The following is a 52,436-nucleotide window of genomic DNA, read 5'->3' on the forward strand; positions in this document are numbered from 1 at the left end:
TGGTACTGCACTCGACAGGGTGTGGGAGAGTAGGACACCGCCGGAACATCCTTCACGAAAGGCCCTCGACAACAGTCGAGGGCCTTTCGTCGTTTTATCGCGAATTACCTGCCCTGCCGGTCGGCGGCGAGCGCGGCCGTCAATGCGGTTGCCGCGCTTCGCGTCGCGTGCACGAATTCCTCGCGTTCCGCTCGTGTCGTCGCGGCCCGCAACGGTCCCAGTTGTACTTCGTAGGCCGCGGCGCCGCTCGCGTCGAAAACCGGCGCCGCGAGGTAACTCAGCGGCAAAACTTCCTCCGAATCCAGCTCGGCCCTGGTGAAGGGCCGCGAGGTGAGCGCGGCGAGCTGGCGAAGCGCGCGAGCGCGCAGATGAGGTTGCAGCAGTTCGGATCCCACCGCGCCGAGCAGATCGGCGAGCAGATCGACCATCCCCGCGTCGTCGGCGCGCGGCCGGAAGACGGCCACCCCCCGGTCGCGTACGAGTGCCAGTAACGCACCGGCCATCCGCTGATCCGCCTCGGTGGCGGTGCGCAGCCAGGTGTTCTGCTCATCGGCGGGCCGCCACGGCATCACGCCGGCACCGGCCGGGAATTGGAGCGGAATGCGATGTCCCACCGGGATTCCGGGAACGACGCGATCGACGCCGTGCCGGACGTCGAGCACCGTCAGCCGATCGGGTTCGATGCGGCTGAACGTGGCGCCGTACCCGGTGCGGGCCGCCAGGTCGGCGAGCAGGCCGCCGACGCCGTGCGGGAGGGCAGCCCCGCGCAGACCGGCCAGTGCGGGCCCGATGCCGAAGCCACGAGCCGGGTCACGGGCCACCCAGCCGGCCGCGTCCAGTTCGGCCAGGATCGCTGTCGCGGTCGCGCGTGCGATGCCGAGGCGCTCGGCGATGCCCGCGACGCTGATCGGCTCCCCGGAGGACGCCAGCAGCGAGACGATGTCGACGACGCGACGCGTCGGTGGTGACGCGGATCGGTCCGGCATGGCGGTACCCCTTGTCCCGCTCGGGTGAGCGACTTACGATGTCGAATATTAGATCACGGTATGTCGAATATTCGTCACCAGCGTAGGGAGCGCGAATGATCCTGGATCGGTTCCGAATCGACGATCAGGTCGCCATAGTCACCGGCGCGGGCCGCGGACTTGGTGCGGCGATAGCGGTCGCGTTCGCGGAGGCGGGCGCGGACGTGGTCATCGCCGCACGGACCGAAAGCCAGCTCGAGGAGGTTGCCGAGCGCGTCGCCGCCGCCGGGCGGCAGGCCCACGTGGTGCCCGCGGACCTGAGCGACGCCGAGGTCACGGCGGCTCTCGCCGCATCGGCGGTCGAACGCTTCGGGCGACTGGACATCGTGGTCAACAACGTGGGCGGGGCGCTGCCGTGCCCGCTGCTGGACACGACGCCGCAGGCGCTGACGGACGCGTTCGAGTTCAATGTCACCAACGCGCACGCCCTGATCCGGGCCGCGGTGCCACGCATCCTCGAAACCGCCGGTGGCGGTTCCATCCTGAACATCACCTCTACGATGGGGAGGCTGCCCGGGCGAGCGTTCGCGGCGTACGGCACGGCCAAGGCCGCACTCGCCCACTACACCAAGCTCGCGGCCCTCGACCTGAATCCACGTATCCGGGTGAACGCCATCGCGCCGGGCTCGATCCTGACCTCCGCACTGGAGATCGTCGCGGGAAACGACGCCATGCGCACCGAGTTGGAAACGAAGACGCCGCTGCACCGCATCGGCGAACCCGAAGACATCGCCGCGGCCGCGCTCTACCTGGTGTCGCCCGCGGGCAAGTACCTCACCGGCAAGATCCTCGAGCCCGACGGCGGCTTGATCATCCCGAACCTCGACCTCCCGATCCCGGATCTGTGACATGACATATCGCGTAGTGCAATGGGGCACCGGCAATGTGGGCAGACATGCCCTGGCCGGCGTCATCGCCCATCCCGAACTGGAACTGACCGGCGTATGGGTGTCCGGTTCCGCCAAGAGCGGCACCGACGCCGGGACGCTCGCGGGCCTCGAGCATCCCGTCGGCGTCACCGCCACAACCGACGCGGACGCCTTGCTCGCGTCCCGGCCGGATTGCGTCGTCTACTGCTCGATGACCGACAACCGGCTGTTCGAAGCCGTGCAGGACCTCCAGCGCATCCTGGCCGCCGGGATCAATGTCGTCGCTTGTGCACCGGTGTTCTTCCAGTACCCCTATGGCGTACTACCCGACGAGCTGCTGAAACCGGTGCAGGAGGCGGCGGCGAAGGGGAATTCGTCGCTGTGGGTGAATGGCATCGACCCGGGTTTCGCCAACGATCTGCTGCCGCTCGCGCTCGCGGGGACCTGCCTGCGCGTCGACCAGGTGCGCTGCCTGGAGATCGTGGATTACGCCAGCTATGACAACCGGGCGGTCATGTTCGACATCATGGGCTTCGGCAAGCCCGTCGACGAGATCCCCATGCTGTTGCAGCCCGGGGTGCTGTCGCTCGCCTGGGGCGGTACGGTCCGTCAGCTCGCGGCCGGGATCGGAGTCACCCTCGACGCCGTCACGCAGTCCTATGAGCGCATCCCGGCGCCGGAGTCGTTCGACATCGCGACCGGGCACATCGCCGAAGGAACCGCAGCGGCATTGCGTTTCGAAGTCCGGGGCATGGTCGGGGACGTGCCGGTCACGGTGCTCGAGCACGTGACCCGGCTGCGCCCCGACCTGTGCCCGGACTGGCCACAGCCGGCGCACCCCGCGGGCTCCTACCGGGTCGAGATCACGGGCGAGCCCGATTACGCGCTGGACCTGGTGACCTCGAGCCGCAACGGGGATCATAACTACGCGACCGTTCTGGCAACGGGCCTGCGGATCGTCAACGCCGTCCCCGCCGTGGTCGCCGCCTCCGCCGGAATCCTCACGGCACTGGATCTACCGCTGATCACCGCTCCCGCACAGCGTCTTGGTCACTGATCGATCTCCTTGCTCCAGCAGATGTCCGGACGGCGCAACCGGCGTGGGGCGGTGTCCTGAATCGCGTCACCGGCCGTCACGATGCTCGCGTATCCGCTCATATCGTTCGCGCAGCTCACGACTTCGAGCGGCCAGTTCCCGCGGCTGCTCGGCTTCCGGCCGCCTCCGGCGCTGCTCACGAACTCCCATCACGCACGTCCACACCAGTCCCGCCACGAACAGCACTTATCCCGGCCAGGCCGGCCAAGGCTCCGGACCATAGATAAGCCACTTCCAGGAGCGATCCACCGGCATAGCCGGTCACTCCCGCCGCCGCGAACCACCGCGCATCCATCATTCCCCTTGCGCCTGGGTCGAACACCATCGGTCATCGAGCGTACGGATCGCCGGGCGCGGTCCACGACGAGCAGTGCTGAGCCTCGGCGAGTCTCGCGGCAGATGGCCGCGTGACCCACCGCCTCGCCGACCGGCTGTCACATCGGTGACCGGTTCGGGCTCGGGCCCCGGCCGACGATCGGCCTCACTCGCGCCGCTTCTTCGGTCCGCCGCTGCCCAGCCGTGCGGGCAGGGGCCGCTGCGGGGCTATCCTGCGCGCAGTGCGGACAGTGCCCGCTCGACGTCGTCGGCGCTGTTGTAGAGGTGGAAGGCGAACCGCAGCCCGCCGCCGCGCGCCGAGGCAATCACCTCGGCCTCCGCGAGCCTGGGCGCCAAATCCCCCGCGCCGGGCACGGAGACGATCGGCGAGTCCGCGTCGACGGGCTCGAAGCCCAGTTCACGCAGGCCGTCGCGGAAGCGGTCGGCGAGTGCGAGGTCGTGCGCGCCGATCTTGTCGACGGTGAGTTCCTCGATCAGCGACAGTCCGGCCTGCGCGGCGAGAACGCCGAGCCAGTCGGGTGTCGTGTCGAACCGCCGTGCCGTCGCGGGTAGCGCGACCGGGCGGTAGAGCTCGGCCCAGCGGTCCTCGGCGGCGTACCAGCTCGAACCGACCGGACGCAGGTGCGGGACGAGGTCGGGCGGTGTGGCGAGGAACGCGACGCTGCGTGCGCCGATCAACCATTTGAAGGTGGCGCAGACCCAGTAGTCGGCGTCGGTGAAGCGCAAGGGCAGCCAGCCCGCGGCCTGGGTGGCGTCCACCAGCAGGCGCGTGCCGTTGGCCCGGGTGACCGCGCGCAGCTCGGCCAGATCGGTGACGCGGCCGTCCGCGGACTGGACCACGCTGACGGCCACCAGCGCGGTCTCCGGTCGCACGTGCGCGGCCAGTTCTCGCAAGGGCACGAAGCGCACGACGAGGTCGTCCCGGTACACGAAAGGCATTGAGACGGAGGAGAACTCACCTTCCGGCAGCAGGACCTCCGCGCCGGGGGGCAATGCGGTGGCGACGGGGCCGATGAGACCGGCGACACCGCTGCCGAGCGCGATGTCGTCGGCGGTCGCGCCGTCGAGCAGCCGGGCGAACCCCGCGCGCAGGTCGGGTGCCAGTCGATCCACCTCGGAGGTCGGTGCACCGCGGCCGGACGCCCAGCTCGCACTCGCGTCGCGCACCGCGGCCAGTGCCCGGGCGGAGGGCAGACCGAAGGACGCGGTGTTCAGGTAGGTGGTTTCGGGAGTGAACTCGTCAGGCGCAAGGGAGGGCATGCTCGCAGCATCCGCCGGACCATGCCGGTCCGTCCAGCGCCACCGGGCTGATAGTGGACCGATTTCCGTGCCCGGTGGTCACTTCTCCGCTGCCCACATATTGGACAGCAATTGGAAGCTGGGCGTGTCCGCCAGCGACTGCATGGATTCGTAGATGCGGCGATAGCCGGTGGAGGCGATGCGCCATGTGCCGTCGTCGTCGCGACGGTAGGTGTCGGTGTAGTAACCGGCCCCTCGGATCAGCACCCTGTATTCGGTGGCGATGACGGTGTCCTCGAACGCCCAGGATCCCGTGGCCGCCGCGCCGTCGACGCTGATCTCCGGGTGGTTGGCGATGTGTACCGAGACGATCGAGGGGCCGAGATTCTCCCGCATGAACGCGGTGATGGCGTCGCGGCCGTCCAGGTGCAGCGGTTCGCCCATGGCGTGCGTGCCGTAGCGTCCTTGCGCGTCGACGGTGAGGGTGTCGGCGAACTCGTCCCAGTCTTTGAGGTCGAGGCTCCGGAAGTAGCGGTACTTCAGCTGGCGGACGGCTTCGATGGCGTCGAGATCCATCCGTCGAGCCTGGCACGTGCGGCCGTCACAGACAAGAACGCGTTCTACTTTGTCGGAGATCGGCGTCTGACAGCGACGGATGGCGCCACTCGGGAGGTGAGGGCCGGGACCGTTCGCGGTCGCGGAATCGGTGATGAGAGGGTGTCGAACCAGCTCGACCGGGTACCCGTAGGACAGGTGTTGCCGTGTGACCGCGACAGCGCCTCAGGTACCGATCTCGTCACGACCAGGGGAATCTTGCGATGACCGACACTCCTGCTACCCACGACCCGAACCAGCAAACCCCCCTCGACCAGGGACTCGCCTTGAAAGCTGCCGCGCAGCGCTTGGAGGACGAATTCGACGGCGTCGCCAGCGAAGCCGCGATCGAGGATCATCTGCACTCGTCCTACGACCGTTTCGCCGACCACGCCACAGTCGTGAACTACCTGCCGCTGCTGGCCGAGCGGTACACCCGCGAGTGGCTGTTCACCCTCGCGGATTCCGCGCACGGGTCCGCCTAGCGGCCTCTAAGCTCTACGCGAGTGCGCGTGGAGGTTGGCAATGACGGTCGAGGTGATGACCGATCCCGAGCCGGGGGAGTTATGGACCGGGTCTGGACAGGCAGCACGGCCGGGTCAGCCCCCGGTGTCGATGATCGAGCGGATGACGCTGATACTGGAGGCTTTCGACGGCGCGACGCCTGCGCTCACCCTGGTCGAACTGGCCGAGCGCACCGGGCTGCCGCGTTCCACCGTGCACCGCATCCTCGACCAGTTGATCCGGCTGCGCTGGCTGGCGCACGCGCCCGGCGGGTACCGGCTCGGTTTGCGCAACTTGGAGCTGGGCGGACTTGCCGCGGAACACAACGAGATTCGTGACGCGGTGAGTCCGCTGCTGCACGATCTGTGTCAGCAGACCGGAATGGTCGGGCACCTCGGCGTTCTGGACGGGCGCGACGTGTTGTATCTGGACAAGGTGGGCGGCCGGTTCGCCGCGAGTGTGCCCACCCGGCTCGGCGGCCGGATGCCCGCGCACAGCACGGCCCTGGGCAAGGCGCTGTTGGCCACGTTGGACCCGACCATCGTGGAGGCCTCCTTCCGGGATCGCTTGCCGCAACTGACCCCGCGCACTCTCACCGACAGCACCGAACTGCATCGGGAACTCGGTCGTATCCGTAATCGCCAGGGCGTCGCTGTCGACAACGAGGAGTGCGTACCCGGTCTCGCGTGCGTGGCCGTGCCGATTCGCGGGCGCGGCGCCGCGGTGGCCGCGGTCTCGCTGTCGGGCCGGACCGGTTCCGAACCAGGGGCGCCGGACGCCGCGCGGCTGGCCCGCGCGCTGGCCGAGGTGGCCCAGGAGGCGGGACGAAACCTTTTCCCCCGGCACGCGCGCAGGCGCTGACGTCACCGCGAGCACGGTGGTTTCGCTCGAGCCGCACCGGATCATTTCCGATCGGCCGGTGCCGTTGCCGGGTGGAAAGGCGAAATTAGCGGTGTGCTTGCTGAATTGCGCGTCTTTCACAGTGAAGAATTTTCGTTCGCGCTGCGCCCGAGCGGTGGGGCTGCTTTCCTGGTGAGGTCAGGATGGACAGTCCGCGAGCAGGTGAGCCGGAGTCGGGGAAGCGATGCACCGGGTACCGATACAAGAGCGGCCATTTCGTTCCGAGTGGCTTTGGTTTGCGGCAGGCGTGCTGGCCACCGTCGCGGTGGGCGTCTGGCTGGTGCGGCCGTCGGCGCCCGCCTGCGTCGCGGCGGATCCACCGCACGAGGCGTCCTCGCCGTTCGGATATCCGGTGACCGCCATGACTTTCGCGCCGATCGGGCCGGAGACCTCCGTGGAGGCGCGCTACTTCGTGTTCGGCAAGCAGGTGTCGTGTTCCTTCCGCGAGCTGCCGCCGGACGGCTTCTATGCCGGGCTGTCCACCCCCGACTTCGGGCACGCCGACCTCTGCGGGGCGTTTCTGGACATCGCGAGTCCCCGCGGGTCGGTCCGGGCACTGGTGGTCGACCGCTGTCCGGCATGCGCTCCCGGACAACTGGAGCTGAGTGCGGCGGCGTTCGCGCGGATCGCCGATCCCGCCGACGGAGTGGCGCGGGTCGGCTATCGCCTGGTCCGCGACCCGCAACCGGCGCAGGAGCTGACCTACGAGGTTCAGCCGGATTCGTCCGCGTCCTGGTTCGGCGTCCTGTTCGGCGGCTCCGGAAATCCGTTGCGTGCGGCGGCTGTCCGGCCCGCCGCGGGCGGTCCGTGGCGACCGCTGATCCGACGGGCCGACAACTATTGGACCCTCTCCGGCGCCGGGCCGGGCCCGTTCACCGCGCGCGTGACGGACGTCTACGGCAACGAGGCCGAGATCACCGATGTCATGGTGGAGCCGGGGCGGTACGCGACGCGGACCCGGCTCTATTCCGGCGCGCCGTCGTTCACGTCGGCGCCGGTCCTCGCCACCTCGACCGGGCCGACCACGGTCGCCTCCCGCTGCGGGCGGTAGCGATCAGGCGAGTTCCGCCGCCAGCGCACGCCCCGCGGCCCGGCCGGAGAAGATGCACCCGCCGAGGAAGGTGCCCTCCAGCGCGTTGTACCCGTGCACGCCGCCACCGCCGAATCCGGCGACCTCACCCGCCGCGTACAGACCTGGGAACGTCGTGCCGTCCGGCCGGATCACCTGAGAATTCAGGTCGGTCTGCAAGCCACCCAAAGTTTTCCGGGTGAGGATGTTGAGCCGCACGGCGATCAGCGGGCCCGCGGCCGGATCGAGGATCCGGTGGGGTTTGGCGACCCGGCCCGCCTTGTCGCCCAAGTACCGGCGCGCGTTGTCGATCGCCATCAGCTGGCTGTCCTTGCTGTACTTGTTCGCCAGTTGCCGGTCCCGCGCGACGATCTGGCGTTCCAGGTCGTCGTAATCCAGCCGGGGGCCGCGAGCGATCTTGTTCATGCCCTCGACCAGTTCACGCAGCGTGTCGGCCACGACGAAATCGACACCGTGCTGCTTGAACGCCTCGACCGGCCCCGGCGCACCCTTGGCGACGCGGCTTTTCAGTGTGAGCTTGAGATCTTTGCCGGTGATGTCCGGATTCTGCTCGGAGCCCGACAGCGCGAACTCCTTCTCGATGATCGACTGGGTGAGCACGAACCAGGAATAGTCGTGACCGGTCTTCAGAATCTCCTTCATCGTCGAGTTGGTGTCGAATCCGGGGAAACACGGTGCGGGCAGCCGCTTTCCGTTCGCGTCGAACCACATCGAGGACGGCCCGGGGATGATCCGGATCGCGTGATCGGGCCAGATCGGGTTCCAGTTGACGATGCCTTCGGTGTAGTGCCACATGCGATCCCGGTTGACGATGGCGCCGCCCGCGGACTCGGTGATCGCGAGCATCCGGCCGTCGACGTGCGCGGGCACGCCGGAGATCATGGTCTCCGGGCACGGACCCAGCCGCTCGGTGGGCCAGTTGCGCCGGATCAGCTCGTGGTTGTGGCCGATGCCGCCGGAGGTCACGATCACGGCCTTGGCGCGCAACTCGAATTCGCCCACTTCGGTCCGCGACGAGGCGCGTCCCCGGTCCAGATCGGTGTCCTCGAGCAGCGCGCCGCGTACGCCGACCACCGCGTCGTCCTCCACGATCAACTCGTCCACCCGATGGCGGAAGCCGAATCGAACCAGTCCGCGCCGCTCGCCTTCGAGGACCGGCTCGGCGAAGACCCGGACCACCTCGGGACCGGTGCCCCAGGTGAGATGGAAGCGCGGCACCGAGTTGCCGTGTCCGTCGGCGCGGTCGCCACCGCGCTCGGCCCAGCCGACCAGCGGCGTCACCCGCAAGCCGAGGTCGCGCAGGTACTCCCGCTTCTCGGTGGCCGCGAACCGCACATACGCCTGTGCCCACTGCCGGGCCCACTTGTCCTCGTCGTCGCGGTCGAACCCGGCCGAGCCGAGCCAGTCCTGCAAGGCCAGATCGTAGGAATCCTTGATGCCGAGGCGCCGTTGCTCCGGGCTGTCGACGAAGAAGAGCCCACCCAGCGACCAGAACGCCTGACCACCGAGATTGTTGCGATTCTCCTGGTCGAGCACGTGCACCGTGCGGCCCGCCTTGACCAGTTCGTGCGTGGCGACCAGGCCGGCCAGCCCGGCGCCTACGACGAGAACGTCCGCCTCCGGCGAAACCGCGGGACTGCTGTGGGACATGTTCATCCTTCGGTTGCGGTGCTGTAGGCCAGCACGACGTGGTGGAAGAGTTCGGTGCGGCGCTCGCGCACGGCACGGCTGCCCGGTTCCATCAAGACCTGCACGCTGGTTCCGTCGTGGACGGCGATGAGCGCTTGGCCGAACGCCTCCGGGTCCGGCACGGTGCGGCCGCCGCGGGCGAGCGCCGCGACGATGGTGGGCATCAGGGCCGCGACGATGGCTTCCTCGCGGGCGGCCATCACCCGCCGCAGCGCGGGGGTGCGCAGGGCGTGCGCGGTGAATTCGGCGGTGATCCGGTACCAGCCCTCGTCGACCGGCACCGCCCGTTCCAGTCGCCGGACGGCGGCGCGTACGTCGTCGGCGCCGTCGGCGGCGATCTCGTCGAGAATGGCGCTCGCCTGGGTGAGCATCGCCGTCGAGCGCTGCTCCCACATGGCCAGGAACAGCTCGTCCAGCGAGCTGAAGTTCGAGTAGAACGCCCCGCGGGTGAATCCGGCGCGCTCGCACACCCGCTCCACGGTGGCGCGCCCGAAACCCTCCTCGGCGAACGCATCGTAGGCGGCGGTCAGCAGCCGGTTCCTGGTTTCGGCGCGGCGGCGGGTGACCCGGGCGGGTGCGGCCTGCGTGGCCTCGGACGCCATCGGACACCTCCTCGGTTCGGCCTCCACCGGGCATCGGATACAGAAATGTACTCGATACAGAAACGTATCAGACGTCGGTCGGCGGTGTGGGCGAATCCGCCGAGTAAGGTAATTCCGGCGCATTCGGCTCGGCCGGGGATGCCCGGTCGGTGTCGATCCGATCGGTGCGAGGTGATCCGACGATGAACCAGGTCCGCCCCGGCACGACTTCGATGCGGTGCTGGCGGGTACACAGACCGGGCCCGATCGATGGCGGCCCGCTGCACCCGGAGCGAGCATCGGTCCCGGAACCAGGTCCCGGCGAACTGATGGTGCGTGTGCTGGCCTGTGGCGTATGCCGGACCGACCTGCACGTAGCCGAAGGCGATCTTCCGGTGCACCGCGCCGGGGTGGTACCGGGACACGAGGTCGTCGGCGAGGTCGTCGCGATCGGGCAGGGCGCGGAGGGGGAGGGCTTCGCGGTGGCGGACCGGGTGGGCATCGCCTGGCTGCGGCACACGTGCGGGGAGTGCAAGTTCTGCCTGCGCGGCGCCGAGAACCTCTGCCCGCATTCGGCCTACACCGGCTGGGACGCCGACGGTGGCTACGCGGAATTCGCCTGTGTGCCCGCGGCGTACGCGCTGCGCCTGCCCGCCGGCTACTCCGACGCCGACTCCGCCCCACTGTTGTGCGCGGGCATCATCGGATACCGGGCGCTGCTGCGGGCCGCCGTGCCGCCGGGCGGGCGGCTGGGAATCTACGGCTTCGGCGGCAGTGCCCACATCGCCGCCCAGGTGGCCGCCGCCCGGGGAGCCCAGGTGCACGTGATGACCCGCGATCCGGCGGCGCGGGAGCTCGCGACCGCGCTCGGCGCCGCGTCGGTGCAGGGCGCGGCGGATCCGCCTCCGGTGCTGCTGGATTCGGCGATCCTGTTCGCGCCGGTCGGGGACTTGGTGCCGCCGGCGCTCGCGGCGCTCGATCGCGGCGGAATCCTCGCCATCGCCGGTATCCACCTCAGCGACATTCCCGCGCTCAACTATGAGCGGCATCTGTTCCAGGAGCGCGAGATTCGGTCGGTCACCGCGAATACCCGCGCGGATGCTCGGGAGTTCCTGGCTTTCGCCGGTGACCACCGGATACAGCTGACCACGCACGGGTACTCCCTGGACATGGCCGATCGGGCGCTGACCGATCTCGCGCATGGACGATTCACGGGCGCAGCGGTTCTCGTGCCGTAGCGACTACGGAGAACACGATTCGGCGCTGACTCCGTATCGGTCGAGTGGAGTTCCTTGACGGCCTCCGGAGCTGTTCCTACCTTCGCGGATATAGCCGAGTAATTGTCACTGACAAGTGTCGCCCGGCTGTCTCACAACGGCGTGAGTAGGTGAGTACGATGGCCAACCGGAAGGTAATAGTCTTCGAAAAGTGGCGGGTAGTAGAGGCATTCGCGGTGCTACTGCTCGTCGCGGGGTTCGGGGCGGCGACGGGATTGCACGCATGGGCGACGTCCTGTGCTGCGGTCGACGTGGTCGTCGCCCGAGGTACCCACGAACCCGGGTATCTGGGGGCGGTGGTGGGCGACCCGCTGTATGACGCACTGTGGCAAGCACTTCCGGTCGATTCGCAGGCATATCGGGTGGACTACCCCGCCGATCTGCTCGACCCGTCCTCGATCGGCCGCGGCACCCAGGACATGACCGCCCATGTGATGTGGCAAGCGGCGCGGTGCCCGGACCAGCGGTTCGTCCTGGTCGGCTTCTCGCAGGGAGCCGTCGTGACGCACGGGGTGCTCGGCACCGGCATCGTGACCGCGCTCGGTGGCATCCGCACACTGCCCGCCGATCTGGAATCCCGGGTAGCCGCGGTGCTGTTGTTCGGCGACCCGATCCGGCTGATCGGCTGGTCTGTGCCGGAGCAATACGCCTGGCGGACCGGAAACTACTGCGCGAGCGGTGATCCGGTATGCGAGGGCGGCATCCGTCCGGCCGCGCACACGGACTACCGGTGGGCCATGTGGCCCGCCGTGGAGTTCGCGGTGTACCGGATGTGACAGCGCGGACCGGGAAACCGCGGGAGTGGGGCCGACCGAGGTCGGCCCCACTCAGCTGTGCGTAGCTACCACTGCAAGCCCGGGACGACACGCGCGACGCGCGCCGCAGGGGTGGGCAGTGCCATGAGCGGCATGATCACCGGGGCCAGCACGGAGAGCGCGCCGCCGCTAGGCGCAGGCTCGGCGGCGGGCGATGGATCGGCCGGACGGCGGTCCGCGTCGCCCCGCGCGGCGCGAGACTCCCCGAACAGGCGGTAGCCCTGGTGCATGATCTGACGCTTCACCGACGGCATCAGCAATTCGACCGCTTGGGCGAAGGTGCCGACCGGCGTGTCGATCCGATGCGGACGGTCCTCGAGCGCGCGCACCACGATCGCGGCCGCCTGGTCCGGATCCGGCACCGGAAGCGCGCGGTACAGGTCGGTCGGCGCGATCATCGGAGTCCGCACCAACGGCATCCGTACCGAGGTGAACGTGATTCCGGCATCCCGGTTCTCCACCGCCGCGATCTCACTGAAGTTGTCCAGCGCCGACTTGCTCGCCACGTAAGCGGCGAACCGGGGCACCTTGGTCTGCACCGCGATCGAGGAGATGTTGACCACGTGCCCGAAGCGGCGCGCCCGCATCGACGGCAGCAGTCCGAGGATCAGCCGCACGGCGCCGAAGTAGTTCACCGCCATGGTGCGCTCGAAATCGTGCATCCGGTCGGTCGAGTTGAGCACCGAGCGGCGGATCGAACGGCCCGCGTTGTTCACCAGGTAGTCGACGTGGCCGTGGTCGTCGAGGACGCACTGCACCAGCTTCTCGACCGCTTCGGAGTCGGTGATGTCGCACGGATAGGTGTGCGCGACACCGCCTTCGGCGCGCACGGCGTCGGCGGCGGCCGCCAGGTCGTCGTGCCCGCGAGCGACCATCAGGACCGTGGCGCCGCGGCGGGCGACGGCGTGCGCGGTGGCCAGCCCGATACCGGAGGACGCGCCGGTGATCAGCACGACCCGTCCGGCGAGCGGGTCGCCGGTGATGGACACGCGTCCGCGCTGTGGATCGAGGTGGTCGCGCCAGTACTGCCACAGCCGCGCGGCGTAGCTGTCGAACGACGGTACGGTCAGGCCGCAACCGCGCAGTTGGGCGCGGGTGGAGTCGCTGATGAACTCCGCGGAGAACGAGGTGTGCGGAGCGACTTCGGCCGGGATGCCCACTTGGTCGAGCAGGAAATCGCGCACGGCGGTGACGCCGGGGATGTGCGCGAGGCCACTGAGCGCCATCCCGCTGCCCGGCACCGTGCCGACGCCGGTCGGGGCGCCTGCCGCGGCGGCGAGCGCGCGATACACATCGCCGAACGGCTGCGGTTCCGGATTGACCAGGTGGAAGGTGCGTCCGTCCAGGCCGGGGCGGCGGATCAGCTCCGCCATGGCGGCCGAGACGTAATCCACCGGAACGATGTTCGTGGCGCCGAGATCGGGGAGCGGCAACGGCAGGTCGGACGGCAGCGTGGCCAGCCGCGCGATCGCGCCGAAGAAGTAGTAGGGGCCGTCGATCTTGTCCATCTCGCCGGTGCGGGAATCGCCCACGATGATCGCGGGGCGGTAGACCCGCCAGCGCACGTCGCGCGACTCGCGGACGAGCTTCTCGGCGGCGAACTTGGTGCGGTGATACGGCGAGGTCAGCCGCTGCCCCAGGTCGAAGTCCTCTTCGAAGAACTTGCCTTTGTGGTCGCCCGCCACCGCCACGGAGGAGACGTGGTGCAGCACCGCGCCCAGCTCGCGGGCCAGGGCCAGCACCGAGCGAGTGCCGAGCACGTTCGCCGCGTGCGCGGTGTCCTCGTCGGCCGTCATGTCGTAGACGGCGCCCAGGTGGACCACGTGGTCGGCCCGCGGCGCCTCGCACGCCAATCCCAGGCCCTCGGCGGTGAGATCACCGATCAGCGCGAAGACCCGTTCGGCGCCGCGCCAGCCCGCCGCGATGTCGGTGAATTTCGCCAGCGACGTCTCGCGCACCAGCACGTGGACGATCGCGTCGGCGTCGCGATCCAGCAGGTCCTGCACGACCCGCCTGCCCAAGAATCCGGTTCCGCCCGTCACGATGTAAGTGGCCATCGCACTCTCCTGCTGCTTACTCGAACCATGTTGTCGCACAAGTCATCCGGCATGCGGCAATGGATGCGGACAGCGTTGATTCGGCCCCCAGCGACAGACGTCGGGCCGAAAGTAGGAACACCTTCGTCCTGACTTATTACTGAAGAGTAATGGACCGCGTGTGGCCCCGGCAAGCGATCATGGCCCGTGCGGCCTGTGGGGCTGGTCACCGTATGTGCAGGTCAAACGGTATGTGTTACAAAGATTTCCAGTTACTCACGTTCTGGTCGAGTGTCCAGCAACCTTGTGGCGTCCGACGCGACTACTTCTTCTCGACCCGTGCGGGCGGCGACTGCAGCGGCGGCTTGTCGCGCAGGAACGTCTCGAAGGCATCCAGGTCGGTCGGGCCCACCGCGGTATCGGCGCCCTCGGCGAAAACGGTGAATCCGTCACCGCCCGAAGCGAGGAAGTTATTGGTCGTGACGCGATAGGTGGCGACCGGGTCGAGTGGCTGACCTGCGATGCGGACGCTGTCCGCGATCACCTTCGAGCCCTTGGGCGCGGTATCGGAGTAGGCGTACCCGATGCCCGCGAGGGACAGGATCGTCGGTTTGCCGGGGTTGTTCCACTGCTGTTCCAGCAGGCGCAGGATCTGGGTGCCGGTGAGCGTGAGCGTGACGACCTGGTTGCCGAACGGCTGCACGGTGAACAGGTCGCCGTAGGTGATCGGTCCCTGCTTCAGATCGGCGCGCACGCCACCGGGGTTCATGAAGGCGGCCACGGCGGCGGCCGGGCCCGCGGTGACCGACAGCATGGAATCGGCGATCACGTCGCCCAGCGGTGAGGTGCCCGCGGGGCCCGGGTCGTGCGGCAGGGCGTTCGCGGTAGCGCCGACCACGCGGCCCGCGCGAGGCCGGGACTGCTCGGTGTAGAAATCGATCAGCGCGGTCGTCGGGGCATCGGGTGTCACCTCGCGGGTCACCACTCGGTTGACCGCCGCCGCTTGCACGCCATCGCTGCCGAAACGCAGCGTGACGTCGGTGACGAGCCGTCCGTAGGACGATGCCTGGGTGATGACCTTGCCCCCGATGGTGCACACGTAGGGCTGGTGACTGTGGGCGGTGAACACCGCCCGGACCGCGGGGTCGACGCGCTCGGCCAGCCCGGCCACGTTCGGGGTGACGTTCGCGCATCCGTTGTAGTCCAGTGGTGCGTCCCGCTCGGGCCGCTGGGCGCCGCCGTCGTGCACCAGCGCCACGATCGCCTCCGCGCCCGCCGCTTTCATCTCCGGCACGTAGCGGTTGATCGCGACGGCCTGGTCGCCGAACAGATATCCTCGGATACCCTCGGGAAGAACGATATTCGCGGTGTCGGGCGTGACGGTGCCGACGACGCCGATGCGGTGCCCACCCACCTCCAGCAAGGTCCACGGACGCAGTGCGGGTGGCAGGTTGCCCTGCGCGTCGGTGACGTTCGCGGCCAGGTAGGGGAACCTGGCGCCGGTGAACGGAGCGCCGGGAGAACATCCGTCCCACGCGCACCCGCCTTGCTGCAAGCGCGCCAACTCTCTTACGCCGTCGTCGAATTCGTGGTTGCCGACCGCGGAGGCGGCCACTCCCACATGGTTCAGGAAGCCGATCGTCGGCTCGTCGTGGAACAGGCTGGAGACCAGCGGGCTGGCCCCGATGTTGTCTCCGGCGGCCAGTACGGCGCTGGACGGATATGCGGCCTTCAGGCGTGTCAGATGGGTCGCGAGATACGCGGCTCCGCCCGCGTCGTAGGAGCCGATCCTCCCGTTGGACCCGCTCGGTGGCTGCAGATTCCCGTGCAGATCGTTGATGCCGAACAGGTGCACTTCGTCGGGCTGCGCGGGACGCAGGTCGTTCGTCGAGATCAGGGGCACGATCTGGGCCGCCGTCGATGAGCCTGGCCCGGCGCCGGGGTCGGACGTCGTGCCGCAACCCCCCACCAGACCGACACCGACAAGACCGGCAAGAACCACGGCGATGCGACGGCGCGCTCTCATACCATGACTGTCCCACGTCCCCGGCGTTCGCGCAGCACGGCCGAAAAGCCGCGCGACGCAGCACGATGCGCCACGGCCGATCCGCTACTGAGCGGCGGGGAATTCCTCGGCGAGTTCCTCGAAGACCGCGGTGTTCATCGCGAAGGCGCGCTTGCCCTCGTCGAGCACACGGCGGCGCTCCAGATCGTCGAGCGGCAGGCGATCGAGCAGGCCACGGTATTCCCGCTTGAACGCCGCGGGGTTGCCGACGCCGTCGAAGACGTAGAAGCGGACGCCGTCGCCACGATGCGGGAGGTTCCACAACTTTTCCGCGGTGCCGCGGATGACCTGTCCGCCGGACAGATCGCCGAGGTAGCGGGTGTAGTGGTGGGCGATGTAGCCGGCGGGCCAGTCGCGCGCGCACGCATCGATGCGCGCGGCGTAGGCAGCGGTGGCGGGCAGCGGTTGCAGGCCGGTACTCCAGCCGGGTCCGAGGAGATGCGCGAGATCGCGTTCGAGTTCCGCGGTGCGGGCCAGCTCGGGGCGGATGAACGGTCCGGCGACCGGATCGTCGGCCAGCGTCTCCCATCGCTGTTCGAGCGCGCGGTAGATGAACCAGAGCTGGCCGGTGTAGCGGTGATACGAGTCGACGCCGAGGGATCCACCCAGCATGTCGCTCATGAAGCGGGAATTCTCCGCCTCCGCGTGCTGCTGCGCGGTGGCGCTACGGATCTGCGTCGAGAACGGATCTGTTTCCGGCATGCCCGAACCACCTCACCTCACACCGGGGCCGCCATCGAATCGCGCCGCCCTGACCAGTTCGATAAGAGGTTACCGGGCGGCCGTTCGGCGCGCATGCACCTCGCGGCTCAGTGCGCGGACGCCGAGCGGCGGCGACGCCGCACGATCGGGCGGCGCAGCGAGCCGAACCGGCGCAGTATCCGCGGCCTGCGTACGGTGCGGTCGCACCACTCGCCGAGGGTGACACCGGCCGCCAGCGCGCAGCCGATACCGAAGGCCGAAAGCAGCTGGTTGGCTCCGATCAGCAATTCGTCGTTGAGCAGGGCGTAGAGCCCGCGGTAGACCTTCAGGCCGGGCAGCAGCGGGGTGATACCCGCGACGGCGACGACCAGCGGGGGAGTCAGCGATCGGCGGGCCATCAGGCCACCGGCCAGGCCGACCAGCGTCGCGGCGGCGCCGGAGGAGATCACCGGGCCGAATCCGGCTTGCTGGACGAGCAGGAAGCAGATGATGCCCGCGGCGCCGCTGCCCGCCGCGGCGGCGAGGGCCCGGCGCTCGGCGTAGCAGGCGAGCGCGAACGCCAGGGCCGCCACCGCACCGGCCAGGATCTTCACCGGCAGGTCGGTGATGTCACGCGCGGAGCTCAGATAGACCGGTGGCACCGTGGCGTCGAGGAGGTCGGCGATACGCAGGGTGAGTGCGATGCCCGCGATGATGCCGCCGGTCATCATCATCACCTCGAGCATGCGGGCCGTGGCGGTGATGGGGGCGCCGGTGATCGCGTCCTGCACCGAGCCGACCAGTTGCAATCCACTGAGCAGCACGGTGATCCCGGCGGCGATGATCAGGGTCGGATCGGCGTCGATCCGCAAGCGCGCGGCCAGGCTCGCCAGCACGATGGCCGGGATCGCCGCGATGGCGCCGCCCACCATGTGCTGGAAGAAGAACGGCAGCCCATAGCGATTGAGGACGCGATTGGTGCGGTCGATCGCCGCGGTGGTCGCGAAACTGACCGCGGCGACGAGAGCGCCCGCACCGAGCAGCGCGGCGATCGCCGCCGCCATCAGCGACCACGCGGCGGTGGCGGTCCACCGCTGGTACGGGTGCGGCGCCGAGGTGATCGCGTCGAGCGCGGCGCGGGCCTGGTCCGGGGGGACCACTTCGTTGCGGATCCGGCGGGTCAGCCGGTCCACGGCGGCCAGCCGGGTGAAGTCCAGGGCGCGGTAGTGCACGATCCGCATGGTGCTGGCAGGCGGCCGCGCGGGCCCGCGGTCGGCCCAGATGCGGATGGCGTCGTAGGTGACGTCGATGCTGCAACGGGACAGCCCGTAGGTGGCGGCGATGAACCGCACCGTCGTGGTGGTGTCCACCACGCCGGTGCCGGAGGCGAGCACGACCTCGCCGACCCGGACCGCGAGATCGAGGACTTCGGCCACTCTGGCGTCGTCGGTGAGATCGATCGGCTGCAACGGCGTCGGCGCGGTGACGATGGTGTCCGCGGTCGCCTGCCGGTCCGCCACCAGCATGCCGACGGCCTGGGTGACGACGGGTATGGGCCGAGCGCGCCGCAGGCGAAGCCCGCGACGCCAGCCGAGGTGATCCACCCGACCGGTGGTGACATCGCCTGCGGAAGATGCGTCGAGACTCATGGACGCGAACCTAGTCATCCGACGTCTTCTTGGCATCCGCGCGGGTCGCGGCGGGCGTGCCAGTCCCGGAGACCCCTGGATGCGACCGGCGAATCGTGGTAGAACTTGTTCTAATTTCGGCGATGGGAGCGCGTACGGTGCGGTACGGAATCGTGTTGTTCACCAGCGATCGGGGTATCACCCCCGCGGATGCGGCGGTGGCCGCCGAGCGTGCCGGTTTCGACACGTTCTACGTCCCCGAGCACACCCACATCCCGGTGGTCCGGGCCGCGGCGCACCCGCGCACCGGAGATGCGAGCCTGCCCGACGACCGCTATCTGCGCACCCTGGATCCGTGGGTCGCGCTCGGCACCGCCGCGTCCGTGACCGAGCGCATCGGGTTGTCCACCGCGGTGGCGTTGCCCGCCGAGCACCATCCGATCACGCTGGCCAAGACCATCGCCTCGCTGGACCATCTGTCCGGCGGCCGGGTCAGCCTCGGCGTCGGATTCGGCTGGAACACCGATGAGCTGGCCCACCACGGTGTGCCCGCGGGCAAGCGCAGGACGGTGCTGCGGGAGCATCTGGAGGCCATGCGCGTGCTGTGGACCGAAGAGGAGGCAGGCTTCGACGGCGAGTTCGTCACCTTCGGCGCCAGCTGGTCCTGGCCGAAGCCGGTGCGGAAGCGCATTCCGGTCCTGCTCGGCGCGGCGGGCACCGAGAAGAATTTCACCTGGCTGGCGAAGTACGCCGACGGATGGATCACGACGCCGACCGAGGACGGCTTGGACCAGAAAACCGATCTGCTGCACCGGGTCTGGCGCGAGCACGGGCGCGCCGACCGCCCCGAGATCGTCGCGCTCGCCGGTCGGCACGACGCCGGGCAGCTGGCGCGCTGGGCCGAAGCCGGCGTCACGGAAGCGGTTTTCGGGCTGCCCGACCGCCCGGCGGAGGACGTGCGGGCCTACCTCGCCCGGTTGGCCGGGAAACTCGGGATCGAGCACACCGAGTGACGCGCTGAAATCGGTGGACGCCGAGGCGAGAACAGACGCACTCACAGCCGTCAGCCGGTTCGGCATATCGCCGCACCGCTCTACTCGGCGGCGACGCGCTCGATCCGATCGGCGCGGCGTCGTGCGCATCGGCTACAGCCGCGTCCGGACCGAGGATCAGCGCGCCTGGCTATTCGAAGAGCTTTCGCGACGTAATTTGAGTTCATGGATGACGAGACCTCTGCGCCGAAAAGGCTTCAAGAGTCCGCCAGTCCGGCCGAACCTTCGGCGCCGGCCTCTTCGCTCGACTTCGCGGAACTTCGGCGCAGTCTGCGAATCGCGACACGCAATGGGCGATATGCGCTGGTCACCGCGGTCACTGCGGCGGTGATCTCAGCTGGGGTATCAGCGTGGGCATCCACCCATGTGAGTAGCACGGAGATGAACCGACAGGAGCGCTTGGCGGCTGCGCAGGCAGTGCGCAAGGATCGCCACGAAGCGTATGTCGCTTATGTCGCGTCTGCGATGGACTTCGCCGCCCAACTGGGTCGGATCCATGCCGCGCTGGAAGCCCGCCCACCCGTCTATGCCACCATCTCCTCGGAATTGAACAACCTTCAGCAACCACTGCAATCGCATATGCGTGCCGAAGCCGCGGTGCGGATCGTGGGCAGCGAGATGGGCCCGACCCTCGCCCGCCGCGACCGCGAGCTCAGCGCACTCATGTTCGAGCCCGCCGACTCCTCCTTGATGGTCGTCGAAAATCACCTCGGCCAACGACCGGGCGCACTCACGGACGACGACGAGTGGCACCGAGTCGCGGCCGTTGCGCTCGCGGCGATCGAGAAGTACACGAACGACATCAGCATCAACGACATCGCTGAACAAGCGAGAGCTGACTTGGGGGTCGGATGATCTCAGGTGGCCGGTCGGCCACCGCGCCTGCTACGGCCGACACGGTCGGCCGGCATTCCCGCTCATGGGAATGAGGCACATTTCCTACCGGGCATTCTCGGTGATAGCTGCTGGCAGCTTCGAGTTCGGAGGCAACAAGGGGTCGGTTGTGTGAGAAGGATTCCCGCTGTCGATCAGCTGGTCGATCGCCTGATCACGGCGATCGGGAAAGCCGGTCCCGGTGCTGGACATCCGCTGAGGAAACTCGCCGAGGTGAGTCGGACCGGGGCCGCGGAACACGAGCACGGTGATGTCGCATCCGCTCCGCGGATCGCTGATCGCTCGGGGCACAACGATACGTCTACCATGGCAATGGCCTCCTACACCGACGGCCATCGGGGTGTGGACGCGGTGCGGCGCGATCCCCCTCGGTCCCCTCTGATGGCCCCACCGCCGGATCGGGAGACGCTGGACAGAGCAAGTGACGTGGTCGACGCGATGATGCGGAGGCGGTTCGGCGACCGGGAGCCGTCGCGGATCGAACTCGAAGACCTGTACCAGGAGAACATGTCCCTGGTGGAACAGTACGTGCACGTCGACAAAGGGATAGAACGGCTGGCGAGACAGCTGGGCCGCAGCACCGACGAGGTGCGAGCGCACATGCGAGACGAGTTGCGCACGTTGCTGCACGACAAGCCGGTAGCCATCCGGATCCGCGCTGATTCCTTGATCTCAGTGCTCGATGAGGGGCGGTACACCTCGCGGCGGACACCGGGAGGCGAACGTGCCCTCGCCGAGCACGAGTGGTTCGGCAGCGAGCCGACCTATGGGTACGTCGCGATCGACGGAGTGCGTCCGAGCGGGTTGGGCGATGACGAGTGGGCGGGGACCGACGCACTGAACGAATGGGGGCGCGAACAGATCGTCCTGAAGCCCGAGGTGCGCGAGCGTTGCACTTTCACCGTCGGTGATTCGCTGATTCACAAGTCCTATTCGGTGCCGTCTCCGCTGACCGATCCGCTCGAATGGTCCTACGGCGTTTCCACCGAGCACACGGCGATGTCCGGCCTCGACCGTGACTATTCCGGACAACCATTCCGATCCCGCTGCTTCGTGGAAGCGCAGATCCACGGGGATGTCACCGTCGACGACATCGATTACGTCGCTCTGCACAAGGAACCGAGTGAGTCGCTACAAGCGGCGCTCGAGCGATCCGGTGTCGACTGGCGTGTGACGAACAACAGTACGATCGCAGAGCACGGAAGCATGACCGAACGCGCAGCGGCACTCGAACGCGCTGAAACAGATCTGAACTTCCTGAGAAACAGTTCAGGTGAACAGGCCGCGGAAGGCGTCCACGAGCTGCTGCAAGATGTCCACCAGCTCAGAAACGCCACCGGGTCGACCTGACTCGTCGCGATCCAGAAGCGGGTGAATCCCGGCATGGTCCTTGGCGAAGGTTCGCCTTGCGAGGTCGCACCGCACGGCAAATCGGTCCCGGTAGCCGTATCGGCCGACCGCGCCGCGTTGCGAGCCGAACTGCCCCGGCAAGGAAGTGGCCCGCGCCAGAAAGTTTCGCGCGGGCCACCGAGCACACCGTCAGCGCAGGTCGCGTCGGCGGAACGCCGCGATCCCGACACCGAGCAGGACTGCCGCGGCCGCGAGCAGCCACAGCACCGGCAGGGCCTGGAATTCGGCGCCGGGCACCTTCGGCGGGTGGACGAACGGCACCAGGTCCACCATCCATTGCGGCAGCCCGTCCAGCGAACCCACGAAGAAGATCACCACCATGGCGCTGAGCACACCCCATGCGACCGGGGCGAACCGTGGTGCGACACCGTAGAGGGCGACCGAGATGCCCGTGACGACCCAGACCGCGGGCACCTGCACGGCGGCGGCGCCGATCGACTGGCCGAGTTTCGTGCCGAGGTCGCCGCTGGTGGCGCCGTAGACGATGCCGATCGCCACACCGGAGACCAGCAAGGCCGCGGCCGGCCCGAGCAGTGCGAAGCCGATGTGGCTCAGCGCATATCGGACGCGGCCGACCGAGCCGGACAGAGTGGCCTCGACTCGGGCGCTGGTCTCCTCGTCGTGCAGCCGCAGGGCGGAGGAGATCGAGTAGGCGGACGCGGCCGCGGCCAGCATCGTGATCGCGTAGGTGATGAACGACTGCTGCAGCTGCTGGGAGCCGCCCATCCGGGTGACCATGTCGCGGATGGACGCGCTGCCGTCGAGCATGTCGCCGACGCTGTCGACCGCGCCGCCGATCAGCAGGCCGTACAGGGCGAAGCCCACCGTCCACGCCAGCAGGGTGCCGCGCTGCAACCGCCAGGCCAATCCGAACGGGCCGGACAGGACGGGCGCCGCGGCCGACGGGCCGGGGCGCTCGGCGATGAGTCCCGAACCGACGTCGCGGTTACCGAGCAAGGCGTACGCCAGCGCGGTGCCCGCCACCGCGAGGGCGGCGAAGGGCAGCAGCACCCACCAGCGTTCCTCGGCGTACGGGCGGATCTGCAGCGACCATCCGATCGGCGAGAGCCAGGACAGCACGCCGTTTCCCGCGTCGCCGACCGCGCGCAGGGCGAAGGCCGCGCCGAGGGCGCCGAAGGCTACGCCGCGCGCCACCCGCGCACCGGCGCTCACCTGAGCGGCGACCGCGGCGATCGCCGCCCAGACGATGCCGGACGCCGCGAGGGCGGCGCCGAAGGCCACCGATCCCGCGGCGGGCAGGTCGGCTGCATACAACGACACCACGCACACGATCCCGGCGAGTATCGCCCCGGTGTAGGTCATGATCAGGGTGGCGGTGAGACCTGCGAAACGCCCGATACTGGTGGCGCCCACCAGTTCCGCGCGCCCGGTCTCCTCCTCGACCCGGGTGTGCCGGATCACCGTGAGCACTGTCGCGATGGCGATCATGGTGTACATGGCGCCGGCTTTCCAGGTGCCGATCGAACCGAGCGCGGAGCTGAACACCGGACCGTACATGGCGATCAGCGCGGGGCTGTCGGCCGTGGTGCGGGCGAAGCTGTCCAGGGACGCTTGGTTGTCGTACAGATCTTTGATGCTGACGACCTGGAACGCGGGCATCAGGCCGATGAGCAGGGTCCACAGCGGCAGCACGATCCGGTCGCGCCGCAGGTAGAGCCGCAGCAATCGCCCGGTGCCCGCGAAGTCGCGGGATACGCCGAATGCCGGCGCCGCGGCGCGGCCGGCGATGGCGGTGGTCATGCTCGCACCTTCTCCCCGGTGGCCGCGGACGCGGCGTCGTGGCCGTCGACGTGGTAGTGCCGCAAAAACAGCTCCTCGAGCGTCGGCGGCGTGCTGGTCAGGCTGCGCACGCCCGCGTCGCCGAGCACTCGGATCAGCTCGCCGAGATGCTCGTTGTCGACCTGGCAGCGCAGCGTGTGGTCGTCGAATTCGATGTCCGCCACACCCGTGATGCGGCTCAGATCTCCGACGTCGCCTGCCAATTCGGCGGTGATCGACGTGCGCGAGAGGTGGCGCAGGTCCGAAAGCGAGCCGCTCTCCACCGTGCGACCGGCCCGGATGATGGTCACCCGGTCGCAGAGCACTTCGACCTCGGACAGGATGTGGCTGGACAGCAGGACGGTCGCGCCGCGCTCTCGCGCCTCGTGCACGCACTCCCGGAAGACCTGCTCCATCAGTGGGTCCAGACCCGAGGTCGGCTCGTCGAGCAGCAGCAGCCGCGCGCCGGAAGCCAGTGCCGCGACCAGCGCGACCTTCTGGCGGTTGCCCTTGGAGTAGGTGCGCGCCTTCTTGCGGGGATCGAGGTCGAAGCGCTCGATCAGCTCGTCGCGTCGTTTCTCGTCCAGACCGCCCCGCATCCGGGAGAGCAGGTCGATGGTCTCGCCGCCCGACAGCGACGGCCACAGCGTGACATCGCCCGGTACGTAAGCCAATTCGCGGTGCAGGGCGACTGCGTCGGCCCACGGGTCGCGCCCGAACAGCCTGGCTTGCCCGCCCGTGGCGCGTAGGATGCCGAGGAGTACCCGGATGGTGGTGGACTTTCCCGCGCCGTTCGGGCCGAGGAAGCCGTGGATCTCGCCCTCGGTGACCGTGAGGTCGAGGCCGTCGAGTGCGGTGACGTGACCGAAAGTCTTGCGGAGGCCGCGGACTTCGATGATGTCGGACATCACTTCTCCTTGGTGAATGTGTCCAAGATCGTGGAATCGGTGAGCAGCCCTTGGGTGTAGAACTCCAGGGCCGGTGGGGTGAGTTCTTCGGTGAGCTCGCGAATCGCCTTGCGATAGTCGATCTTCTCGTCGCGGTGCTGGCGCATCTGCATGTACAGCATGGTCGCGCCGACGTTGAGCATCATCAGGTACCGGGCGCGTGCCGCGGGGTCGCGGCTCGGCTTGATCGTTCCCGCCTCGACCGCCTTCTCGAGGTAGCCCTCGGCATCGGCGGCCATGTGCTCGAACAGTGATTCCGCCATCGGTCCGCCCGACTGCAGGCTGCGCACCATGTAGGCGACCAGGGGCGCGTACGACTCGATCTCGGAGAGGGCGTCGAGCATCCCCGCCTTGACCGAAGACGCGGTGATCGCCTTGACCTTCTCGTCGCGGATCAGCTGCAGGACCCGGTCGTCGCAGGCGGCCCGCAGGCCGTCTTTGGAACCGAAGTGATGGTTGACCAATCCGGGCGAGACGCCGGCGGCGGCGGCGATCTTGCGGACACCTACCTGGAATCCGTGCTCGCCGAACACCTCTATCGCGGTATCGCGAATGCGGGCCGCGGTGGTCAGATCCTCGGCGGATCCTTGCGGAACGGGCTGTTGGTTAAACACATGTTCAGTATATTAAACAGGTGTTCAACGGTCTAGCAAGTCCCTCTCCCGGAGTTGTCGCGCATCACGGTTTGCCACCGGTGTACCGGGCTATCGTCGAGACATGACTAGCGGCACGGCAACGACGGCGGACCACCTACGCGCGGCACTCGACGGACCCTGGGCGGCCGTCCGGGACGAAGCCAGGACCCTGCTGGCCGGCGAGGAGTTCACCGCCGACCCCTACCTGGACTACAAGGCCGCTCGGGCGCGCGTGCTCGAGCAGATGAAGGCGATCTCCACCATGGGATTCGCCGAGCGCGGCTTCCGCCGGGAGAACGGCGGCACCAGTGAGCCGGGCGCGGCGGTGGTCGGACTGGAGATGCTGGCGTACGCGGACCTGTCGCTGTGGGTGAAATCGGGCGTGCAGTGGGGACTGTTCGGTGGCGCGGTGGAGAACCTCGGCACCGAACGGCACCGGGAGCACATCGAGCGGCTGATCTCGCTGGACCTGCTCGGCTGCTTCGCCATGACCGAGTCCGGGCACGGCAGCGATGTCGCGAACCTGGAGACCACGGCCACCTACGACCCGCAGACCCAGGAGTTCGTGGTGCACTCGCCGACGCCATCGGCGCGCAAGGACTACATCGGCGGCGCGGCCGAACACGCGCGGATGGCCGCGGTGTTCGCGCAGCTGATCACGCTCGGCGAGAACAAGGGCGTGCACTGCCTGCTGGTGCCGATCCGCGACGAGAACGGCGCCGACCTGCCCGGCGTGACCACCTACGACGACGGCCTCAAAGGCGGCCTGCCCGGCGTGGACAACGGGCGCATCGTCTTCGACCACGTGCGGGTGCCCCGGGAGAACCTGCTCAACCGGTATGCCGACGTCGCGCCGGACGGCACCTACAGCTCCGAGATCGAGAACCCCAGCCGCCGGTTCTTCACCACGCTCGGCACCCTGGTGCGCGGGCGGGTCAGCGTCGGCGGCGCGGCGGCGGCCGGCGCGCGGGTCGCGCTGAGCATCGCGGTGCGCTACGCCCTGCAACGCAGGCAGTTCTCCGACCCGGACACCGGTGTGGAGACCGTGCTGCTGGACTACCGCAGCCATCAGCGCAGGCTGCTGCCGCTGGTCGCCAAGTCCTATGCCCTCGCGTTCGCGCAGAACGACCTGGTCCGGCGGATGCACCTGGTGCAGACCGGACAGAACCTCGAGGCGGGCGCGCAACGCGCGCTGGAGAAGCGTGCGGCGGGCCTGAAGGTCGCCCAGACCAGGCATGCCACCGACGCCATCCAGGAGTGCCGTGAAGCGTGCGGCGGCGCGGGCTACCTCACGGAGAACCGGCTGGTCACGTTGAAGGCCGACACCGACGTCTTCACCACCTTCGAGGGCGACAACGTGGTGCTCACCCAGCTGGTGGCGAAGGAACTGCTCACCTCGTACGCCGACGAGGTGCGCGACCTGGACGCGCTGGGCTGGGTGCGCTTCGCCGCGACCATGGCCGGTGACGTGGTGCGCAAGCGATCCGGCGTGCGCCAGCTGATCCAGACCCTGCGCGACCGCGGGGACGACTCCATCGACGAGGGTGACCTGTCCCGCCGGGTCGTGCAGCTGCAGTTGTTCGCCGACCGCGAGGATTACCTGGTCCGGACCGCGGCGCACCGGCTGCGCGCCAGGGCCGAGGAGACCGGCCCGTTCGAGGCGTTCAACAACGCCCAGGACCACATCCTGGCCGCGGGCGCGGCGCATATCGACCGCCTGGTACTCGAGGCGTTCATCGAGGGCATCTCCGGCATCGAGGATCCGGAGGCGCGCGAAATCGCCGACTGGATGTGCGACCTGTTCGTCTACTCCACCATCGAGGAGAACCAGGCCTGGTACATCATGCACCGGTTCATGTCGGTGGATCGGGCCAAGACCGTGCGCCGTGGCGTGAACGAGCTGGTCGACCGGCTGCGTCCGCACGCGTTGACCCTGGTCGAGGCCATGGGGGTGCCGGAATCGATGCTGCGCGCGGCCATGCTCGACGACGCCGGCGTCTTCGAGCGGACCCAGCCGATCGCGGCGTCTTCGTAGCGGCCGCCCTGATCGGCCGCCGCACCCGTGCGGCCGATCAGCCCGGCCCGTACGCCGTGAACGCGGTGACCAGGAACCACACCACCCAGACGAAGCCGACGACCATACCGATGGCAAGAAGGGTGCGCATCACCGCGCGGCCGAAGTCCAGGTCACCGGTCTCCCGTGGATACAGCTTCCACGGGCTGTACCACGGAGCCTGGATGGCGAACCTGGACGCTTGTGCCTCCCGTTCGGCCTGCGCGAGTTCCTCCGCATAGGCCTCGGCCTGCGCCTGATTCGGGCCGCCGTGCCAGAGCGTGATGTCGATCGGGCCGAGGAAGCCCTCGTTGATCAGTTCCTGCGGCGCGGGGAGATAGGGCAGGATGCCGAGCCCGCGGAACGCGACGGCGACGTCGTTGGCCGTCCAGAGGTGCTTCTCCTGCGCGGCGAGCGCGTCGAAGTAGTGCCGGAGCCGGCCGGGATCATCGCCGATGATCACGTCGAAACTCGGATCGGCCCAGCGCTGTTCGAGCTGGAGCTGGGCGCCCGGCAAGGTGACGAGCAGCGCCACGCCGTGCACGACGCGCTGGCCGAGACCACGAGCGGCCAGCCACTCCTGGAGCGCGAAGGTGTGCTCGCGCGACTTGTCCAGCGGTGTGCGGCGGTCGCGGCTCTCCGTCGCGATCGGCTCGCCGCTGATACTCCACGGCCCGTTCAGCGGGACCTCGAGCGCACCGTCCTGACGGGCGACGAGCGCGTCGGCCTCGATCACCACGCAGCTGGTCGGTGTCCAGATCACGGCATCGAACTGGTGCAGCCGGTCCTTGTGGAACAGGCTGCAGGTGATCGTCGCGACACCGTGTGGACTCGAGGAGTCCTTCCAGGTGCGCAGCCAGTCGATCAGCGCGCGCTCGGCATTGGTTCCTGCGGCGTTCTGGACTCGGACGAGCATTGGCGGCCACCCTTCACGTCGACACTCGACAGTGGACAGGATACGAGGTGGCGCAACGGGTTCGCCGCGCCCACGCCGCACGAACGGCGTGTCGGGTGGGCGCTCTAGTCCGGTTCCGTGGCGTCGATCCGGCCGTTGCGCACGGCTTCGACCAGTTCGGCATGGTCGGCCTCGGTGCGGTCGGCGTAGCGCACCGCGAACGCGGCCACCGCGTCGTCGAAGCGCTCGTCACCGTCCAGATAGCCCGACAACAAGCGCGGATCCAGCGACCGGGAATGGGCCCTGGCCAGCAGCGCGCCCGCCAGCCGTCCGTAGTCGTCGAGATCGGTCGCGGGCAGTTCGGCGGGATCGATGCTGCCCTTCAGATTGCGGAATTGCCGGACGATGAAGGGCAATTCGGTGCCGTCGCCGCTCGGGGCGAGCGAGGTCCAGCCGAGCAGGATGTCCGACTCGGCCTGAACCAGCTTGGCGCCCTGCACGATTCGCTCACCCTCGTGACGCACGGCATGGGTCGGCAGGAACGGCGCGAGTGCCGCGGCCGCGGCCTGCTTCACCTGCAAGACCAGCGCCTCGCCGTCGTTGCCGTGCAGCAGCGCGAGGTAGCTGTGCAAGCCGACGCTTCCGGTACCCACGATCCGAAACGCGATGTCCGACACCGCGAACCGGGCCAGCAGGTTGCGCCGTGACTCGGGCAGGGTGTCTGCGTAGCGCTCCAGCCCGCCGATCACCGCCGCCGCGACCTGCTCGTCCACCGCGGTGAGAATCGGGGGATCGCTGAGGAAGCGGTGCTTGCGGATGCCGGTCCGGTGATCATCGAGATGCTCGGTCCACTTGGCGACCACCTTGGCGCTGGTGTTCTTGCGCGCCTTCTTGGCCGCCTTCTTGAAGTCGTCGAGCAGGGCGTCGGCCTTGGCGCGCGCGATCACCGACTCGTCGGGCAGCGCACACCAGGACGTCATGAACGGCATCGCGGCCAGCTCGTCCACGGCCGTGCGGTAGGAGCGGGCGGCGTCGCGCGCCGCGGTGCGGCACTCGTCCTCGTCGGCGCCCGCCTCACGTCCGGCCAGCACCAGGCTGGCCGCCAGCCGCTCCAGATCCCACTCCCACGGGCCGGGTACGGTCTCGTCGAAATCGTTGATGTCCATGATGATCTCGCCGCGCGCGGTGCCGTACAGGCCGAAGTTCGCCGCGTGCGCGTCACCGCACAGCTGAGCGGTGAGCCCACTGTCCGGGCCACCCGCCAGATCGGCCGCCATCAGACCTGCCGCGCCCCGGTAGAAGGTGAACGGCGAGGCGATCATCCGCCCGATCCGCAGCGGAATCAGGTGTGCCAGCCGGCCGGCGTTGCTCGCCTCGACGAAGTCGAGCACGCCCGGCCGTCGCACGCTGGTCGCCTCCCGGTCCCTGGCGATGACCGGAACCCGCTGACGCAGCGCGCGTCCCCGAGCGCGGACTTCCTCCGCGGGCACATAGGAGTGCAGGTCGATACCACTGTCTGACACAACGGCTCACGCTAGCCGGTACCCACCGTTCGCGCTGCGTGGCGTCGCCCTCATTCCACCGGAACGCGGGGCGGCGCCGGCTCGATCGGCAGCCGCAGCGCTCCCGGCGCCGCCGCGGGCACCGTGGGATGCGCCGGGGGCACCGCGGCGATGCGCCGGTAGGGCGACCCCAGTTCCGGCCTGGGGTCGGGATCGGCGCGGTTGGGCCAGTACGCCATGGCGCGCTCGGCCTGCGCCGTGATCGTCAGCGACGGGTTCACGCCGAGATTGGCGGTTACCGCCGACCCGTCGGCCACGTGCAGGCCGGGATGGCCGTAGACCCGCTGGTAGGGGTCGACCACCCCGGTCTGCGGGCTGTCGCCGATCACGCATCCGCCGATGTAGTGGGCCGTGGCGGGAATGTCGAACACGTCCATGATCAGCCCGTGGGTGTCGCCGTCGACCTTCGCGCCGAACCGGCGGCCGATGTCGTGGGCCAGCGGGATCCAGGTCGGGTTCGGCTCGCCGGTGCCCTGCCGGGTACGCAGCCGCCCGCGCTCGCGGAAGGAGGTCAGCGAGTTGTCCAGCGACTGCATGATCAACAGGATCACCGACTTCTCCGAGGCGTGCCGCGCGTCGAGACTGCGCAGGAACACCAGCGGGTGCAGCACGATCGCCAGCAGGAAGCGCAGGAAGCGGAACGCCCCGCCGTCCACGATCGGCACCGACATCGGGAACAGTGCGTTCTGGCCCTTGCCGTAGTGACACACCTCGACGTGCGTGTCCGGCTCCGGATGGATCGAGGAGGTGATCGCGATGCCCTCGGCGAAGTCGCGGCGGGCTCGGCTGACCACGTTGAGGATGGCCTCGGAGTTGCTGCGGGTCAGTTCGCCAAGCCGGGGCGACAGGTGCGCGAGCACGCCGTCGTCGCGCATCTTGTGCAACAGCTTCTGCGTGCCGAGCGCGGCGCCGGCGAACACGACCTGTTCGGCGGTGAAGGTGGCGCGCTGCCTGCGGATCCAGCGGTCGGAGCGCTGGGTGTCGACGGCGTACCCGCCGCCGGGCAGCGGTCGCACGGCGACGGCGGTGGTGAGCGGGTGCACCCGCGCACCGGCTCGCTCGGCCAGGTGGAGGTAGTTGGTCGTGGTGGTGTTCTTGGCGTTGTGCGGGCAACCGGTGAAGCAGCGCGCACAGTGCACACAGCCGGTGCGGCGCGGGCCCGCGCCGCCGAAGTAGGGGTCGTCGACCTCCGTGCCCGGATCGCTCTCGTTGAAGAACACGCCGACCTCGGTCGGGTGATAGGTGTCGGCCACGCCGAGGTCCTCGGCGATCTCCCGGATCACCTCGTCGGCCGGGGTCGTCCGCGGGTTGGGCGCCACGCCGAGCATGCGCTTGGCTTGGTCGTAGAACGGCGCCAGCTCCGCGCGCCAGTCGGTGATGTGTGCCCACTGCCGGTCGGTGTAGAAATTCGGCAGCGGTTCGTAGAGCGTGTTCCCGTAGATCAGCGAGCCACCGCCGACCCCGGCGCCGGAGAATACGGCGCACTTGCCGAGCAGGCTGATCCGCTGCGGTCCGGTCAGGCCGAGGCGCGGGGCCCAGATCGATTTGCGGACATTCCAATTCGTGCGCGGGATGTCCTCGGCGTTCCAGCGGCGGCCTGCCTCGAGCACGCCCACCCGGTAACCCTTCTCGGTGAGCCGTAGAGCGCTGACGCTGCCGCCGAATCCGGAACCGATCACCACCACGTCGTAGTCGAATGCGGACATGACTTCCTCTCGCTCACCGACCACACGGTGAGAAATATTTCGAATCATTCTGTCACCGCCGCGCTGTGGCGGAAACCATCCTCGCACGCGCGTGCCGCGCCGATATTCGGAAATTACCCGCGCGAAGATGGCGAGGACCGGGGTCGGTGGGGTATGCACGGGTCGTGACAACCGAATCGGGCACCGCGCAACCGGAGGAACGCGCCCAAGGCGGGGTGCGGGGCATCTTCGCCGACCGCGTCCTGACCGTGCCGAACGTGCTGAGCGTGCTGCGCCTGCTCGGCGTACCGCTCTTCTTGTGGTTGCTGCTGATCGAGCGGGCCGATGGCTGGGCATTCGCGCTCCTGATCGCCAGCGGCGTCACCGACTTCCTGGACGGCAAGCTTGCCCGGCTGCTCGATCAGTCCTCGCGGCTGGGGGCGCTGCTGGATCCGTTCGTCGACCGGCTCTATCTGGTCGCCACGCTGGCGGCCTTCGTGATCCGCGGCCTGATGCCGTGGTGGGTGGCGGCGATCCTGGTCGGGCGCGACCTCGTGCTCACCGCGACGCTCTCGGTGTACAAACGTCGCGAACTGCCCCCGCCGGAGGTGATCTACCTCGGTAAGGCGGCCACCTTCGCGCTGATGTCCGCGCTGCCCTGGCTGCTGGCCGGGCAGATGGACTGGGCCGCCGCCGGATTCGGGCGGGCCTTCGGCGGGGCATTGCTGATCTGGGGCACCGCGGTCTACGTGTGGACCGGCGTGCTCTATACCGGCAGAGCCATCGCGGTCGCAAGAGCGATACCGGCTGTGGGGCATCGGATGGCGTAGCCGATAGAGTTTGCGTGCAACGTTCAAACGAAAGGACGGCCTGTGACCCAGACCCCCGAGGATCTGCGCTACACCGAGGAGCACGAGTGGGTACGCCGGATCGCACCGACCAGGGTGCGGGTGGGCATCACCGACTACGCCCAGTCTCAACTCGGTGACGTTGTGTTCGTGCAGCTGCCCGAGACGGACGCGGACGTGGCCGCCACGGACAGCATCGCGGAGGTGGAGTCGACCAAGAGCGTGTCCGACATCTACGCCCCGCTGAGCGCGAAAGTCGTTGCGGTGAACGACATGCTGAACTCGGAGCCGGAGACGTTGAACACCGATCCCTACGGTGACGGGTGGCTGTTCGAGTTGGAGGTGGGTGATGCGGCGAGTCTCGACGCGACGCTCGGTGAACTGCTGGATGCCGCAGGTTATCAAGGAGTTATCGGGGGCTGAAGCAGCCTTCCCAGTTCTACCTGCACGGGTGCGGCCCGGCAGGGTACGGTCAATGCCAACAGATGCACCCGGCGGCTGTGCCGGGAATCTAGGGACTCGACGGCAGGTCGTGGTGCCAGAGGTATCACCTGCTTGCATGGATAATCAGGTTCGAGGAGGAGAGAAACGGTGAGCGAGAACAAAGACCCGGGTTACGGGGAGACCGCGGCCGAGACGACGTCGGTCTTCCGCGCGGATTTCCTGAACGAGGTCGACGCGTCGCGCTCCGGAGAGCCGACCGGCGAGCAGCCGGTCCAAGGGGTCGAGGGTCTGCCCGTTGGCGCGGCCCTCCTGGTCGTCAAGCGCGGCCCGAACGCGGGCTCGCGGTTCCTGCTGGATCAGCCGACGACGTCGGCGGGGCGCCACCCCGACAGTGACATCTTTCTCGACGACGTCACCGTCAGCCGTCGGCACGCCGAGTTCCGCCAGGACGACGATTCGTTCCAGGTCGTCGATGTGGGCAGCCTGAACGGCACATACGTGAACCGGGAGCCGGTGGACTCCTCGGAACTGCAGAACGGTGACGAGGTGCAGATCGGCAAGTTCCGGCTGGTGTTCCTCACCGGACCGCGCGCCCAGGTGAGCGACTCGTCGGCGGGCGCGGGGAGTCTATGACGGCGCCGGCGCCGGGTCGCGCACTCGTGAAAGGCTCGGAGTCATGAAGGACCCGGCGCTGTGACCGGTGCGGCGCAGTGGGCACGCGGAGGAATGTCGATCGGCTCCGTGCTCGACCTGCTGCGCCCCGACTTTCCCGACGTCACCATTTCCAAGATCCGCTTCCTGGAAGCGGAAGGTCTGATCCGGCCGGAGCGGACGCCTTCGGGCTACCGCAGGTTCTCCGTGGCGGATGTGGAGCGGCTTCGGTTCGTGCTGACCGCGCAACGCGATCAGTACCTGCCGTTGAAGGTGATCAAGGAACAGCTCGAGGCAATCGACAGCGGTGCGGCGACGCTCGGTGTGCGGGAAGCCCGCGCCCGAGCGCACTCCGTCCGCTCCGGGGCGCCGGAGTCCGGGCACGCCGCGCCGGACGCCGATGAAGCCGCGCCGGGTTCCGAACGTGGCGTCGGCCCGGTGGCCGCGCCTCGGCGGCTCGGCGTCGTGCCGAGCGGGGTATCCCCGGATGATCTGCGGTTCGATCACGAAATCCGGGTCACCCGGGCCGATCTGCTCGACCAGGCCGGGATCGAGGATCGGTTCCTCAACGACCTCATCCGGGCCAACTTGATCACGCCCGGCCCGGCGGGTTACTTCGACGCGGACGCGGTCACGCTGGCCAAGACGGCTCGGGCGATGGCCGAATTCGGTTTGGAGGCACGGCATCTGCGTGCGTTCAAGCTCGCCGCCGACCGGGAGGCCGCGCTCGTGGCACAGATCGTCGCCCCGATCGCGAAGAGCAGGGACGCGGGAGCCCGCGCCCGTGCGGAAGAGACGGTGCGCGAACTGGCCGCGCTGTCGCTGACCCTGCACACCTGTCTGGTGAAGTCTTCGGTCCGGGGCTCGCTCGGGGGCTGAGCCCCGGCGCGCCGCGGGTTCTTGGATTTCGGCGACCCAACACGGTGATTTCGGCTGTGCAGACGGATCGCTGGACCGGTGCGGGTTCGCCTAGACTCGTGGTACGGCGAGCTCTGCGGCGGTCATGCCGGGCCGGCGGCGAGTATGGGAGGCAGTGCGATGAGCGAAATGCGCGTGATCGGCATCCGTGTCGAGCAGCCACAGAACCAGCCCGTGCTGTTGCTCCGCGAAGTGGCGGGTGATCGGTATCTGCCGATCTGGATCGGCCAAGCCGAGGCGACGGCGATCGTGCTCGAGCAGGAGGGGGTGACTCCGATCCGCCCGCTGACGCACGACCTGATCAAAATCCTGATCACCGACCTGGGGCATACCCTCAAGGAGGTGCGGATCGTGGATCTGCAGGAGGGCACCTTCTACGCCGATCTGGTCTTCGAGAACGATCTGCGGATTTCGGCGCGGCCATCGGATTCGGTTGCGATCGCCTTGCGGGTGGGTTGCCCGATCCATGCCGAGGAGTCGGTTCTCGAGGAAGCCGGCCTCGTGATGCCGGACGAGCGCGAGGACGAGGTGGAGAAGTTCAAGGAGTTCCTCGAGTCGGTTTCCCCGGACGACTTCAAGGCGACGGATAGCTGAAGTAGAGGTCGAGACTTTTTCCGCGCGTCGCGTTTGGCTCGATGACGTCGCTCCCTGGACAATCGTAGGGAGTAATCTCGACAGTTGGGCCACGACCGTTTCGGCCGAATCCGCACCGATTCGGTCGGTGACGGAGCCGGGTCATCGATGAGGCTGGGAATGCGTCGGCGAAGCAAGGGAGTGGTCAGTGGCAGAGCAATCGCAGGATGTGGTACAGCCAGGCCTGTTCCCCGACGACTCGGTACCTGACGATCTGGTCGGCTATCGCGTTCCCAGTGCGTGCCAGGTGGCTGGAATCACCTACCGGCAGCTCGACTACTGGGCGCGCACCGGTCTGGTGGTGCCGTCCATCCGGAGTGCGGCGGGCTCGGGAAGTCAGCGGCTGTACTCGTTCAAGGACATCTTGGTCCTGAAGATCGTCAAGCGGCTGCTCGACGCGGGCATCTCGCTGCAGAACATCCGGATAGCCGTCGATCATCTGCGCAGCCGCGGCGTGCAGGACCTGGCGGGGATCACCCTCTTCTCCGACGGCACCTCGGTATACGAGTGCACCTCGGCCGAGGAGGTCGTGGATTTACTGCAGGGTGGGCAGGGGGTCTTCGGTATCGCAGTCAGCGGCGCCATGCGTGAATTGACCGGCGCCATCGCCAATTTCCCCGCGGAGCGCGCGTCGGCGATCACCGAGCGGCCGGAGGACGAGCTGTCATTCCGTCGGAAGGCGCGGATGAACCGCAAGACGGGTTAGAATTTCGCCAGGTCAGCGCGGAACACAGGAACAAAACGCTTCCACGGCCGGGTAAGGCGCGCAGCCTCCCCGGCCGTGGTGTGTGACAGCGCCGTCGCGGTGGGAGAAGGGGCCGAGGCGGCAGCGAGAGGGGGGCGCCGTGCGCACAGGCGACATCACCGGCCTCGTCGGGCCGATCGGCCGGATCGAGGCGTTTCCGACCGTCGACGAACTCAACGGATTCGCCGACGCGCTCGCCGCGGATCATCCGGGTCGCATCTCGATCACCGAGCTCGGACGTTCTCGCGGCGGTGATCCGATTCGCGAGGTGACGGTCGGATCGGGCGAGCAGCACATTCTTGTGTTCGGCAACCCGCACCCGAACGAGCCCATCGGCTTGGCTACGATTCGCCACCTGCTCGGCCGGATGGCCGCGGACGAGGCGGTGACCGTCGGCGCGACGTGGCATTTCCTGCTGTGCGTCGATCCGGATGGGACGCGGTTGAACGAAGGGTGGTTCGCCGGTCCGCACACCAGGACCGGCGTCGCGCGCGGCTTCTACCGGCCGCCCGCGGCCGAGCAACCCGAGTGGTGCTTCCCGGCCGAGTGGGGTGGCAGACGCGTCGGGGTGCCGCTCCCGGAGACGAAGGCGATGATGTCGCTGATCGACCGGACCCGGCCCGCGCTGATCGCCTCACTGCACAACGCGGAATTCGGCGGCGGATTCTTCTACACCTCCGGCGGTGACCCCGAGTACTGGTCGGCGCTGACCGCTTTGCTGACGGCCGCCGATGTGCCGATCTATCGCGGCGAGCCCGACGCGCCGGGCGCGCGCACCTTGGCGCCCGGGGTCTTCGAACTGCCGCTGTTCGGGGCGATGGCGGATCTGCTCGCGGCCCAGGGCCTGGACTCGGTCGCCGCGCTGGGCGGGGGTGGCTGCCGGGACTACGCGGCGCGCTACGGCACGGCGATCCTGGTCTGCGAATTGCCGCTCTGGGCCGATTCGCGGATCGGCGACGGCTCGGCGGGCGACCGCGTGCTGGGCGACCTGCTCGACGCCACCGCCGCCGATTATCGGGCCATGGCCGAGGTCGCGGCCGAGGTGCTCGCCCGGCTCGACGGCCGGTTGAGCGGCCGCAGCCCGTTCGAGCGGTCGGTGCGTGCGCTGGTCGCCGGATTACCCGGGCTGGCGATGAGCAGACAGGCTGTGCCGGAACGGAATCGGATCGCGACCCGGGGCGAGATCTTCGTCGAACAGTACGACTGGACCGCGATGCTGCGCCTGCGGCTGGGCGGCATGCTGCTACGCCTGCTGGAGGACGAATACGCCCGCGATGCCGCGCCGGTGTTGGCCGCCGAGCGTGACCGGTTCGCTGAGGTCTTCGAGCAATGGTGCGCCGACGTGGAGCAGAACGCGCCGGGTGCCGCGGTGCCGCTGGATCGTCTGGTTGGTATTCAAGCGGAGGCGATCGTGCTGGCCGCGACGAGGGTGCGCGCAGGGCTCGACGTGTGACGGCCATTCTCGCTCGAGTGACCAGAACGACACTCTTCGCGCGGGGTCCCAGGGCGCACTGCGGCGTGGCATCGGCATAAACTGACCGTGCGTCGCCGCCGTGCGGGAGAGTCTCGGTTTCGAAAAGAGTCCGAGCGCCGAAGGAGCAGCACCTCCCCGTCAATCTCTCAGGCAAAAGGACCGTGCGGGCTTCGGCGCCTCTGGAAAGCGGTGGCTTCGAGCCGCCCGCCCATGGGGAAAGGGTCTCGGCCACCGGTCGCGGCACCCGAATCTCTCAGGCGCCACGACAGAGGGGGAGGGCCGGTACCCGTCGACCGCGTGGTCGACCCCGCCCGACCTTGGGAGCTGTTGTGACTCGCTCATTCGCCGACCGCCATATCGGACCCGACCGGCAGGAACTGGCCCGGATCCTGGAGGTGGTCGGCGTGCCGTCGCTCGACGAACTGGCTGCCGCGGCACTACCCGCGAGCATCCTGGACGGCGAGGGACCGGTCGGGCTGCCCGCGGCGGCCTCCGAGCACGAGGTACTCGCCGAGCTCGCCGAACTCGCGGCATCGAATACCGTGGCCACCTCGATGATCGGGCTCGGCTACTACGACACGCTGACCCCGCCGGTCCTGGTGCGCAACCTTCTGGAGAATCCGGCCTGGTACACCGCCTACACGCCCTATCAGCCGGAGATCAGCCAGGGCAGGCTGGAGGCGCTGCTCAACTTCCAGACCATGGTGTCGGAGCTGACCGGCATGGACGTCGCCAACGCCTCCATGCTGGACGAGGCCACCGCCGCCGCCGAGGCGATGACACTGCTGCGTCGCGCGAGCAAGGCCCGGTCCGGTCGGCTGCTGATCGACACCGACCTGTTCCCGCAGACCAGGACGGTGCTCTACACCAGGGCCGAGCCGCTCGGCCTGGAGATCGTGGAGGCCGACCTGTCCACCGGCGAGCTGCCCGAGGGGGAGTTCTTCGGTGTGCTGGCGCAGACGCCCGGAGCGTCCGGTCGCGTCGTGGACCGCACCGGTCTGATCGCCGCGGCGCACGAACGCGGCGCGCTCGTGGCGATCGGCGCCGACCTGCTGGCCATGACCCTGATCACGCCGCCCGGTGAGCAAGGCGCCGACGTGTGCTTCGGCACCACCCAGCGCTTCGGTGTCCCGCTCGGCTTCGGTGGGCCGCACGCCGGATACCTCGCGGTGCGGCAGGCGCAGGCCCGCCAGCTGCCCGGCCGCCTGGTCGGCGTCTCGGTGGACGCGGATGGCGCGCTCGCCTACCGGCTCGCCTTACAGACCCGCGAGCAGCACATCCGCCGGGAGAAGGCGACCTCCAACATCTGCACCGCGCAGGTGCTGCTGGCCATTGTGGCCGCCATGTACGCCTCCTACCACGGCGCCGACGGGCTGCGGTCGATCGCCCGCCGGGTGCACGGGCACGCCGCGGCGATCGCGGCCGGGCTGGACGGCGCGGTCGTGCACGACAGTTTCTTCGACACGGTGCTGGCGCACGTGCCCGGCGGCGCGGAAGCCGTCGTGGCGAAGGCCCAGTCGCGCGGCATCAATCTGCGCCTGGTCGACGCCGACCACGTCGGCATCGCCTGCGACGAGGCGACCACCGACGCGCATGTCACGGCGGTGCTCGAATCCTTCGGTACCGCGGTGTCGTCCGAGCCGGGGGCGCCCGTGCCGGTCGCGGTCATCGAGAATCGCACTTCGGAGTTCCTGACCCACCCCGCGTTCACGCGGTACCACACCGAGACCGCGATGCTGCGGTATCTGCGCATGCTCTCGGACAAGGACATCGCGCTGGACCGCAGCATGATCCCGCTCGGCTCGTGCACGATGAAGCTGAACGCCACCGCGGAGATGGAGGCCATCACCTGGCCGGGTTTCGCGCGCGTGCATCCCTACGCGCCGGTCGAGGACGCGCCCGGTCTGCTACGGGTGGTCGCGGACCTGGAACGCTGGCTGTCGGACATCACCGGCTACGACTCGGTGAGCTTGCAGCCCAACGCGGGCAGCCAGGGCGAGTACGCCGGACTGCTGGCGATCCGCCGGTACCATCTCGACCGCGGGGACACTCACCGCGACACCTGTCTGATCCCGTCCAGCGCGCACGGCACCAACGCGGCGTCGGCGGCGATGGCGGGACTGCGCGTGGAGGTGGTGAAGTGCCGCGCCAACGGCGACGTCGACCTGGACGACTTGCGTGCCAAGATCGCCGATCACGCCGAGCGTCTGGCCTGCATCATGATCACCTATCCGTCCACGCACGGCGTCTTCGAACACGAGGTCGCCGAATTGTGCGCGCTGGTGCACGACGCGGGCGGTCAGGTCTACGTGGACGGCGCCAATCTGAACGCCCTGGTCGGTCTCGCCCGGCCGGGCCGGTTCGGCGGCGACGTGAGCCACTTGAATCTGCACAAGACGTTCTGCATCCCGCACGGCGGCGGCGGACCCGGCGTCGGCCCTGTCGCGGTGCGCGCGCATCTGGCGCGGTATCTGCCCGGCGATCCGCTGGAAGCGGGATCCCACGCGGTGTCGGCGGCGAAGTACGGCTCGGCCTCGATTCTGCCGATCACCTGGGCCTACATTCGCATGATGGGCGCCGACGGCCTGCGCCGGGCTTCGCTGTCGGCGATCGCCTCGGCGAACTACATCGCGCGGCGACTGGACGAGTACTTCCCCGTGCTCTACACCGGTGAGCACGGCATGGTGGCCCACGAGTGCATCCTGGATTTGCGCGAGATCACCAAACAGACCGGCGTCACCGTCGACGATGTGGCGAAACGCTTGGCCGACTACGGGTTTCACGCGCCGACCATGAGCTTCCCGGTGGCCGGAACGTTGATGGTGGAACCCACCGAGAGCGAGAACCTGGCCGAATTGGACGATTTCATCGAGGCGATGATCGCGATCCGCGCGGAGATCGACCAGGTCGCCTCGGGTGTGTGGCCGGTGACCGACAACCCGCTGCGCGGCGCCCCGCACACCGCGGCGTCGCTGGTGGGGGATTGGGAGCACCCATACAGCCGGGAAGTCGCCGTATATCCCCGAGGTCTCGGACATGCCAGGGCGAAGGTGTGGCCGCCGGTGCGCCGGATCGACGGCGCCTACGGCGACCGGAACCTCGTGTGCGCCTGCCCACCGCTGGAGGCGTACGCGGGCTGAATGCCGGTCGGTCACGGCGCGGCGGCCGCTTTCGCGTAGCTGTTCGCCAGATCCGGCCGACCGCCCGCGCTGCCGACGGCTTCGTGCATCGATTCCCAGCCCGGTTCCCACTTCTCGAAACCGGAGTGCACGAGCGTGACGGCGGCGCGTCGGGACCGAAAGCCGAGAAGGTGGCGTCGACGCGGCCGGCGCGCTCCGGATCGGTCTCGTGCTTCCACCAGTCCAGGCCGATCTCCAGGGAGAACGCGAAGCGGGTCGGCGGCTGCCGGACGAGTACGGGTTCCCCACGAGCAGCCGGTGCCGTCCTCTTCGCGGCCGAGGCAGCGGCCGCCCACGCGCGGCTCGATCATTCCTCGACGAGCTGCCCGTGCCGATGTGGTGCTCACGCGGCCACCAGCGGTCGATGCCGGTGCGATTCAAGCGGGAGACCCGGCGCGTGACGTGCGGGATCTTCGGCGGAAGACGACGAGGGTGCGCCGCTACGGCGTGGTGAGCGCCTGGACGACGGCGGTCCCGAAGCCGATTTCGTCTGAGCCGGCCAGCCGGGTGTAGCTGCCGCCGGTTTGCTGCGCGAGGGCCTGGAGTGTCTGGGTGCCGCTGCCGCCGAGGACGATCACGTCGACGCGCACGGGGTGGGCGCGGTCGGTGGCCGCGGTGATGTCGGCGGCCAGTTGGGGGCCGGTGACCGTGGAATCGTCGTCGGGTCCGTCGGTGATCAACAGCACCGAGTTGGTGCGGCCGGGGGTGTACCCGGCGACCGCGTTCTTGTACGCCGCGATCAAGGACGGATAGGCCTGGTCGGACCGGCTCTCGCCGGGGCGCACCGTGCTCAGCGCGGTGGTGATCTTCGTACGCTGGTCGGCGGTGAGCGGCGCGGTGGCGGCCGCCACCCGGTACGGGGCGTTGCCGTCGAGGTTCTTGCCGAAGGTCCACACACCGAGGCCGAAATCGGGCGGCATGACCGTCATGGTGGAGTTCAGGGCGGCGAGCACGTTCGCCAATCGTGTCGTCGCGCCCTCGGCGGTCCCCATCGACGCGGAGACGTCGACCAGAACTGTGGAGCGCACGCCGAGGACGGGATCGGCCAGCGTAGCGCGTACCTTGTCGAGCGCGCCGCGCGGCGGGACGGCGGCCACGGCCGGCGGCGCACTGCCGAAGCCCGCCGCGACGAAGGTTTGCGCCTGTTCGGGCTTGCGCAAGTAGTCGGTGAACCGTCCGGCGATGAGGTTCTGCGTCTTGTCCACCCAGGCGCCGGACATCAGCGCGGCCGGGTAATCGGCCACCGGTGCCGACCCGGCGGGATGGAACGCGGCGACTCCGGCCATGCCTTTCAGTTGCTGCTCAGTAGCCGCTATCGCGTGCAGCGGCGCGTCCTGGGCGGTGAGTTTCGCAGGCACCGCCGCGGCGTCAGGTGCCTCGGGTGCCTCGGCGGCGAGCCCGGAGATCGCGGCGACCACCTGGCCCGACTGCGCCGCCTGCTCGCTGAGCGGCTCGGCGCCCGAGACCGCGGCCCCGACCGCTGTCGCCGCGGCCAGCGTGGCGTCACCCGGGGGCAGCGCCATCCGCAGCCCACCCCACCCGTCCAGCCCGATCTCCCCGAGCGAACCCTGCTGCAACCGCGGCAGATCCGCCCAGGAAACATCGGCCTGCTCCAGCGCGCGACGCAGCTCCTCCGATACCGCGAGCACAATGGGGCTGGCGGCGATGGGTACCGGCGCGCCCTCGATCAAGCCCGGCACCCGCATGGACTCGATGGAGCGAGCCGAATCGGCGATCCACAGCGCCGGCTGCGGGCCGAGCGCCTGGTCCCACGGCTTGCCGCTGGTGAACGCGGCGACGATCGCCGCGGATGGCTGCGCGGTCACGGCGACCCGCGCGCAGTGATCGCGCACCTTCGGCTGGGTGGCGTTGTAGCTGTCCGCGGCAGCCCGCACCTGCGCCGCGATACCGGGATCGGCCGTCACCCAGAGTGTCGCGGGCCCTTCCACGCACTCGGCCGCCGCCGCACTGTCCTGATCCGCCGCGCGATCGCGCAGCTGAAACCAGCCGACGACGATCGCGGCCAGTAACGCAACGGCAACCACTGCGATAACCGGACCTTTGCTGACGCCCCGGGATCTGGTTCCGCTGCGATGAGTGCCCACGCGCCCCAGTGTATGGTCACCGGCCGCAGACGAAGTCGGCGAGGCTTCTCCCGAGCGGCACGGGTGACGCCGCGGCCCGCCGTCGCACCGGCAGGGCACGACGGCGGTGCCTCAGTGGCGGATCACCCGTCCGCGGTCGAACTCGTGCCCGCCCCAGACGCCGGACTGCCCGGTGCGCGCGGCGAATTCGCCACACCCGTCCCGGATCGGGCAGCGTGCGCAGACTGCGCGCGCGTAGTCGAAGTCCTGCGACGGGTACGGGAACCAGGCTTCGTGGTTCGGGTCGCCGCGGCAGGCCGCCCGGTGCCACCCTCGGGAATCCGAGAGCGGGAGCAGGTCGGCCAGGGTCAACTCCGCGACGGTGGTGGTCTCGGTGCGCGTCATCGCGATCTTCTCCTTTCTCGGTCGTGGTCAGGTCGCGGCGAGTTGCTTCCAGATCCGGCGCTGTTGCCTGATCTGATGAGTGGGGGCCTTCGGCTCCCAGAGCAAGCGCATGCCCGCCTCCTCCGGGGTGCGGTCGGCCTTGGCCGCGTTGCACGGCGCGCAGCAGGCCACGAGGTTGCTCCAAGTGTTCGGCCCACCCCGCGACCGCGGCCGGATGTGGTCCACGGTGCGCGCCCACCCGGCGCAGTAGCCGCACCGGTTCCGGTCGCGGCGCAGCACACCCGCGAGCGTGGCCCTGCTCTCGTCGTGCACCAGCACGGTGTGCTCCAGGTAGACGTAGCGAAGCAGTCGAATCGTCTGCGGCAGAGCAATTTTCACGTGCCGCGACCGAATCGGGAAGTGCGGCTCGCGCTCGGCCACCGATTCCGCGGCTCCGGCGACCAGCAGCACAACGGCCCGGTCGGCCTTGATCTCGTCGAGCGCCTCGTAGGAGGCGTTCAGGACGAGGACCCCGGTGTGTATCCAGTTGTCGGTGGTTATCGCAGCCTGATCGGCGGCACGGCGGAACGTCATGGGAATCACCATGTTTCGTGCGGAATCGAGCGGGGGAGAGGAACGCGGCGATCAGCCGGGGATCTGGAGGCGGCGGACATCCGGTTCGTCGTGCGATGCGCGCAACGGTTTGCCGAACGCGTTGCCCGCGGCCGCCGATCGCGCCGTCCGAGTCGCCATTCGCTTCGTCGTTTCCGGGATCACTACCGCCCCTCCTCTCCACTGCTCGGCGACCACCTCGAGGCGGTGGTCGGTGTCGAAACCCATGGTGGCACAGCGCACCCGCCGTTGTCGGGTCATTTTTCGCGCGCGCGGCGCACGCGCCGGGCTCAGGCCGGTCGCAGTTCGGCCGCGCCAAAGGAGACGTTGAACCGGTCGCACCAGATCGCGACGCTGGTCAGCTCGGCCAGGTCGGCGTCGGCGGGAAGGGGGTAGTTCTGATCGCCCTGGTTGCCCTTGAGCCTGCCCAGGTCGGTGTGGGCGCCGTCGTCGAAGACGAACCACCCGTCGCGGCCCTCGCGCACCGGCGCGTCGGTGAGCCAGACGTGCAGGTCGGGACCATCGGAGGTGTCGAGGTTCTCCAGTCGCAGCACCCTGCCGCCGTCGGGAAGCCGCAGGACCACGACGGTGCCGGAGGTGGCGTGCTCGTGCGAGACGAACGTGCCCCGGGCGATGGCGTGCGGCTGCGATTCCGTGCCGCCCGGACCCGGCGCCGCGGTGATCGATGGCGCCGCCTCCTGCACGGTGGTGTCGGTGAACAGCCGCCACGGCTGGAACACGGCCAGTCCTACGCTCAGCCCGACTACCAGCAGCACGGCGACGGCCCAGGTGATCGGCGATCGTGCCATCCGGCGTGTAAACACCATGGCTTCTCCTCGGAGCGTCGTCGCGTGGCCGGAAAGGCCGGTTCACTGCACAGGGGTCTCGCCCCCATTCCGATTATGGGGGCGAGCGGCGACGGCGGCGACACAATCGGCAGGCGTCATCCGATCGGGGACTGTCCGAGCAGAACACGACCGGAAAAGTGGGTCTGCTTGGCTCGCGGCAACGGGTGGAACAGGCAGCCGTGCACGTCGCGGTAACGCATCTCGAGTTCGCAGGTGCGGGAATAGCCCACTCCGCCGACGGTTTCGATGGCAAGGCGCACGGCGTGCACGAGCGCGTCCGCGGCGGCGGTCTTACGGCTGAGTGTCCGGCTCGCGTACTGATCGGTGTCGGCGAAGCGCAGGTTGTCCGACGCGTTGAACATGGCGTCGACGAGGTCGCCAGCGGTGGTGTGCGCGGTGTCCAGTTCGCCGGCCAGCTGGACGGTCGGCGCGTCCGACCGGCCGGCCGCCAGTGTGGTCGCGATCTCGACGGCGCCGTCGGTGATGCCGAGGTAGGCCGCCATCACCAGCGGCATCGCCGCGCCGAGCACGACGTTCAGCAATGGCGGCCACCCGGTGGCGGGGCGGGTCAGTGACACCGCGGCGTCGGGCACGAACACGTCGTCGAGCACGACGGTGTGCGATCCGCTGGCGCGCAAACCCATGGTGTCCCAAGTCTTCTCGATCCGTACGCCAGTGGCGGCGAACGGGATGGCGCAGTGCAGCACCTGCGGGCCGTCCGGAGCGTCGTCCCAGCGCACGCTGGTCACCAGGACGGTGCCCGCTTCGCATCCGCTGGCCGGCGCTTTGCGCGCGTGCACCCGGTAGCCGCCCTCGACCCGCTCGGCGCGGCCGTTGGAGCCGACCCAGTCGGAGGCGCCGGTGCTGACCAGGATCGCGCCCGCGACCACCTTGGCGAACAGCGGTGCGGCGTCGATGCCGTGGTTGTGCCGCCACACCTGGGCGGCGACCAGGTGGGTATGCATCGCGAAGGCGACCGCCGTGGAGGGGTCGTGCCGGCCCAGTTCGCGCAGAATCGCGCCCATCTCGCGGTGGGTGACCCCGCCGCCGCCGAACTCGGCGGGAACGAGAGCCGCGGACAACCCGCTTTCGCGCAGCAGATCGAACGCGGCGAGGGAGATGTCGCCGGAGCGGTCACGGGCGGCGACCTCGGGACGCAGGGTCTCACCGACGCGGCGCGCGCGGGCGATCCAGTCCGTGGTGACGGTGGGGGTGATGGCAGGAGCTGTAGTGGTCATGTTTCGAAACTAAGAACGGCCGCGATAACCGGATAGTGCAGAAAGTGGACCCCGCCGGTCCAGAAAATAAACCCCGTCCCCGAGGTGCCATGACGACTTCGACGCCGAGTTACGGCCAGTACTGCCCGATTTCCCGGGCGCTCGACCTGGTGGGCGAGCGCTGGTCGCTGCTGATCCTGCGCGACCTGCTCCTGGGCACCACCCGGTTCAACGACCTCGCGCGCGGTTTGCCCGGCTTGTCGCGCAGCCTGCTCGCCAAACGCCTGCGGCAGTTCGAGCGGGCCGGGCTGGTGGAGCGACCGGTCGGGGAATACCTGCTCACCGACGCGGGGCGGGAATTGGAGCCGATCCTGTTCGGCCTCGGCGAATGGGGCGCACGGTGGACCTTCGGCGCGCCACGCGACGACGAGCGCGATCCCGCCCTGCTGGTCTGGTGGATGCACACGCGAGTGGACACCTCGTCGTTCCCGGGCCGTCGCCACGTGCTGTTGGTGCGCTTCACCGACGACCTGCGCCGTTTCTGGATCGTGCTCGAGGCGGGCGTGCCCTCGGTGTGCGAGTCCGATCCCGGTTACCCCGTGGACATCGCGATCAGCTCCGACGTCGCCTCGCTCTATCAGGTGTGGCTGGGGCGGCTGCCGCTGACCCACGCGCTGCGGACGGGCCGGGTTACGTTCACCGGCCCGCCCGCGCTGATTCGCCGGATGCCGGCGGTCCTGCGGCTCAGCCCGGTGGCCGGGTACGCGGACACCTCGCACGTGGATGCGGCCGCCCAGCGCGCGTCCTGAACTCGGACGCCGGCCCGCGCACCGAGCTCAAAGATTTCCGACGATGTGCTCGAGACGCTGGGCGACCAGTTCGCGCGCCTTCTCCCGGAGCGCGGGCCGGTATCCGCTGGGGTATACCGGGTCGGCCGGGGCATAGTCCTTCAAGACCTCCTTCGCGAGGGTGATCTTGTGCACCTCGGTGGGGCCGTCGGCGAGCGCCATCACCTCGGCGTAGCCGAGCATGTCGATGAAAGGCAGGTCCTGGCTGACGCCGAGCGCGCCGTGCAGGTGCAGCGCGCGCTGGGCGATGTCGTGCATCACCTTGGGCATGGCGACCTTGATCGCGGCGATGTCCTTGCGCACCTTCCGGTAGTCCTGCTCCTTGTCGATACGCCACGCCGTGCGCAGGACCAGCAGCCGGAACTGCTCCATCTCGATCCAGCTGTCGGCGATGCGTTCCTGCGTCATCTGCAATCCGGCCAGCGGGCCGCCGCGCATCGGCCGCGACACCGCTCGCTCGGCCATCATGTCGAATGCCTTGCCGACCATGGCGACCGTGCGCATCGCGTGATGCACGCGCCCGCCGCCCAGCCGCGTCTGCGCTACGACGAAGCCCTGGCCTTCGGCCCCGAGCAGGTGGTCGGCGGGCACACGGACATCGGTGAACCGCAGATGGCCTTCGTGCTCGCTGAAACCGGCGACGTGATAGTTCTTCACGATCTCCAACCCGGGGGCGTCGGCGGGGACGATGAACATCGACATGCCCCGGTACGGGCTGACCTCCGGATCGGTCACCACCATGACGATGTGGAAGGCGGCGAACTGCGCGTTGGAGTTGAACCACTTCTCGCCGTTGATCACCCAGTGGTCTCCGTCGCGCACCGCGCGGGTATGGAACAGCGTCGGGTCCGAGCCGCCGGTCGGTTCGGTCATCACGTAGCACGAGCCGATCTCCCCGGCCAGCAGCGGCTCGAGATAGGTCTTCTTCTGCTCCGGTGTGCCGTAGTGAGCGAGGATCTCCGCGTTGCCCGAATCCGGTGCCTGGCAGCCGAATACCGACGGCGCCCACACCGACGTGCCGAGCACCTCGTTGAGCAGGGCGAGCTTCATCTGCCCGAAGCCGGGGCCGCCCAGTTCCGGTCCGAGGTGGCAGGCCCACAGACCCTGCTCCTTGACCTGCTCCTTCAGCGGCCGCGTCAGCGCCATGGCCTCGCGATCGGTGCGGTCGTAGGGGTTGGGGTAGAGCAGGTCCAGCGGCTCCACCTCGGTGCGGACGAACTCCGCCGCCCAGTCCAGCTTCCGCTGGTACTCCGGGTCGGTCTCGAAATCCCAAGCCATGGTCAGCCTTTCGTGTCCCGCGCGGTGCCGGTCACCACGCCGTCGAGCAAAGTGGTCGCGAGGATTTCGGCGATCTCGCCGGGAGAGTGGTCGCCGTCCGGGCGGTACCAGATCGACACCATGTTCAGCATGCCCAGCACGCTGTTGGTGACCACGTGGTCGCCGGTGCGCACCAGACCTTCGGCGTGACCGGCGTCGATGACGCGTTGCCAGCAGTACTGCACGCGGTCGCGCAGGTCCTGCAATTGCGCGGCGCGCTCGCCGGTGAGCGCGGCGACGTCGCGCAGTTGGATGGACACCTCGCGCTGGTGGTGAATGATCAGGCGCACGTGACTGTGAATCATCTCGCGTAGCTTGATGACCGGATCGTCGGGCCCGTCGGCGATCTGCTCGGCCTCGGCCAGCATCAGCTGGGTGTAGTCGCGCAGGATCTGCCAGAGCAGTTCCTCTTTGGAACCGATGTGGTAGTACAGCGCACCGCGCTGCACGTCGGCCCGCTCGCCGATCTCGGCCACGCCGGTGCCGTGGAAGCCCTGTTCGGCGAACAGGTCGATCGCCGCCCGCACGATCCGCGCCCTGGTGTCGCTCGCCGTCGATTCGGCGGCGGGCGGGCGGCCGCGCCTGCGGGAAGGACCGGTCACCTCGACGGGTCCAGAACGACCTTGCCCACCCCGTCGGCCCGCTCGGCGAACATCCGGTAGGCGGCGGGCCCTTCGGACATGGGGAGGTGGTGGGTGACCACGGCCTCGGGCCGCAGCCTGCCGCCCGCGGTGAGTTTCAGCAGGGCGGGTAGTTCGTACTGGATCGAGCACAGCCCGATGTGGAATTCCAGGTCCTTCACCTGCGCAGCCATCATGTGGAACGGATAGGCGCGGTTGTGGCTCACGCCGATCACGCTGACCCGGCCGCCGTGCCCGACGGCGCTGATCGCCAGCTTGATGGTTTCGTCGGCCCCGACCGCCTCGATCGCGACATCCGCTCCGCCGCGCAGCGTTTCACGGATCGCCTGCTTCGGATCGTCCGACTCGACCGGCTCGGCGCCCAGCTCGGCGGCGCGCTCGCGGCGTTCGGCGAGCAGGTCGACGCCGAGCACCCGGGCCGCACCCATGGCGAAGGCGGACTGCACCGCCATGAGACCGACGGGGCCGAGCCCGATCACCACCACGGTGTCGCCCGGCGCGATCCGGGCTCGCCGGGCTCCGTACCACGCGGTCGGAGCGTTGTCGGTGAGCACGACGGCGGCGATGTCGCTCACCTCGTCGGGCAACGTCGCCAGGTTGCCCGACGCGTGCGGGACGGCGAGCAGTTGGGCCTGACACCCCGCCAGCGATCCGCCGAGCCCATAGCAGGCGTCGACCGGCAGCGGGTGGCGCGCGCACGCGGTGACGATCCCGGCGCGGCACTGCTCGCAGCCGTCGCAGCCCGCGGAGGCGGCGACCAGCACGCGGTCGCCGACGGAGAACCCTCGGGTCTGCGGCCCCAGTTCCACGATCTCGCCGACCGCTTCGTGCCCGACACCGTAACCGGCGCCCGGGACGAATCCGTGCCCGGCGTAGATGTGTAGATCGCTGCCGCAGATGCCCGCCGCGGTGACCCGGACGATCGCGCCGTCCGGCCCGGGCAGGACCGGGTCCGGCCTGTCCTGATACGAGATCTGCTGCGGGCCTTCGTAAGTCAGCGCCTTCATCGCCAGCCTCCATCGATCGCGAGAGTGGAGCCGGTGCAGAACGCCGAGGCGTCGGTGGCGAAGAACAATGCGGCCCCGACGATCTCCTCCGGTTTGCCGACTCGGCGCAGGGCATTGTGTCTGGTGAGTTCTTCGCGTAACTCGTCGGGCCACGCCGTCGCGATGTCGGTGTCGAAGGGGCCGCACTGGATGGTGTTGACCCGCACGTTCGGCGCGAACGTCTGGGCCAGTCCGCCGGTCAGGGCGTTGAGTCCCGCCTTGGCCGCCGAATAGGGGACCGCGAAGGGCTCCGGCCTGGTCGCCTCGAGCGAGGAGATGTTGATGATGGAGCCGCCGCCGTCGGCCGCCATCCGACTGCCGATCAGGGCCGACAGCCGAAACGGCCCCTTGAGATTCACGCCGATGACCTTGTCGAACAACGCTTCGGTGACCTGGTCCAAGCTCGGGTACAGCGGCGCGAGTCCCGCGTTGTTGACCAGCACATCCACTCGGCCGAACGCGTCGTAGACGGTCTCCGCCAGGGCGTCGCACTGCGACCAGTCGCTGACGTTGCAGGCCACCGGCAGGGCCCGGCGGCCGAACCGTCGCGTCACCTCCTCGGCGAGCGCGGCGCACCCGTCCAGCTTGCGGCTGGCGATCACCACATCGGCGCCCGCCTCGGCGAACGCCAGCACCATCTGCTTGCCCAGCCCCCGGCTGCCCCCGGTGACGACGGCGACCTTGTCGGTGAGTGGCACTTGAACTCCTGCCTGCATAGAAATGTTCCGACCAGTACATTAATTCGGCGGCACGTTACGATCAAGGGGCTGTCCGGCCGACCGCCGACGGCTCGACGACCCGCCGGGTGGAAGACCAGCTCATTCGGCGTGGCGGATGCATTCGGGCACAGTGCCCAGAGCGACCCGGCGCGCGGCGACTCCACTACCCACGGGTAACATGGCACTGTTTTCCCACTCGGCTTTCTCGGAAGTGAGGCAGTAGATGACAGAGCGGATTCAGGTCGGCGGGCTCCAGGTGGCACGCGTTCTTCACGAGTTCGTCGAGAACGAGGCGCTCCCCGGTTCCGGCGTGGATTCCGCCGCGTTCTGGGCCGGTGCCGAGCAGGTCATCAACGATCTCGCTCCACGCAACCGCGCTCTGCTGGCCGAACGCGACGAGATCCAGGGCAAGGTCGACGCCTGGCACGCGGAGCACCCCGGCGCGACCTACGACAAGGCCGCCTACAAGAACTTCCTGACCGAGATCGGCTATTTGCGCCCGGAGCCCGCCGATTTCCGGATCACCACCCAGAACGTGGACGACGAGATCGCCGTCACCGCGGGCCCGCAGCTGGTGGTGCCGGTGATGAACGCTCGCTTCGCCATCAACGCCGCCAACGCGCGCTGGGGCTCGCTGTACGACGCGCTCTACGGCACCGACGCCATCTCCGAGGCCAACGGCGCGGAGAAGGGCACCGGCTACAACAAGGCGCGCGGCGACAAGGTCATCGAGTGGGCGCGCAACTTCCTCGACGACTCGGTCACCCTCATCACCGGTTCGCACATCGGCTCCACCTCCTACACGATCGTGGACGGCGAGTTGGAGGTCGGCCTGGAGGACGGCACCAGCATCGGCCTGGCCGATGCCTCGCAGTTGGTCGGCTACCTCGGTGACCCCGAGGCGCCGAGTTCGGTACTGCTGAAGCACAACGGTCTGCACATCGAGATCCAGATCGACCCGCAGTCGCCGATCGGCAGCACCGACACCGCGGGCATCAAGGACGTCGTGCTGGAGTCCGCGGTCACCACGATCATGGACTTCGAGGACTCGGTCGCCGCGGTGGACGCCGAGGACAAGGTGCTCTGCTACCACAACTGGCTCGGCCTGATGAAGGGCGACCTCGCGGAGAAGGTCAGCAAGGGCGAGAAGACCTTCACCCGCACCATGAACCCCGACCGCGTGTACACCGCGCCGTCCGGCGGCGAATTGGTGCTGCACGGCCGTTCGCTGCTGTTCGTGCGCAACGTCGGGCACCTGATGACCTCCGACGCGATCCTCGACGCCGAGGGCAACGAGGTGCCCGAGGGCATCATGGACGGGCTGATCACCTCGCTGATCGCCAAGCACAGCCTGGCCGAGGACGCGAAGCTGAAGAACAGCCGCACCGGCTCGGTCTACATCGTGAAGCCGAAGATGCACGGCCCGGACGAGGTCGCGTTCGCCAACGAGCTGTTCGGCCGGATCGAGGACGTGCTCGGGCTGGCGCGCAACACGCTGAAGGTCGGCATCATGGACGAGGAGCGCCGGACCACGGTGAACCTGAAGGCCTGCATCCAGGCCGCCGCCGAGCGGGTGGTGTTCATCAACACCGGCTTCCTCGACCGCACCGGCGACGAGATCCACACCTCGATGGAGGCCGGGCCGATGGTTCGCAAGGCCGACATGAAGTCCCAGCAGTGGATCCTGTCCTACGAGGACTGGAACGTCGACACCGGTCTCGCGGCGGGCCTGCCCGGCAAGGCGCAGATCGGTAAGGGCATGTGGGCCATGCCCGATCTGATGGCCGACATGCTCGCCCAGAAGATCGGCCATCCGCGCGCGGGCGCCAACACCGCGTGGGTGCCCTCGCCGACCGCCGCCACCCTGCACGCGACGCACTACCACCTGGTCGACGTGTTCAAGCGGCAGCAGGAGATCGCCAAGGGCGGCCGCCGTGCCACCGTCGACGAGATCCTGGAGATCCCGCTGGCCGCCGCGCCGAACTGGACCGACGAGGACAAGCGCCAGGAGTTGGACAACAACTCACAGTCCATCCTCGGTTACGTGGTGCGGTGGATCGACCAGGGCGTCGGCTGCTCCAAGGTGCCCGACATCAAGGACGTCGCGCTCATGGAAGACCGTGCGACGCTGCGCATCTCCAGCCAGCTGATGGCCAACTGGCTGCGCCACGGGATCGTCACCGCCGACGAGGTGGTGGCCAGCCTGGAGCGGATGGCCCCGGTCGTGGACCGGCAGAACGCCGGCGACCCGAACTACCGGGCGATGGCGCCGGACTTCGCGGGCAGCATCGCCTTCCAGGCCGCCAAGGAACTGATCCTGGAGGGCACCAAGCAGCCCAACGGGTACACCGAGCCGATCCTGCACCGTCGTCGCCGCGAGGCGAAGGCGCTGGCCTGCGTCTAGTCCCACCTGTCGCGGATCCCCCCCCCCCCGCCGGCCGGGGGTTAGGGCGTCAGCGGCGGGGGGGTATAAACAAAAACGAGCCCACCA

The 52,436-nt window shown here is 68.9% G+C and carries 46 protein-coding genes and 1 riboswitch; of the genes, 21 read left to right on the forward strand and 25 right to left on the reverse strand.

Going from position 1 to position 52,436, the window contains the following annotated elements; all coding sequences use genetic code 11:
* Positions 1-104: 104 nt before the first annotated feature.
* Positions 105-986: a helix-turn-helix domain-containing protein gene (locus ACFU5M_RS19800; protein WP_379051116.1), complete on the reverse strand. Its 882-nt coding sequence runs from the start codon at positions 984-986 to the stop codon at positions 105-107.
* A 95-nt stretch (positions 987-1,081) separates the two neighbouring features.
* On the opposite strand from ACFU5M_RS19800, the gene ACFU5M_RS19805 reads away from it, so the two are divergent.
* Together ACFU5M_RS19805 and ACFU5M_RS19810 are read left to right on the forward strand one after the other, a co-directional pair.
* Positions 1,082-1,873, forward strand: coding sequence for an SDR family oxidoreductase (locus ACFU5M_RS19805; protein ID WP_379051118.1), 792 nt, complete (start codon positions 1,082-1,084; stop codon positions 1,871-1,873).
* A gap of 1 nt (position 1,874) precedes the next feature.
* A complete protein-coding gene (locus ACFU5M_RS19810) occupies positions 1,875-2,951 on the forward strand; it encodes a diacylglycerol kinase (RefSeq protein WP_379051120.1) in 1,077 nt (358 codons plus the stop codon).
* 582 nt (positions 2,952-3,533) lie between these two features.
* Here the strand turns inward: ACFU5M_RS19810 and ACFU5M_RS19815 are convergent.
* Entirely contained in the window at positions 3,534-4,586 is a 1,053-nt protein-coding gene (locus tag ACFU5M_RS19815; protein ID WP_379051122.1) for an aminotransferase class V-fold PLP-dependent enzyme, read from the reverse strand.
* A gap of 78 nt (positions 4,587-4,664) precedes the next feature.
* Positions 4,665-5,141 (reverse strand): nuclear transport factor 2 family protein, encoded by a 477-nt coding sequence (locus tag ACFU5M_RS19820; RefSeq protein ID WP_379051124.1) that lies wholly within the window; start codon positions 5,139-5,141, stop codon positions 4,665-4,667.
* A 242-nt stretch (positions 5,142-5,383) separates the two neighbouring features.
* On the opposite strand from ACFU5M_RS19820, the gene ACFU5M_RS19825 reads away from it, so the two are divergent.
* The 3 genes from ACFU5M_RS19825 (at position 5,384) to ACFU5M_RS19835 (ending at position 7,614) form a co-directional block, all read left to right on the forward strand.
* Positions 5,384-5,644, forward strand: a complete 261-nt coding sequence (locus ACFU5M_RS19825; protein ID WP_379051127.1) for a three-helix bundle dimerization domain-containing protein — start codon at positions 5,384-5,386, stop codon at positions 5,642-5,644.
* A 40-nt stretch (positions 5,645-5,684) separates the two neighbouring features.
* The gene (locus tag ACFU5M_RS19830; RefSeq protein WP_379051128.1) at positions 5,685-6,524 is read left to right on the forward strand and encodes an IclR family transcriptional regulator; all 840 of its coding nucleotides are present in this window, start codon (positions 5,685-5,687) and stop codon (positions 6,522-6,524) included.
* 286 nt (positions 6,525-6,810) lie between these two features.
* Positions 6,811-7,614: an expansin EXLX1 family cellulose-binding protein gene (locus ACFU5M_RS19835; RefSeq protein ID WP_379051130.1), complete on the forward strand. Its 804-nt coding sequence runs from the start codon at positions 6,811-6,813 to the stop codon at positions 7,612-7,614.
* A 3-nt stretch (positions 7,615-7,617) separates the two neighbouring features.
* Here ACFU5M_RS19835 and ACFU5M_RS19840 read toward each other — a convergent pair whose 3' ends face one another.
* Together ACFU5M_RS19840 and ACFU5M_RS19845 are read right to left on the reverse strand one after the other, a co-directional pair.
* Positions 7,618-9,303: an FAD-binding dehydrogenase gene (locus ACFU5M_RS19840; protein ID WP_379051132.1), complete on the reverse strand. Its 1,686-nt coding sequence runs from the start codon at positions 9,301-9,303 to the stop codon at positions 7,618-7,620.
* A 2-nt stretch (positions 9,304-9,305) separates the two neighbouring features.
* Positions 9,306-9,944: a TetR/AcrR family transcriptional regulator gene (locus tag ACFU5M_RS19845; protein ID WP_379051135.1), complete on the reverse strand. Its 639-nt coding sequence runs from the start codon at positions 9,942-9,944 to the stop codon at positions 9,306-9,308.
* A gap of 212 nt (positions 9,945-10,156) precedes the next feature.
* Between ACFU5M_RS19845 and ACFU5M_RS19850 the strand changes: the two genes are divergently transcribed.
* Positions 10,157-11,161 (forward strand): zinc-binding alcohol dehydrogenase family protein, encoded by a 1,005-nt coding sequence (locus ACFU5M_RS19850; protein ID WP_379051210.1) that lies wholly within the window; start codon positions 10,157-10,159, stop codon positions 11,159-11,161.
* A 158-nt stretch (positions 11,162-11,319) separates the two neighbouring features.
* Positions 11,320-11,976, forward strand: a complete 657-nt coding sequence (locus ACFU5M_RS19855) for a cutinase family protein (protein ID WP_379051137.1) — start codon at positions 11,320-11,322, stop codon at positions 11,974-11,976.
* Between the two features lie 65 nt (positions 11,977-12,041).
* On the opposite strand, the gene ACFU5M_RS19860 is transcribed toward ACFU5M_RS19855, so the two are convergent.
* The 4 genes from ACFU5M_RS19860 to ACFU5M_RS19875 all read right to left on the reverse strand — a co-directional run bounded on the left by ACFU5M_RS19860 (position 12,042) and on the right by ACFU5M_RS19875 (position 18,323).
* Entirely contained in the window at positions 12,042-14,072 is a 2,031-nt protein-coding gene (locus ACFU5M_RS19860) for an SDR family oxidoreductase (protein WP_379051139.1), read from the reverse strand.
* 301 nt (positions 14,073-14,373) lie between these two features.
* Complete coding sequence (locus ACFU5M_RS19865) at positions 14,374-16,077, reverse strand: bifunctional metallophosphatase/5'-nucleotidase (RefSeq protein WP_379051142.1); 1,704 nt, start codon at positions 16,075-16,077, stop codon at positions 14,374-14,376.
* Positions 16,078-16,161: 84 nt separating this feature from the next.
* Positions 16,162-16,818, reverse strand: coding sequence for a heme oxygenase (biliverdin-producing) (locus ACFU5M_RS19870; protein ID WP_379051144.1), 657 nt, complete (start codon positions 16,816-16,818; stop codon positions 16,162-16,164).
* Positions 16,819-16,925: 107 nt separating this feature from the next.
* Positions 16,926-18,323: a threonine/serine exporter ThrE family protein gene (locus ACFU5M_RS19875; protein ID WP_379051212.1), complete on the reverse strand. Its 1,398-nt coding sequence runs from the start codon at positions 18,321-18,323 to the stop codon at positions 16,926-16,928.
* 260 nt (positions 18,324-18,583) lie between these two features.
* Here ACFU5M_RS19875 and ACFU5M_RS19880 point away from each other — a divergent pair, with 260 nt between their 5' ends.
* From ACFU5M_RS19880 to ACFU5M_RS19890, 3 genes are all read left to right on the forward strand, one after another.
* On the forward strand, positions 18,584-19,438 hold the full coding sequence (locus tag ACFU5M_RS19880) for an LLM class F420-dependent oxidoreductase (protein ID WP_379051215.1): 855 nt from the start codon (positions 18,584-18,586) through the stop codon (positions 19,436-19,438).
* A gap of 204 nt (positions 19,439-19,642) precedes the next feature.
* On the forward strand, positions 19,643-20,332 hold the full coding sequence (locus ACFU5M_RS19885) for a hypothetical protein (protein WP_379051146.1): 690 nt from the start codon (positions 19,643-19,645) through the stop codon (positions 20,330-20,332).
* Between the two features lie 345 nt (positions 20,333-20,677).
* A complete protein-coding gene (locus ACFU5M_RS19890) occupies positions 20,678-21,721 on the forward strand; it encodes a hypothetical protein (RefSeq protein WP_379051148.1) in 1,044 nt (347 codons plus the stop codon).
* Positions 21,722-21,910: 189 nt separating this feature from the next.
* On the opposite strand, the gene ACFU5M_RS19895 is transcribed toward ACFU5M_RS19890, so the two are convergent.
* Genes ACFU5M_RS19895 through ACFU5M_RS19905 form a run of 3 tightly spaced genes read right to left on the reverse strand, consistent with a single transcriptional unit; the run spans position 21,911 to position 25,121 of the window.
* A complete protein-coding gene (locus ACFU5M_RS19895; protein ID WP_379051150.1) occupies positions 21,911-23,542 on the reverse strand; it encodes an ABC transporter permease in 1,632 nt (543 codons plus the stop codon).
* Positions 23,539-24,468, reverse strand: coding sequence for an ATP-binding cassette domain-containing protein (locus ACFU5M_RS19900; protein WP_379051152.1), 930 nt, complete (start codon positions 24,466-24,468; stop codon positions 23,539-23,541). The genes ACFU5M_RS19895 and ACFU5M_RS19900 overlap by 4 nt, the downstream gene beginning before the upstream one ends.
* Positions 24,468-25,121 carry a TetR family transcriptional regulator gene (locus tag ACFU5M_RS19905; RefSeq protein WP_379051155.1) on the reverse strand — a complete coding sequence of 218 codons (654 nt, stop codon included), beginning with the start codon at positions 25,119-25,121 and terminating at the stop codon, positions 24,468-24,470. Before ACFU5M_RS19905 ends, ACFU5M_RS19900 begins: the two co-directional genes overlap by 1 nt.
* A 103-nt stretch (positions 25,122-25,224) precedes the next feature.
* Between ACFU5M_RS19905 and ACFU5M_RS19910 the strand changes: the two genes are divergently transcribed.
* Positions 25,225-27,177: an acyl-CoA dehydrogenase gene (locus ACFU5M_RS19910; RefSeq protein ID WP_379051158.1), complete on the forward strand. Its 1,953-nt coding sequence runs from the start codon at positions 25,225-25,227 to the stop codon at positions 27,175-27,177.
* Between the two features lie 37 nt (positions 27,178-27,214).
* On the opposite strand, the gene ACFU5M_RS19915 is transcribed toward ACFU5M_RS19910, so the two are convergent.
* The 3 genes from ACFU5M_RS19915 to ACFU5M_RS19925 all read right to left on the reverse strand — a co-directional run bounded on the left by ACFU5M_RS19915 (position 27,215) and on the right by ACFU5M_RS19925 (position 31,358).
* On the reverse strand, positions 27,215-28,111 hold the full coding sequence (locus tag ACFU5M_RS19915; protein WP_379051160.1) for an NERD domain-containing protein: 897 nt from the start codon (positions 28,109-28,111) through the stop codon (positions 27,215-27,217).
* Positions 28,112-28,215: 104 nt separating this feature from the next.
* A complete protein-coding gene (locus tag ACFU5M_RS19920) occupies positions 28,216-29,613 on the reverse strand; it encodes a DUF2252 domain-containing protein (protein WP_379051163.1) in 1,398 nt (465 codons plus the stop codon).
* 50 nt (positions 29,614-29,663) lie between these two features.
* Complete coding sequence (locus ACFU5M_RS19925) at positions 29,664-31,358, reverse strand: GMC oxidoreductase (RefSeq protein WP_379051166.1); 1,695 nt, start codon at positions 31,356-31,358, stop codon at positions 29,664-29,666.
* Positions 31,359-31,573: 215 nt separating this feature from the next.
* Here ACFU5M_RS19925 and ACFU5M_RS19930 point away from each other — a divergent pair, with 215 nt between their 5' ends.
* The 8 genes from ACFU5M_RS19930 to gcvP all read left to right on the forward strand — a co-directional run bounded on the left by ACFU5M_RS19930 (position 31,574) and on the right by gcvP (position 40,190).
* Entirely contained in the window at positions 31,574-32,167 is a 594-nt protein-coding gene (locus ACFU5M_RS19930; RefSeq protein WP_379051217.1) for a CDP-alcohol phosphatidyltransferase family protein, read from the forward strand.
* Between the two features lie 42 nt (positions 32,168-32,209).
* Positions 32,210-32,608 carry a glycine cleavage system protein GcvH gene (gcvH, locus tag ACFU5M_RS19935; protein ID WP_379051169.1) on the forward strand — a complete coding sequence of 133 codons (399 nt, stop codon included), beginning with the start codon at positions 32,210-32,212 and terminating at the stop codon, positions 32,606-32,608.
* Positions 32,609-32,776: 168 nt separating this feature from the next.
* Positions 32,777-33,262 carry an FHA domain-containing protein gene (locus tag ACFU5M_RS19940; RefSeq protein ID WP_040866480.1) on the forward strand — a complete coding sequence of 162 codons (486 nt, stop codon included), beginning with the start codon at positions 32,777-32,779 and terminating at the stop codon, positions 33,260-33,262.
* Positions 33,263-33,355: 93 nt separating this feature from the next.
* Complete coding sequence (locus ACFU5M_RS19945; RefSeq protein ID WP_379051219.1) at positions 33,356-34,159, forward strand: MerR family transcriptional regulator; 804 nt, start codon at positions 33,356-33,358, stop codon at positions 34,157-34,159.
* Positions 34,160-34,318: 159 nt separating this feature from the next.
* Positions 34,319-34,792, forward strand: a complete 474-nt coding sequence (locus ACFU5M_RS19950; protein ID WP_379051171.1) for a bifunctional nuclease family protein — start codon at positions 34,319-34,321, stop codon at positions 34,790-34,792.
* Positions 34,793-34,979: 187 nt separating this feature from the next.
* Entirely contained in the window at positions 34,980-35,537 is a 558-nt protein-coding gene (locus tag ACFU5M_RS19955) for a MerR family transcriptional regulator (protein WP_039797830.1), read from the forward strand.
* Positions 35,538-35,676: 139 nt separating this feature from the next.
* A complete protein-coding gene (locus tag ACFU5M_RS19960; RefSeq protein WP_379051175.1) occupies positions 35,677-37,029 on the forward strand; it encodes a M14 family zinc carboxypeptidase in 1,353 nt (450 codons plus the stop codon).
* Positions 37,030-37,122: 93 nt separating this feature from the next.
* Positions 37,123-37,222: riboswitch (glycine riboswitch) on the forward strand.
* A gap of 157 nt (positions 37,223-37,379) precedes the next feature.
* Entirely contained in the window at positions 37,380-40,190 is a 2,811-nt protein-coding gene (gene gcvP / locus ACFU5M_RS19965; RefSeq protein WP_379051178.1) for an aminomethyl-transferring glycine dehydrogenase, read from the forward strand.
* A 479-nt stretch (positions 40,191-40,669) separates the two neighbouring features.
* On the opposite strand, the gene ACFU5M_RS19970 is transcribed toward gcvP, so the two are convergent.
* From ACFU5M_RS19970 to ACFU5M_RS19995, 6 genes are all read right to left on the reverse strand, one after another.
* Positions 40,670-42,274 carry a VWA domain-containing protein gene (locus ACFU5M_RS19970; RefSeq protein ID WP_379051181.1) on the reverse strand — a complete coding sequence of 535 codons (1,605 nt, stop codon included), beginning with the start codon at positions 42,272-42,274 and terminating at the stop codon, positions 40,670-40,672.
* Positions 42,275-42,445: 171 nt separating this feature from the next.
* Positions 42,446-42,718, reverse strand: a complete 273-nt coding sequence (locus ACFU5M_RS19975; protein WP_379051183.1) for a WhiB family transcriptional regulator — start codon at positions 42,716-42,718, stop codon at positions 42,446-42,448.
* 27 nt (positions 42,719-42,745) lie between these two features.
* Entirely contained in the window at positions 42,746-43,291 is a 546-nt protein-coding gene (locus tag ACFU5M_RS19980; protein ID WP_379051185.1) for an HNH endonuclease, read from the reverse strand.
* Positions 43,292-43,342: 51 nt separating this feature from the next.
* Positions 43,343-43,537, reverse strand: a complete 195-nt coding sequence (locus tag ACFU5M_RS19985) for a hypothetical protein (protein ID WP_379051188.1) — start codon at positions 43,535-43,537, stop codon at positions 43,343-43,345.
* Between the two features lie 62 nt (positions 43,538-43,599).
* Positions 43,600-44,136: a DM13 domain-containing protein gene (locus ACFU5M_RS19990; protein ID WP_379051191.1), complete on the reverse strand. Its 537-nt coding sequence runs from the start codon at positions 44,134-44,136 to the stop codon at positions 43,600-43,602.
* A gap of 116 nt (positions 44,137-44,252) precedes the next feature.
* Positions 44,253-45,395, reverse strand: a complete 1,143-nt coding sequence (locus tag ACFU5M_RS19995; RefSeq protein WP_379051193.1) for an acyl-CoA dehydrogenase family protein — start codon at positions 45,393-45,395, stop codon at positions 44,253-44,255.
* A gap of 89 nt (positions 45,396-45,484) precedes the next feature.
* Between ACFU5M_RS19995 and ACFU5M_RS20000 the strand changes: the two genes are divergently transcribed.
* Entirely contained in the window at positions 45,485-46,183 is a 699-nt protein-coding gene (locus ACFU5M_RS20000) for a winged helix-turn-helix transcriptional regulator (RefSeq protein ID WP_379051196.1), read from the forward strand.
* Positions 46,184-46,210: 27 nt separating this feature from the next.
* On the opposite strand, the gene ACFU5M_RS20005 is transcribed toward ACFU5M_RS20000, so the two are convergent.
* Genes ACFU5M_RS20005 through ACFU5M_RS20020 form a run of 4 tightly spaced genes read right to left on the reverse strand, consistent with a single transcriptional unit; the run spans position 46,211 to position 49,924 of the window.
* On the reverse strand, positions 46,211-47,500 hold the full coding sequence (locus ACFU5M_RS20005) for an acyl-CoA dehydrogenase family protein (RefSeq protein ID WP_379051198.1): 1,290 nt from the start codon (positions 47,498-47,500) through the stop codon (positions 46,211-46,213).
* Between the two features lie 2 nt (positions 47,501-47,502).
* The gene (locus tag ACFU5M_RS20010) at positions 47,503-48,141 is read right to left on the reverse strand and encodes a TetR/AcrR family transcriptional regulator (RefSeq protein WP_379051201.1); all 639 of its coding nucleotides are present in this window, start codon (positions 48,139-48,141) and stop codon (positions 47,503-47,505) included.
* The gene (locus ACFU5M_RS20015; protein ID WP_379051204.1) at positions 48,138-49,187 is read right to left on the reverse strand and encodes a zinc-binding dehydrogenase; all 1,050 of its coding nucleotides are present in this window, start codon (positions 49,185-49,187) and stop codon (positions 48,138-48,140) included. The genes ACFU5M_RS20010 and ACFU5M_RS20015 overlap by 4 nt, the downstream gene beginning before the upstream one ends.
* Positions 49,184-49,924, reverse strand: a complete 741-nt coding sequence (locus ACFU5M_RS20020) for an SDR family NAD(P)-dependent oxidoreductase (RefSeq protein WP_379051207.1) — start codon at positions 49,922-49,924, stop codon at positions 49,184-49,186. The genes ACFU5M_RS20015 and ACFU5M_RS20020 overlap by 4 nt, the downstream gene beginning before the upstream one ends.
* Before the next feature lie 244 nt (positions 49,925-50,168).
* On the opposite strand from ACFU5M_RS20020, the gene ACFU5M_RS20025 reads away from it, so the two are divergent.
* Positions 50,169-52,349 carry a malate synthase G gene (locus tag ACFU5M_RS20025; protein ID WP_379051209.1) on the forward strand — a complete coding sequence of 727 codons (2,181 nt, stop codon included), beginning with the start codon at positions 50,169-50,171 and terminating at the stop codon, positions 52,347-52,349.
* Positions 52,350-52,436: the final 87 nt, after the last annotated feature.

Source organism: Nocardia sp. NPDC057455 (genome assembly GCF_042802775.1).
Lineage (GTDB): Bacteria > Actinomycetota > Actinomycetes > Mycobacteriales > Mycobacteriaceae > Nocardia.

Excerpts from the sequence above, each read along its gene's own strand:
- ACFU5M_RS19800 (WP_379051116.1), bottom strand. The coding sequence starts at position 986 with ATGCCGGACCGATCCGCGTCACCACCGACGCGTCGCGTCGTCGACATC.
- ACFU5M_RS19805 (WP_379051118.1), top strand. The coding sequence starts at position 1,082 with ATGATCCTGGATCGGTTCCGAATCGACGATCAGGTCGCCATAGTCACC.
- ACFU5M_RS19810 (WP_379051120.1), top strand. The coding sequence starts at position 1,875 with ATGACATATCGCGTAGTGCAATGGGGCACCGGCAATGTGGGCAGACAT.
- ACFU5M_RS19815 (WP_379051122.1), bottom strand. The coding sequence starts at position 4,586 with ATGCCCTCCCTTGCGCCTGACGAGTTCACTCCCGAAACCACCTACCTG.
- ACFU5M_RS19820 (WP_379051124.1), bottom strand. The coding sequence starts at position 5,141 with ATGGATCTCGACGCCATCGAAGCCGTCCGCCAGCTGAAGTACCGCTAC.
- ACFU5M_RS19825 (WP_379051127.1), top strand. The coding sequence starts at position 5,384 with ATGACCGACACTCCTGCTACCCACGACCCGAACCAGCAAACCCCCCTC.
- ACFU5M_RS19830 (WP_379051128.1), top strand. The coding sequence starts at position 5,685 with ATGACGGTCGAGGTGATGACCGATCCCGAGCCGGGGGAGTTATGGACC.
- ACFU5M_RS19840 (WP_379051132.1), bottom strand. The coding sequence starts at position 9,303 with ATGTCCCACAGCAGTCCCGCGGTTTCGCCGGAGGCGGACGTTCTCGTC.
- ACFU5M_RS19845 (WP_379051135.1), bottom strand. The coding sequence starts at position 9,944 with ATGGCGTCCGAGGCCACGCAGGCCGCACCCGCCCGGGTCACCCGCCGC.
- ACFU5M_RS19850 (WP_379051210.1), top strand. The coding sequence starts at position 10,157 with ATGCGGTGCTGGCGGGTACACAGACCGGGCCCGATCGATGGCGGCCCG.
- ACFU5M_RS19855 (WP_379051137.1), top strand. The coding sequence starts at position 11,320 with ATGGCCAACCGGAAGGTAATAGTCTTCGAAAAGTGGCGGGTAGTAGAG.
- ACFU5M_RS19860 (WP_379051139.1), bottom strand. The coding sequence starts at position 14,072 with ATGGCCACTTACATCGTGACGGGCGGAACCGGATTCTTGGGCAGGCGG.
- ACFU5M_RS19865 (WP_379051142.1), bottom strand. The coding sequence starts at position 16,077 with ATGAGAGCGCGCCGTCGCATCGCCGTGGTTCTTGCCGGTCTTGTCGGT.
- ACFU5M_RS19870 (WP_379051144.1), bottom strand. The coding sequence starts at position 16,818 with ATGCCGGAAACAGATCCGTTCTCGACGCAGATCCGTAGCGCCACCGCG.
- ACFU5M_RS19875 (WP_379051212.1), bottom strand. The coding sequence starts at position 18,323 with ATGCTGGTGGCGGACCGGCAGGCGACCGCGGACACCATCGTCACCGCG.
- ACFU5M_RS19885 (WP_379051146.1), top strand. The coding sequence starts at position 19,643 with ATGGATGACGAGACCTCTGCGCCGAAAAGGCTTCAAGAGTCCGCCAGT.
- ACFU5M_RS19890 (WP_379051148.1), top strand. The coding sequence starts at position 20,678 with ATGGCAATGGCCTCCTACACCGACGGCCATCGGGGTGTGGACGCGGTG.
- ACFU5M_RS19895 (WP_379051150.1), bottom strand. The coding sequence starts at position 23,542 with ATGACCACCGCCATCGCCGGCCGCGCCGCGGCGCCGGCATTCGGCGTA.
- ACFU5M_RS19900 (WP_379051152.1), bottom strand. The coding sequence starts at position 24,468 with ATGTCCGACATCATCGAAGTCCGCGGCCTCCGCAAGACTTTCGGTCAC.
- ACFU5M_RS19910 (WP_379051158.1), top strand. The coding sequence starts at position 25,225 with ATGACTAGCGGCACGGCAACGACGGCGGACCACCTACGCGCGGCACTC.
- ACFU5M_RS19915 (WP_379051160.1), bottom strand. The coding sequence starts at position 28,111 with ATGCTCGTCCGAGTCCAGAACGCCGCAGGAACCAATGCCGAGCGCGCG.
- ACFU5M_RS19925 (WP_379051166.1), bottom strand. The coding sequence starts at position 31,358 with ATGTCCGCATTCGACTACGACGTGGTGGTGATCGGTTCCGGATTCGGC.
- ACFU5M_RS19945 (WP_379051219.1), top strand. The coding sequence starts at position 33,356 with ATGTCGATCGGCTCCGTGCTCGACCTGCTGCGCCCCGACTTTCCCGAC.
- ACFU5M_RS19950 (WP_379051171.1), top strand. The coding sequence starts at position 34,319 with ATGAGCGAAATGCGCGTGATCGGCATCCGTGTCGAGCAGCCACAGAAC.
- ACFU5M_RS19975 (WP_379051183.1), bottom strand. The coding sequence starts at position 42,718 with ATGACGCGCACCGAGACCACCACCGTCGCGGAGTTGACCCTGGCCGAC.
- ACFU5M_RS19980 (WP_379051185.1), bottom strand. The coding sequence starts at position 43,291 with ATGACGTTCCGCCGTGCCGCCGATCAGGCTGCGATAACCACCGACAAC.
- ACFU5M_RS19985 (WP_379051188.1), bottom strand. The coding sequence starts at position 43,537 with ATGGGTTTCGACACCGACCACCGCCTCGAGGTGGTCGCCGAGCAGTGG.
- ACFU5M_RS19990 (WP_379051191.1), bottom strand. The coding sequence starts at position 44,136 with ATGGTGTTTACACGCCGGATGGCACGATCGCCGATCACCTGGGCCGTC.
- ACFU5M_RS19995 (WP_379051193.1), bottom strand. The coding sequence starts at position 45,395 with ATGACCACTACAGCTCCTGCCATCACCCCCACCGTCACCACGGACTGG.
- ACFU5M_RS20000 (WP_379051196.1), top strand. The coding sequence starts at position 45,485 with ATGACGACTTCGACGCCGAGTTACGGCCAGTACTGCCCGATTTCCCGG.
- ACFU5M_RS20005 (WP_379051198.1), bottom strand. The coding sequence starts at position 47,500 with ATGGCTTGGGATTTCGAGACCGACCCGGAGTACCAGCGGAAGCTGGAC.
- ACFU5M_RS20015 (WP_379051204.1), bottom strand. The coding sequence starts at position 49,187 with ATGAAGGCGCTGACTTACGAAGGCCCGCAGCAGATCTCGTATCAGGAC.
- ACFU5M_RS20025 (WP_379051209.1), top strand. The coding sequence starts at position 50,169 with ATGACAGAGCGGATTCAGGTCGGCGGGCTCCAGGTGGCACGCGTTCTT.